The organism is uncultured Polaribacter sp. (assembly GCF_947495205.1).
Taxonomy (GTDB): Bacteria; Bacteroidota; Bacteroidia; order Flavobacteriales; family Flavobacteriaceae; genus Polaribacter.
In genome coordinates, this window is sequence record NZ_CANLXV010000011.1 from 1 (window position 1) to 57,671 (window position 57,671).

At 29.7% G+C, this 57,671-nt stretch carries 56 protein-coding genes (1 of these 56 running past the window's edge); 22 read left to right on the forward strand and 34 right to left on the reverse strand.

Going from position 1 to position 57,671, the window contains the following annotated elements; genetic code table 11:
• Positions 1-204: 204 nt before the first annotated feature.
• From Q0762_RS11035 to Q0762_RS11060, 6 genes are all read right to left on the reverse strand, one after another.
• Positions 205-867, reverse strand: a complete 663-nt coding sequence (locus Q0762_RS11035) for a hypothetical protein (protein WP_298766899.1) — start codon at positions 865-867, stop codon at positions 205-207.
• A 149-nt stretch (positions 868-1,016) separates the two neighbouring features.
• The gene (locus Q0762_RS11040; protein WP_298766901.1) at positions 1,017-1,583 is read right to left on the reverse strand and encodes a hypothetical protein; all 567 of its coding nucleotides are present in this window, start codon (positions 1,581-1,583) and stop codon (positions 1,017-1,019) included.
• A 208-nt stretch (positions 1,584-1,791) separates the two neighbouring features.
• Entirely contained in the window at positions 1,792-2,265 is a 474-nt protein-coding gene (locus Q0762_RS11045; RefSeq protein ID WP_298766903.1) for a hypothetical protein, read from the reverse strand.
• Between the two features lie 3 nt (positions 2,266-2,268).
• Entirely contained in the window at positions 2,269-2,601 is a 333-nt protein-coding gene (locus tag Q0762_RS11050) for a hypothetical protein (RefSeq protein WP_298766905.1), read from the reverse strand.
• A gap of 232 nt (positions 2,602-2,833) precedes the next feature.
• Complete coding sequence (locus Q0762_RS11055; protein WP_298766907.1) at positions 2,834-3,934, reverse strand: hypothetical protein; 1,101 nt, start codon at positions 3,932-3,934, stop codon at positions 2,834-2,836.
• Positions 3,935-3,990: 56 nt separating this feature from the next.
• Entirely contained in the window at positions 3,991-5,160 is a 1,170-nt protein-coding gene (locus tag Q0762_RS11060) for a tyrosine-type recombinase/integrase (RefSeq protein WP_298766909.1), read from the reverse strand.
• A gap of 148 nt (positions 5,161-5,308) precedes the next feature.
• Here Q0762_RS11060 and Q0762_RS11065 point away from each other — a divergent pair, with 148 nt between their 5' ends.
• The 3 genes from Q0762_RS11065 to Q0762_RS11075 all read left to right on the forward strand — a co-directional run bounded on the left by Q0762_RS11065 (position 5,309) and on the right by Q0762_RS11075 (position 11,463).
• Complete coding sequence (locus Q0762_RS11065; protein ID WP_298766911.1) at positions 5,309-7,708, forward strand: helix-turn-helix domain-containing protein; 2,400 nt, start codon at positions 5,309-5,311, stop codon at positions 7,706-7,708.
• Between the two features lie 97 nt (positions 7,709-7,805).
• Entirely contained in the window at positions 7,806-10,301 is a 2,496-nt protein-coding gene (locus Q0762_RS11070) for a zinc-dependent metalloprotease (RefSeq protein WP_298766913.1), read from the forward strand.
• Between the two features lie 208 nt (positions 10,302-10,509).
• Complete coding sequence (locus tag Q0762_RS11075) at positions 10,510-11,463, forward strand: tRNA-dihydrouridine synthase family protein (protein WP_298766915.1); 954 nt, start codon at positions 10,510-10,512, stop codon at positions 11,461-11,463.
• Between the two features lie 150 nt (positions 11,464-11,613).
• Here Q0762_RS11075 and Q0762_RS11080 read toward each other — a convergent pair whose 3' ends face one another.
• Together Q0762_RS11080 and Q0762_RS11085 are read right to left on the reverse strand one after the other, a co-directional pair.
• Positions 11,614-12,675, reverse strand: a complete 1,062-nt coding sequence (locus tag Q0762_RS11080) for an acyltransferase (RefSeq protein ID WP_298766917.1) — start codon at positions 12,673-12,675, stop codon at positions 11,614-11,616.
• A gap of 32 nt (positions 12,676-12,707) precedes the next feature.
• Positions 12,708-14,363 (reverse strand): mechanosensitive ion channel family protein, encoded by a 1,656-nt coding sequence (locus tag Q0762_RS11085; protein WP_298766919.1) that lies wholly within the window; start codon positions 14,361-14,363, stop codon positions 12,708-12,710.
• Positions 14,364-14,458: 95 nt separating this feature from the next.
• Here Q0762_RS11085 and Q0762_RS11090 point away from each other — a divergent pair, with 95 nt between their 5' ends.
• Positions 14,459-14,878: a hypothetical protein gene (locus tag Q0762_RS11090; protein WP_298766921.1), complete on the forward strand. Its 420-nt coding sequence runs from the start codon at positions 14,459-14,461 to the stop codon at positions 14,876-14,878.
• Positions 14,879-15,054: 176 nt separating this feature from the next.
• On the forward strand, positions 15,055-15,528 hold the full coding sequence (locus tag Q0762_RS11095) for a hypothetical protein (protein WP_298766923.1): 474 nt from the start codon (positions 15,055-15,057) through the stop codon (positions 15,526-15,528).
• A 234-nt stretch (positions 15,529-15,762) separates the two neighbouring features.
• Here the strand turns inward: Q0762_RS11095 and Q0762_RS11100 are convergent, their stop codons facing one another.
• The 5 genes from Q0762_RS11100 to Q0762_RS11120 form a co-directional block, all read right to left on the reverse strand.
• Positions 15,763-16,278, reverse strand: a complete 516-nt coding sequence (locus tag Q0762_RS11100; RefSeq protein WP_298766925.1) for a gamma carbonic anhydrase family protein — start codon at positions 16,276-16,278, stop codon at positions 15,763-15,765.
• A 281-nt stretch (positions 16,279-16,559) separates the two neighbouring features.
• Positions 16,560-17,291, reverse strand: a complete 732-nt coding sequence (locus Q0762_RS11105; protein ID WP_298766927.1) for a LytTR family DNA-binding domain-containing protein — start codon at positions 17,289-17,291, stop codon at positions 16,560-16,562.
• A gap of 108 nt (positions 17,292-17,399) precedes the next feature.
• Positions 17,400-19,553, reverse strand: coding sequence for a histidine kinase (locus Q0762_RS11110; RefSeq protein ID WP_298766928.1), 2,154 nt, complete (start codon positions 19,551-19,553; stop codon positions 17,400-17,402).
• Positions 19,554-19,779: 226 nt separating this feature from the next.
• A complete protein-coding gene (locus Q0762_RS11115; protein ID WP_298766929.1) occupies positions 19,780-20,637 on the reverse strand; it encodes a glucosaminidase domain-containing protein in 858 nt (285 codons plus the stop codon).
• A complete protein-coding gene (locus tag Q0762_RS11120; protein ID WP_298766930.1) occupies positions 20,634-21,590 on the reverse strand; it encodes a 1-aminocyclopropane-1-carboxylate deaminase/D-cysteine desulfhydrase in 957 nt (318 codons plus the stop codon). Before Q0762_RS11120 ends, Q0762_RS11115 begins: the two co-directional genes overlap by 4 nt.
• A 193-nt stretch (positions 21,591-21,783) precedes the next feature.
• Here Q0762_RS11120 and Q0762_RS11125 point away from each other — a divergent pair, with 193 nt between their 5' ends.
• The 4 genes from Q0762_RS11125 (at position 21,784) to Q0762_RS11140 (ending at position 24,004) form a co-directional block, all read left to right on the forward strand.
• On the forward strand, positions 21,784-21,930 hold the full coding sequence (locus tag Q0762_RS11125) for a hypothetical protein (protein ID WP_298766931.1): 147 nt from the start codon (positions 21,784-21,786) through the stop codon (positions 21,928-21,930).
• A gap of 103 nt (positions 21,931-22,033) precedes the next feature.
• A complete protein-coding gene (locus Q0762_RS11130) occupies positions 22,034-23,050 on the forward strand; it encodes a T9SS type A sorting domain-containing protein (RefSeq protein WP_298766933.1) in 1,017 nt (338 codons plus the stop codon).
• 18 nt (positions 23,051-23,068) lie between these two features.
• Complete coding sequence (locus tag Q0762_RS11135) at positions 23,069-23,689, forward strand: Crp/Fnr family transcriptional regulator (protein ID WP_298766935.1); 621 nt, start codon at positions 23,069-23,071, stop codon at positions 23,687-23,689.
• 108 nt (positions 23,690-23,797) lie between these two features.
• Positions 23,798-24,004 (forward strand): DUF2892 domain-containing protein, encoded by a 207-nt coding sequence (locus Q0762_RS11140; RefSeq protein ID WP_298766937.1) that lies wholly within the window; start codon positions 23,798-23,800, stop codon positions 24,002-24,004.
• Positions 24,005-24,049: 45 nt separating this feature from the next.
• Here the strand turns inward: Q0762_RS11140 and Q0762_RS11145 are convergent, their stop codons facing one another.
• Together Q0762_RS11145 and Q0762_RS11150 are read right to left on the reverse strand one after the other, a co-directional pair.
• On the reverse strand, positions 24,050-25,969 hold the full coding sequence (locus Q0762_RS11145; RefSeq protein ID WP_298766939.1) for an ATP-binding cassette domain-containing protein: 1,920 nt from the start codon (positions 25,967-25,969) through the stop codon (positions 24,050-24,052).
• 11 nt (positions 25,970-25,980) lie between these two features.
• A complete protein-coding gene (locus tag Q0762_RS11150) occupies positions 25,981-27,270 on the reverse strand; it encodes a YCF48-related protein (RefSeq protein WP_298766941.1) in 1,290 nt (429 codons plus the stop codon).
• A 66-nt stretch (positions 27,271-27,336) separates the two neighbouring features.
• Here Q0762_RS11150 and Q0762_RS11155 point away from each other — a divergent pair, with 66 nt between their 5' ends.
• A complete protein-coding gene (locus tag Q0762_RS11155; RefSeq protein WP_298766943.1) occupies positions 27,337-27,705 on the forward strand; it encodes a DUF983 domain-containing protein in 369 nt (122 codons plus the stop codon).
• Here the strand turns inward: Q0762_RS11155 and Q0762_RS11160 are convergent, their stop codons facing one another.
• Genes Q0762_RS11160 through Q0762_RS11170 form a run of 3 tightly spaced genes read right to left on the reverse strand, consistent with a single transcriptional unit; the run spans position 27,706 to position 30,957 of the window.
• The gene (locus Q0762_RS11160) at positions 27,706-28,746 is read right to left on the reverse strand and encodes an FAD-dependent oxidoreductase (protein ID WP_298766945.1); all 1,041 of its coding nucleotides are present in this window, start codon (positions 28,744-28,746) and stop codon (positions 27,706-27,708) included.
• Positions 28,747-28,804: 58 nt separating this feature from the next.
• Positions 28,805-30,490, reverse strand: a complete 1,686-nt coding sequence (gene recJ, locus Q0762_RS11165) for a single-stranded-DNA-specific exonuclease RecJ (protein ID WP_298766947.1) — start codon at positions 30,488-30,490, stop codon at positions 28,805-28,807.
• Positions 30,491-30,525: 35 nt separating this feature from the next.
• Positions 30,526-30,957 carry an OsmC family protein gene (locus Q0762_RS11170; protein WP_298766949.1) on the reverse strand — a complete coding sequence of 144 codons (432 nt, stop codon included), beginning with the start codon at positions 30,955-30,957 and terminating at the stop codon, positions 30,526-30,528.
• A 74-nt stretch (positions 30,958-31,031) separates the two neighbouring features.
• Between Q0762_RS11170 and Q0762_RS11175 the strand changes: the two genes are divergently transcribed.
• Complete coding sequence (locus Q0762_RS11175; RefSeq protein ID WP_298766951.1) at positions 31,032-31,634, forward strand: carboxymuconolactone decarboxylase family protein; 603 nt, start codon at positions 31,032-31,034, stop codon at positions 31,632-31,634.
• Between the two features lie 93 nt (positions 31,635-31,727).
• On the opposite strand, the gene Q0762_RS11180 is transcribed toward Q0762_RS11175, so the two are convergent.
• The 4 genes from Q0762_RS11180 to Q0762_RS11195 all read right to left on the reverse strand — a co-directional run bounded on the left by Q0762_RS11180 (position 31,728) and on the right by Q0762_RS11195 (position 34,353).
• Positions 31,728-32,069, reverse strand: coding sequence for a HopJ type III effector protein (locus Q0762_RS11180; RefSeq protein ID WP_298766953.1), 342 nt, complete (start codon positions 32,067-32,069; stop codon positions 31,728-31,730).
• 45 nt (positions 32,070-32,114) lie between these two features.
• Complete coding sequence (locus Q0762_RS11185; RefSeq protein ID WP_298766955.1) at positions 32,115-33,101, reverse strand: aldo/keto reductase; 987 nt, start codon at positions 33,099-33,101, stop codon at positions 32,115-32,117.
• A gap of 143 nt (positions 33,102-33,244) precedes the next feature.
• Complete coding sequence (gene rsmI, locus Q0762_RS11190) at positions 33,245-33,916, reverse strand: 16S rRNA (cytidine(1402)-2'-O)-methyltransferase (RefSeq protein ID WP_298766957.1); 672 nt, start codon at positions 33,914-33,916, stop codon at positions 33,245-33,247.
• Between the two features lie 77 nt (positions 33,917-33,993).
• Entirely contained in the window at positions 33,994-34,353 is a 360-nt protein-coding gene (locus tag Q0762_RS11195) for a cupin domain-containing protein (RefSeq protein ID WP_298766959.1), read from the reverse strand.
• Between the two features lie 399 nt (positions 34,354-34,752).
• On the opposite strand from Q0762_RS11195, the gene aspS reads away from it, so the two are divergent.
• The 4 genes from aspS (at position 34,753) to Q0762_RS11215 (ending at position 39,851) form a co-directional block, all read left to right on the forward strand.
• Positions 34,753-36,507, forward strand: a complete 1,755-nt coding sequence (gene aspS / locus Q0762_RS11200) for an aspartate--tRNA ligase (protein ID WP_298766960.1) — start codon at positions 34,753-34,755, stop codon at positions 36,505-36,507.
• A gap of 87 nt (positions 36,508-36,594) precedes the next feature.
• A complete protein-coding gene (locus tag Q0762_RS11205) occupies positions 36,595-37,302 on the forward strand; it encodes a DUF6503 family protein (protein ID WP_298766962.1) in 708 nt (235 codons plus the stop codon).
• 12 nt (positions 37,303-37,314) lie between these two features.
• Positions 37,315-37,968 carry a hypothetical protein gene (locus Q0762_RS11210; protein WP_298766964.1) on the forward strand — a complete coding sequence of 218 codons (654 nt, stop codon included), beginning with the start codon at positions 37,315-37,317 and terminating at the stop codon, positions 37,966-37,968.
• Between the two features lie 101 nt (positions 37,969-38,069).
• Complete coding sequence (locus Q0762_RS11215) at positions 38,070-39,851, forward strand: chloride channel protein (RefSeq protein ID WP_298766966.1); 1,782 nt, start codon at positions 38,070-38,072, stop codon at positions 39,849-39,851.
• Between the two features lie 117 nt (positions 39,852-39,968).
• On the opposite strand, the gene Q0762_RS11220 is transcribed toward Q0762_RS11215, so the two are convergent.
• Positions 39,969-40,502 (reverse strand): hypothetical protein, encoded by a 534-nt coding sequence (locus Q0762_RS11220; protein ID WP_298766968.1) that lies wholly within the window; start codon positions 40,500-40,502, stop codon positions 39,969-39,971.
• 1 nt (position 40,503) lies between these two features.
• Positions 40,504-41,487, reverse strand: a complete 984-nt coding sequence (gene glpQ, locus Q0762_RS11225; protein WP_298766970.1) for a glycerophosphodiester phosphodiesterase — start codon at positions 41,485-41,487, stop codon at positions 40,504-40,506.
• A 69-nt stretch (positions 41,488-41,556) separates the two neighbouring features.
• On the opposite strand from glpQ, the gene Q0762_RS11230 reads away from it, so the two are divergent.
• A complete protein-coding gene (locus tag Q0762_RS11230; RefSeq protein WP_298766972.1) occupies positions 41,557-41,796 on the forward strand; it encodes a hypothetical protein in 240 nt (79 codons plus the stop codon).
• 2 nt (positions 41,797-41,798) lie between these two features.
• Here Q0762_RS11230 and Q0762_RS11235 read toward each other — a convergent pair whose 3' ends face one another.
• Together Q0762_RS11235 and Q0762_RS11240 are read right to left on the reverse strand one after the other, a co-directional pair.
• The gene (locus Q0762_RS11235; protein WP_298766974.1) at positions 41,799-42,200 is read right to left on the reverse strand and encodes a CPBP family intramembrane glutamic endopeptidase; all 402 of its coding nucleotides are present in this window, start codon (positions 42,198-42,200) and stop codon (positions 41,799-41,801) included.
• A 333-nt stretch (positions 42,201-42,533) separates the two neighbouring features.
• Positions 42,534-43,508 (reverse strand): endonuclease/exonuclease/phosphatase family protein, encoded by a 975-nt coding sequence (locus Q0762_RS11240; protein ID WP_298766976.1) that lies wholly within the window; start codon positions 43,506-43,508, stop codon positions 42,534-42,536.
• A 389-nt stretch (positions 43,509-43,897) separates the two neighbouring features.
• On the opposite strand from Q0762_RS11240, the gene hflX reads away from it, so the two are divergent.
• Complete coding sequence (hflX, locus tag Q0762_RS11245) at positions 43,898-45,109, forward strand: GTPase HflX (protein ID WP_298766978.1); 1,212 nt, start codon at positions 43,898-43,900, stop codon at positions 45,107-45,109.
• 186 nt (positions 45,110-45,295) lie between these two features.
• On the opposite strand, the gene Q0762_RS11250 is transcribed toward hflX, so the two are convergent.
• The 6 genes from Q0762_RS11250 to Q0762_RS11275 form a co-directional block, all read right to left on the reverse strand.
• Complete coding sequence (locus Q0762_RS11250) at positions 45,296-46,408, reverse strand: CNNM domain-containing protein (protein ID WP_298766980.1); 1,113 nt, start codon at positions 46,406-46,408, stop codon at positions 45,296-45,298.
• Positions 46,409-46,585: 177 nt separating this feature from the next.
• Positions 46,586-47,488 carry a DUF3078 domain-containing protein gene (locus tag Q0762_RS11255; protein ID WP_298766982.1) on the reverse strand — a complete coding sequence of 301 codons (903 nt, stop codon included), beginning with the start codon at positions 47,486-47,488 and terminating at the stop codon, positions 46,586-46,588.
• 68 nt (positions 47,489-47,556) lie between these two features.
• Positions 47,557-48,420 carry a DUF3078 domain-containing protein gene (locus tag Q0762_RS11260; RefSeq protein WP_298766983.1) on the reverse strand — a complete coding sequence of 288 codons (864 nt, stop codon included), beginning with the start codon at positions 48,418-48,420 and terminating at the stop codon, positions 47,557-47,559.
• 48 nt (positions 48,421-48,468) lie between these two features.
• A complete protein-coding gene (locus tag Q0762_RS11265; RefSeq protein WP_298766985.1) occupies positions 48,469-48,978 on the reverse strand; it encodes a DUF2480 family protein in 510 nt (169 codons plus the stop codon).
• 136 nt (positions 48,979-49,114) lie between these two features.
• Positions 49,115-49,435: a DUF59 domain-containing protein gene (locus Q0762_RS11270; RefSeq protein ID WP_298766987.1), complete on the reverse strand. Its 321-nt coding sequence runs from the start codon at positions 49,433-49,435 to the stop codon at positions 49,115-49,117.
• A 41-nt stretch (positions 49,436-49,476) separates the two neighbouring features.
• Positions 49,477-49,896, reverse strand: a complete 420-nt coding sequence (locus Q0762_RS11275; protein ID WP_298766989.1) for a SufE family protein — start codon at positions 49,894-49,896, stop codon at positions 49,477-49,479.
• A 172-nt stretch (positions 49,897-50,068) separates the two neighbouring features.
• Between Q0762_RS11275 and Q0762_RS11280 the strand changes: the two genes are divergently transcribed.
• On the forward strand, positions 50,069-50,995 hold the full coding sequence (locus Q0762_RS11280) for a PfkB family carbohydrate kinase (protein WP_298766991.1): 927 nt from the start codon (positions 50,069-50,071) through the stop codon (positions 50,993-50,995).
• Between the two features lie 83 nt (positions 50,996-51,078).
• Positions 51,079-52,977, forward strand: a complete 1,899-nt coding sequence (locus Q0762_RS11285; protein ID WP_298766993.1) for an amidophosphoribosyltransferase — start codon at positions 51,079-51,081, stop codon at positions 52,975-52,977.
• A 138-nt stretch (positions 52,978-53,115) separates the two neighbouring features.
• Here the strand turns inward: Q0762_RS11285 and Q0762_RS11290 are convergent, their stop codons facing one another.
• Both Q0762_RS11290 and fbp read right to left on the reverse strand, forming a co-directional pair.
• Complete coding sequence (locus Q0762_RS11290) at positions 53,116-53,724, reverse strand: superoxide dismutase (protein ID WP_298766994.1); 609 nt, start codon at positions 53,722-53,724, stop codon at positions 53,116-53,118.
• A gap of 105 nt (positions 53,725-53,829) precedes the next feature.
• A complete protein-coding gene (gene fbp / locus Q0762_RS11295; protein ID WP_298766996.1) occupies positions 53,830-54,840 on the reverse strand; it encodes a class 1 fructose-bisphosphatase in 1,011 nt (336 codons plus the stop codon).
• Between the two features lie 187 nt (positions 54,841-55,027).
• Here fbp and Q0762_RS11300 point away from each other — a divergent pair, with 187 nt between their 5' ends.
• The 3 genes in view from Q0762_RS11300 to Q0762_RS11310 are tightly spaced (at most 55 nt apart) and all read left to right on the forward strand, a layout consistent with a single transcriptional unit that may run on beyond the window.
• Positions 55,028-55,507, forward strand: coding sequence for a GNAT family N-acetyltransferase (locus Q0762_RS11300; protein ID WP_298766998.1), 480 nt, complete (start codon positions 55,028-55,030; stop codon positions 55,505-55,507).
• A 32-nt stretch (positions 55,508-55,539) separates the two neighbouring features.
• Entirely contained in the window at positions 55,540-56,793 is a 1,254-nt protein-coding gene (locus Q0762_RS11305) for an aspartate kinase (RefSeq protein ID WP_298767000.1), read from the forward strand.
• Between the two features lie 55 nt (positions 56,794-56,848).
• On the forward strand, positions 56,849-57,671 hold the 5' end (the start) of the coding sequence (locus Q0762_RS11310; protein WP_298767002.1) for a lysophospholipid acyltransferase family protein. The gene runs 986 nt beyond the window's last position; the window shows 823 of its 1,809 coding nt (coding positions 1-823); it begins with the start codon at positions 56,849-56,851; its stop codon lies off the right edge, out of view.

The window sequence follows — 57,671 nt, forward strand, 5'->3', positions numbered from 1 at the left end:
GATAATTTAATCTTTCAGATGTTATAATCATATTTTTAAGAATTTGAGTGAGTAATAGTTGCCAACGTTGTTGTATATGATTTGTTGCGTGTTTCAAGCAACTAATTTAGTAAATAATTACCAACCAAGAAAGTCCGCGAGGACTTTCGTAAGTAGGCAAGAAGCCAGCAATAAATTATATACGGTGTTGGCAAATCGTTATTTTCATATTAATGATTTTCTTGTCAATTCGGATTTATTTAAACTTAATTCAATTGAAAATAGGTCAATTATTATTTCTTCGATTTCACTTTTATTAATTGTTTTTGAGTTTCTTCTCGACTTCAAATAATTTTCACGTTTCATTTTTTTTGCTAAATCTCCAACATTTTCCAAATTCAATTCTTTCCCCAATTTATTAGTTGCCCAAAGTCCAAAGAAAGCGATACATATTCCAATTATTGCAATTCTATAATCATAGAAAAAACTCAAAATTGATATTCCAAGAATTAGTAAAAGTGAATTTGTGTAAATTCGTTTAGTTTCTGTTATGTTTAACTTAAAGTTCAATTTATTTTCAACTTTTTTGATTAGTTGCAGTCTATTCCTTTTTGGAAATATTAATGAAAGTTCCGTTTTTGGAGTTATTTCATTAAATTCAAATTCTGATTTAAGTACTTTCCTTAATTTATTAAATGATTGTTGAGACGTGCAATTTTCTTTATGTTCAAGTTTAATTTTATTTTTTATGGCATCAGTTAATTCTCCGAAATTTTCAACGTTCCTTAATTCGTTATTTTCAAAACGAAATTCAAAAGTATCTTCAACTTTCTGAAGAACTTGCTCAATATCTTCAATGTCTATATTTTCTAATTTGTAGTTCGTCATCTTAATGTTTGCCAACGTGTTTGTATAAAAAGAGTTGCGTATTTTAAGCACTAAAGTTAGCAAATAAAACACAGATAGAAAGTCCGCGAGGACTTTCGTAAATTGGCTAAAACCAGCAATTTTTTTTATACGGTGTTATGTGCAGTTTTTTATTCAATCTGTTTTGTTAAATACGATATTTTTGGATTCTTTCTATTTACTATTATTTCAATTTTTTTTCCTTTTTCATAATTCTCTAAGCTGTAAAGATAAATATCTCTTTCATAATTTTCTTTTTGATATTTATACTCATAAGTTAATATCTTATATTTTTCATTCTCATAAGTATTACTTATAATCCCTGTAATTTTTATATAATTTTCAACGTTATAAATTTTTGGCTTTTTATAATTGACTTCACAAATATCAGGTTTAATCTTAGAGTATTTTAATTCATAAAATTCTCCTATTTCAACTGTTCCTCTTGCAGATAATTCTCTTTCGTATTTCTTTGAATTCACAGTATATTTTATAATATCAGTATTGCCTTTATAGGAACTATATCCAATTATTTTACAAATTGTTAATTCCGTATTTTTTGATAACAATTCCTTAGTGCTCTTTTTTAAATAATTAGCATAATAAAAAAATGAGAATAATATAATTGATAAAAAAACAATTCCAAAGTAAGCTTTCCTTTTTTGTTCAGGCGTTAAATTATCCTTCTTTATTTTCATTTATTTTAAGTAGTGTTTGAGTCTGCTGAGCAATTGCACATAACGTCTCTGTATATGGCTTGTAGCGTGCAAATTAAACAATTATTTTCGGATGAAGCACGAGCCGAATTTTTAAATTTTTCTTATTATCTTTTTTTACTAATAAGCCAAATTTAAAAATTTGGCGGACTCGCAAATATACCTTAACTTCGATTGAACAACTACCTAGCTATGAGTTATATACGTTGTTGTAACACGTTTTTTTTATTTTTCCGCCTAATATTCCACCTGCTATAAAAGTCGGAATAAATCCAAATATTAATATCCAGAAAAAAGGCTTGTAATAATAGTCAACAATTGCATCGTAAACACTATCTCCATTTGCAAGACCTTCTTCAATAAATCCGATTGTAGAACCTCCAAAAACTCCACAAATTAAAATTATCATTAGTCCAAACATTCCAACCAAAATAGAATTCCATTTTCTTTGGCAAATCAGACTTTGCATTTTGTTCCCGATATAATAACCCGAAATAAATAAAGCAGTAATTCCAAGTCCAAAATTTAAAGGAAAGTCTAAAATAAAATCAACTAAATCTTTTATTGGGTTTTTAGTTCCAGCTAATAGCCACAGAAATATTAAAATTGCTATTAGCAGATTAATTCCAATCGTTATATATGTGTATTTAACAGCTTTATTCATATTCTATCCAAACATTGCCCAAAGCATTGACATAATTGAGTCAAAAGTGCTCTGTTCTTTTTTAGGTTCACAATATTTTTTCGATAAGTATTTGAGCGATTTTTTATTCCAGTTGTTGTCAAATATTACATTCAATTCAGATTTGTGATTTTGTATTTCAGATTCTGAAAGTTCGTTCTTTTTTATTTTGTATTCGGTTTGTACTAATTCTGTTATTTTCTCAAATTCTCCATTTTGGAATAGCTCTTTTTCCTTTAAAGTTCCAACATTTTCTAACGATGATTTTTTTCCTTCGTAAGTGTCAAAAATTCCTAAATGTTGTTTAGTTAATTTCAATTTTCGTTAGTTTGGTAAATGTGTTACAACGGTTTTGTATATGGCTCGTAGCGTGCAAATTAGAAAATAATTTTCGGATTAAGCACAAGCCAAATTTTTAAATTTTACTATTTATCTTTTTTATTGGAAATCGTCAAATTTAAAAATTTGGCGACTTTGCAAATATGCCTTAACTTCGTTTAAGCAATTAATTAGCTATGAGCTATATACGGTGTTGGGCATAGTATTTTATTTATTCCGAAATACAATCTTCAATTTCTTCAGTTGTTCTTACTTCCAAAGGGTCGCTAACTAAAATCGTTTCTTCTTTTATTTCAAAATCTGGTTTTATTATTAAATTCAATTCTCCTTCCGTTTTGTAATTTAATGAAACAAGTTTCCATTTAATTTTTATTTCCTTTTCTTCTTTTAAAGGTTTTAAACAAATCGTATCAAACCCTATACTATCATCTTGAACTAAAATGTTTTTTAATGGTACAATTTTTCCTTGTTTATCTTCATTCCATATGAAAGTGTCATATTTCACGTTTGGATTAGCTATTATACCACTTCCTTTTGTACAAGTATCAATTGATTCAAATTCTCCATTAAATTCAAGAAAAATCTTAAATTCTTCTAATGGTTGAGAACCTAAATTGTGTAATCTAAAGTAAAACCTACAATAACTTTTATTAAAAGAATACATTGAAAAAGGTTTGATTTTTGGAAAACCTAATTGACTAAATAAAATGTTAGAATTACCCAAATAAGAATCGGTTGCTGGAATAATTTTTTGTTTATAGTGCTTTATTGTTTTTTGAAAAGGAACTAAAACTGTCATTTCTGACTCATTATTCTCAAAGACAAATTTAACCTCGTGTTCCGTTTTAAAATTTAGACTTTTAACATAATAATCGTGAGTTTGTTTATTCTCATCAATTAAATCAACAATGTCTTCCCAAGAAAATAAATGAACCTCAAAAAGACCATTTTTTATATTCTCTATATTTTTCTTTCTTATGTAAGTCTCAATTTTAGCATCTTTACTTGCAGTTGTAGCAAAATAGAATTTTTTTAGTGCTGGTTCAAATTCCGTTGCTAATTTAATTTCTTGGTCAATTTCCTTTTCAGTCAATTCAGATTTAGAATATTCACTTTTTCCTTTGCATTGAATTCCGTAATAGTCAATTTCTCCAAATGGATTGCCATAAACATCAACGCCTTGTTGAGATTGTCCAGAACGTCCATTTTTTTTAATTTCAGGACATTTCCAAATTTCACCCCAAAGCTTTTTGCATAGATTTTCAAAATCTGCCCAATTTTCAGGTTTTCGAAGTTGTTGTTTTGCTCTCATTTTATATTATGCCCAACTAGTTATATAGTCACTTTTATTGTTGATATCCCGTAATTTTAATCGGATATCATACCTTTTATGTTACTATTATCCTGTAAAGATAATTTATTTATTGCAGTATCCAAAGGACTCTTTACAAGTTCTAAATCTTTTCGTGTAACATGCGTATATATCATGGTGGTTTCTGGTCTACTATGTCCTAAAAGCTCTTGTATGTGTCTTATGCCAATACCTTGCTCTAACATATGCGTGGCATAACTATGCCTTAAGGTATGGGGTGTAACCGTTTTTGTAATACCAGATAATTTTACACTTTTCTTTAAAAATGCACGTATAGATCCTGAGCTATACCTGCCTCCTTTAGGACTTTCTATAAAATATTGTTTTGGAGAATAAGTCCTATAATAATTTTTAATTAAAGGAAATACACTCTCTGCAATAGTAGCATACCTGTCTTTTCTCCCTTTGCCATTGTGTATATACAGTTGTTTTCTTTTAAAATCAAAATCACTAAGCCTTAAATTAATAATTTCACTAATTCTTAATCCAGAAGAATACAATATAGCAATAACAACTCTGTGTTTTAAATTTTTAGTTACCTGTAAAATAGATAAAACTTCATCAATACTAAGTACAATTGGTAGTTTTCTGTCCTTTCTTGGCATATAAATATTATCAGGATTTATAGTGCAAGCTGGGTAAAAATGCGCAAAATGTCTAAAACCACTAACCATTTGTCGGTGCGTACTAACAGAATAATTCAATGTATTTACAGCCCATTCAATGTAAGCTCTTACGTCGTTTTCATCTAAATTGTCAACTGGTTTTTTATCAGTAAAACGTAAAAATTCAATTATAAAGTTGCTGTAACTCGCAATAGTTGCTTTGCTAAATCTTTTACCTTTTAAAAAATTTATATAGTGTCTATAAACAATTGTTTTTTCCTCATTTATAGGCTTTAACTCAAACTTAACCTCTTTACTTAACTTGGAAACAGGTTGCTTTTTAGCTTTATTAAGAATTTTTATATTTCCTTTGGCTAGGTGTTTTTTTAAATCTTCTAAACTAGCTTCTGTAAAATAAATATAAAAAGTGGCATGCGTTTTAGACCATCTTACCGCTTTAAATTGTTTAATATATTCTTTTGCCTCATAATTATAAGGAAATTTTATAGCAATGCATGATTTTGCATTATGCGTAAAAGAATTTAAAGTAACACTAATCATAGCAATTGATTATAAATGAGTTTAAATATACAAAAAAAAATAATTATTGGTTGCATAAAATCATGAAAGTAAACATCTAAACAAAAACTTTTCTTATCAAAAGTAAACCAATACTTTTTAATTTTTTACCTTGCTTAAAAAAGTTAAAATGCCAAAAAATCCTGAATTAGAGCTTGCTTTCGATTTTATAAATAAAACAGATAGAAACCTTTTTATTACAGGTAAAGCAGGTACAGGTAAAACTACTTTTTTACACAAAATTAAAAACGAATCTTTAAAAAGAATGGTTATTGTTGCACCAACTGGTGTAGCAGCAATCAATGCAAAGGGTGTAACAATTCACTCGTTTTTTCAAATGCCATTTGGCCCAATTTTACCAAATCAGCCACCAAACAACCAGCAACGTAGATTTTCTAAAACTAAAATAGATATTATAAAATCTTTAGATTTAGTAATAATCGATGAAATTTCTATGGTACGTGCAGATCTGTTAGATGGTATAGACCAAGTTTTAAGAAGATACAAAAATAGAAATAAAGTTTTTGGAGGCGCACAAATTTTAATGATTGGAGATTTGCAACAATTGGCACCTGTAGTAAAACCAAACGAGTGGAGTTTGCTGCAAAACCATTACAAAACAGTATATTTTTTTAGCAGCAAAGCCTATCAAGAAGCAAATGTGGTTTCTATTGAATTAAAACACATTTACAGACAAAAAAATGCAGATTTTATTAAAATTTTAAATGAAGTTAGAAATGATGATTTATCTGAATCTTCCGCAGAAATTTTAAATTTAAATTACAATCCGTCTTTCGCGCCAGCAAAAGAAGACGGTTTTATAACACTTACAACACATAACAATAGAGCCAATTTAATCAACAATTCAGAGTTGAATAAACTAACAAATAAAAGCGTTTTTTTTAAAGCAGAAATTTCTGGTAAGTTTAATGAAAACGCCTTTCCTAATGATGAGAATTTAGAATTAAAATTAGGTGCTCAAGTAATGTTTATTAAAAACGATTCTTCTCAAGAAAAAAGATATTTTAATGGTAAAATTGGTATTATTACTGCAATTTCTAAAGAAAACGTAACCGTTAAATGCCCAAATGATACAGAAGAGATTGTAACCGAAAGAGAAACGTGGTCTAACATTAATTATACTATAAACGAAGAAACCAAAGCCATAAAAGAAGAATTAATTGGTGCTTTTACCCAAATTCCACTGCGTTTGGCTTGGGCAATAACCATTCATAAAAGCCAAGGTTTAACGTTTGAAAAAGCAATTATAGATGCAGAAGCTTCTTTTGCACATGGGCAAACATACGTAGCCTTAAGTAGATGTACTTCTTTAGAAGGCTTAGTTTTAAAAACTAAAATTACAAGTAGTGCTATTATTAATGATAGTACCGTGCGCATTTTTAATGAAACCGTAGAAGAAAATCACCCAGATGAAAATGTTTTAAACGCCTCAGAAACACAATTTCAGCTCAATTTAATTGCAGAATTGTTAGATTATCAGCCCTTTTTATATCCTATTACAAGGTTAATAGATATTTTTTACAAAAATAAAACAAGTATTAAAGGTGATGTTATAGACCATTTACAAACCATAAAAGATGATGGAGTAGTGGCATTAATGAAGGTTGCCAATGGTTTTAAAAACGAATTGTTAAGACTCTCAGAAAACGGTGTTGTGCCAGAAAACAGCACTAAAATTAAAGAAAGATTTGCCAAAGCCGTGGCCTATTTTTTAAATACCACTAAAACAAATATAGAAAAACCTATAGATGCACTGCAGTTTTCATCTGATAACAAAGCAGTAAAAAAAGATTTTTCTACTCAGTTTAATGCACTTCAAGAAAAATTAGAAGAAAAATTGTTTGCTTTACAAAAAATGGAAGCTGGTTTTAATACTAAAAATTATTTAGCGGTTAGAGCAAATGCAGTTTTACAAAAATTAGCACCAAAAAAGAAAAAAACACTTTCTAAACGTGATCCTATTTTAGCTTTAAAATTAAGAGAGCTGAGAGATGAAATTCGCGTAGCAGAAAATATTGCAGCTTTTCAAATCTTTACACAAGAATCTCTGTACGCCATGTGCGATACCTTACCAAGAACAACCCAAGAATTAACAGCCATTAAAGGAATGGGTAAAACAAGAGTTGCTAAATACGGAGAAGAAATTTTAGAACTTATAAACGCCTATTGTCAAGAAAACGGAATCAATACCAACAATCAACAAAAAACGGAAGACAAAAAAAATACCAAACAAATTACTTTTGAGCTTTTTAAAGCAGGTTTGTCTATTAAAGAAATTGCAAAAGAACGCAGTTTAACACAAGGAACTATAGAAAATCATTTGGCAAACTATATTACCACAGGAGATGTAGATGTTTTAGAATTAATTGATTTAAAACGTTATCAAAAAATTAGAAATCAAATAGATGCTGCTGGTGAGGTAAAAGGTTTAACAGCTTTAAAAGAAAAAGTAGATGATGATATTACATATATGGAATTAAAAATGGTTTTAATGGCTATGGAATTGTAAAATTCTAACCAAAAACGCAATCTGTTTAACATATATTTAAGATGGCAAACTTTTGGGTTTGCGTAACTTCGGCAAATTATAATTCAAATAATTTATCATGATTAAAAATTTACTCGCAAAACTTCTCCTGGTAGTTTTTGTTTTTAGTTTTTCAACAGAAACAAATGCGCAATTCTGGAAGAAAAAGAAAAAGGCTGTATCCAAAACAGCAGCTAAACCCAAGCCAAAACCTAAAAAAGGCGCAATGCAGCCTTATAGTAAGGTGGTAACAAAAGAGCATAAAACAGACGATGGTTTGTTTAAAGTGCATAAAAAGGATGAAAATTACTTATTTGAAATACCAGATACGTTACTTAAAAGAGAAATGTTAATGGTAACTAGAATAGCTAAAACTGCTAGTAACATTGGTTTTGGTGGTGGTAAAACCAATACACAAGTATTGCGTTGGGAAAGAAAAAATAAAAACATTTTGTTAAGAGTAGTTTCTCATGATGTTGTTGCAGATACACTTTTACCAGTGCATGAAGCTGTGGTAAACTCTAATTTAGAGCCTATTTTATTTTCTTTTCCAATAAAAGCCATTAATAAAGATTCTACAGCAACTGTAATAGACGCAACAGCTTTATTTTCTTCGGATGTAAAACCATTAGGTATGCCTAGTTTTTATAGAAGTCGTTATCAAGCATCAAGAGTAGATAAATCTCGTTCTTATATAGATAGGGTAAGCAGTTACCCAAGAAATATAGAAGTAAGACATGTAAAAACATATTTTGCAAACAGAGCACCATCTAATAGTGCAGTGGGTTCTATTACTTTAGAAATGAGCAATTCTATGGTTTTATTACCAAAAGTACCAATGAAACGCAGATATTTTGATGAAAGAGTAGGTTGGTTTGCAAGAGGACAAACAGATTATGGTTTGCCAGATCAAAAAAGTAAAACAGTAACCTATTTAGATAGATATCGTTTAGAGGTAAAAGATGAAGATATTGAAAAATTTAAAAGAGGCGAGCTTGTAGAGCCAAAAAAACAAATTGTTTATTATGTAGATAGAGCTACGCCAGAAGAGTGGGTTCCTTATATTATACAAGGTGTAAACGATTGGCAAGTTGCTTTTGAAGCTGCAGGTTTTAAAAATGCAATTATTGGTAAAAGAGCGCCAACTAAAGAAGAAGATCCAGAATACAGTCCAGAAGATGTGCGTTATTCTGTTATTAGATATTTAGCTTCTCCAATACCAAATGCAAACGGGCCTCACGTAAGTGATCCAAGATCTGGAGAAATTTTAGAATCAGATATCAATTGGTATCATAATGTAATGACGTTATTACACAATTGGTTTTTTATACAAACAGCAGCTATTAATCCAGATGCTAGAAGCAACAATTTTAAAACAGAAACAATGGGACGTTTAATTCGTTTTGTTTCTTCTCACGAATTAGGGCATACACTAGGCTTACCACATAACATGGGTAGTTCTGTAGCTTATCCTGTAGACTCTTTACGTTCTGCATCATTTACCAAAAAATATGGTACAGCACCATCTATTATGGATTATGCACGTTTTAATTATATTGCTCAGCCAGAAGATAAAGGAGTTTCTTTAATGCCAAATGTTGGTGTTTACGATAAATATGCAATTGCTTGGGGTTACAGACCTATTTTAGACAAAACTGCAGAAGAAGAAAAGCCAATTTTAGATTCTTGGATTTTAAAACATGCAGGAGACCCAATGTACAGATTTGGGCATCAACAAGCTGGTGGTGTTGTAGATCCTAGTTCGCAAACAGAAGATTTAGGAGATGATGCTATGAAAGCTTCTATGTATGGTATTAAGAATTTAAAAAGAATTTTACCTAATTTAGAAGAATGGACTTCTGAAAAAGGAGAAAATTATGATGAATTATCAACCATGTATGGTCAATTATTAGGGCAATTTAATAGATATATGGGGCATGTTTCTGCAAATATTGGTGGTGTTTATGAATATTATAAAACTACAGATCAAGAAGGAGCAGTGTATACACATGTAAATAAGGCGAAGCAAAAAGAAGCTTTACAATTTGTTATTGATGAATTATTTAAAACTCCAAAATGGATGTTAGATGAAAACATTTTTAGCAAAACAGAGTTTTCTGGTTCTGTAGAAAGAGTTAGAGGTTTACAAGCAAGAACCTTAAATAATATTCTTGATGCTGGTAGAATGGCAAGAATGATTGAAAACGAAACTGTAAACGGTTCTTCTAAAGCGTATACTTTAGTAAATATGATGAGCGATTTACGCAAAGGTGTTTGGAGTGAAATTTACAAAGGAAGTTCTATAGATACTTACAGAAGAAATTTACAAAGAGCACATTTAGATAGATTAGATTTTTTATTAAATGAAGCAAGAGACCAAAGGGGTTTCAATAGCGGTTATTTAAAGAGAAGTGGTATTACCATAAATCAATCTGATGTAAAATCTGTAGCCAGAGGAGAGTTAAAGCGTTTGCAAAAAGATGTAAAAGCAGCATCTAGAAGAGGTAATACCTTAACACGTTATCACCTGCAAGATGTAGTAGATAGAATTGATATGATTTTAGATCCTAAATAAAACGATATTACATTTATTAGAAACCACGTTCTTTGGCGTGGTTTTTTTATGCAATCTATTTTTGCAAATCAATTTGCATAGATTTTTTAAAAATTTATAGAAAAAAGTATTGGCTAAATACACCTATAATGTAAACCAAAAATTAGTAAGTTTAAAATAATACATCAAATTTAAAAAGTAACCTATATTTGCAATTCTAAAACCGCAAATGAATCACACACTTTTATCATCGCCATTACAAGGTTTTACAGACTTTAAATTTAGAAATGCATTTCATTATTTTTTTGGTGGAATAGATACTTTTTATGCGCCTTATATTCGATTAAATGGCAAAATGGTCATCAAAAATTCTTACCAAAGAGATTTGTTGTTAGCGCATAATACTACTCTAAAAGTGATACCTCAAATTATGACTAATGATGCAGATGAGTTTTTGTTTGTTGCTAAATATATAAGAGAATTGGGATATAAAGAACTCAATTGGAATTTAGGTTGTCCATATCCAATGGTTACCAAAAGAGGTATGGGATCTGGCTTAATTAGTGATGCCGCAAAAATAGACAGCATTCTTAAAAGAGTGCATAACGAATCTGATGTGTTGGTTTCTATGAAAATGAGAATGGGTTATGAAAACGCATCAGAAATTTTAGAAACCTTTCCTGTTTTAGATAAATATCCATTAAAAAATATTGCAATTCATGCAAGAATTGGCAAGCAATTGTACAAAGGCGGCACAGATTTAGAAGCTTTTCAAAAATGTATAGACCATACAAAACATCATTTATATTATAATGGTGATATTACTTCTGTTACTGCATTTAAAAAGTTAGAAGAACGTTTTCCTGCTATAAATCATTGGATGATTGGTAGAGGTTTAATTGCAGATCCTTTTTTACCAAGTATGATAAAAAAGCAAACTACAGTTTATCCTAAAAACAGATTTGATGTTTTTGAAGAATTTCACGATAGAATTTACACAGAATACGATGCAGCACTTTCTGGGCCAACACCTATAAAAATGAAAATGTTAGGCTTTTGGGAGTATTTTTCACAAAGTTTTCAAAATCCGCAGAAAACGTATAAAAAAATTAAAAAAGCTTCCAACGCAAGGTCGTATCATATTGTAGTTAAAGAAATTTTTAAGGAAGCTAAAAATTTTTAAATACTATAAAGTTTACAAACAAGAATCTTGGCTAAATTTTAATGATTTATTAAATTTAAAGTTGTCATTTTTTAAATCAACTTTTTACGAAATTGAGAAATGAATAAATAATGCAAATATTGGTTTTTATATATGGTTTGGTTTCGTCCTTTAATAAAAATATCTTTTTAACTTTAAAAATTGTTTTTCAAATAAATGATAGGAGATTATACTTATGCCTATTGTAATAATTAAAGATGTTATTCCTAATAAATACCAATTAGAAAAAGGGAGATAATTAAAAATCTTAATTAGTAATAATATTATAATCGTATGGTATAAATATAATCCATATGTATAAACACCTAATTTACTTAACCATAAATTATCATTTATGTGAATAGAGTTATTTCCTAACGTGAAAAGTATAGTAACTGAAAATACAAGGCTTAAGATAAAAGGAGATATGTGATTAATAAATACGAAGTTAATATTTGGGATTATAAAAACGATTGCAATGGTTAAAATTAAAAAGATATATTTAAAATATTTTGGAATTCTTTCTAAATAATCTATAAAACTTTTCTTGTAAATAAAAATATATGCAGGTATTGCTCCAAATGCAAAATAATCTAAATAAGAAAATATATCAATGTGAATTATTCCAAAATGAGTGTAAATTTGCCGTGAAATATGAGCAATAATAATGCTGCATATAATAAGATGCGGAATTTTTTTTGGAGAAATAAAATAGAGTAGTACTCCCCACAAAATATAAAAATGTTCTTCAATACAAAGTGACCACATAACCCTTAAAGGTGCCCCGTCAGGAAAAGTATTTGTCATCATCATTTTATAATTTTCTCCAAAGAATATTGATGTCAATAAATCAGGCTTGTATCCTTCATTGTTAAAAGGCAAGTTTAAGGCATTTAATAGATATGGAGATAAATATGCAAACGCTATCATGAGGTAAAATAATGGCCAAATTCTAAGGATACGTCTTGCGAAAAATTTCTTTAGCGCTATTTTATTTTGGTGTTTTTTTTCATAGATTAAAATATAAGTAATTAGAAATCCGCTTAAGACAAAAAAGAATGTTACTCCAATTTCTCCACTTTTAAGAAAGAAATCTATATAACAGTTCCCTGTCTTGGGTAAGTGCAATAAAAAAACCAAAAGAAATGCGAAAAACCTTAAAGCATCAAATGTGTGAAAGTGTTTTCTACTCATTCTCTACAAATCTTCTTGGATTTAATACCTTGTTACAATCTATTCTCTTCATTTTTACCTTCTTTAATTTCTTGCGTAAATTCACCTAAAACTTTAGCAATTGCGTTATCAATTCTGGTTTTTTCTGTATTGTATTTTGGACTCATGTTTTGTTTCTCCGGAAATTGTTCTATAGTAACTGTAGTAGACGGAAACGCAAAATCTACGCCCAATTCACCAGCTAATTTTACAATTGCAATATGTAATCTGTGTTTAGAAGATTGTTCTGCACCCCAAGCCAAACTTTTAAAATAAACATTTACCATTACTAGCAGGGCAGAATCTCCAAAACCAGTAAACTCTACATTATAAGAATCAGATCGCGTTTCTGGATGTGCAATAATTATTTCTCTAACACCTTTTACAAAAGCTTCTATTAATTCTGGCGGCGTATCATAACGCAAACCTAGATTGGTGCTGTACCTTCTAAACAAACGCAAACCTTTGTTATTAATAACAATTTCTGATAATTTACTATTTGGTATTTTAAAAACAGAAGTATCTGCAGCTCTAACACTAGTAGATCTAAAACCAACTTTTTCTACAGTACCAACAACCTCTCCAGCCTCAATCCAATCTTCTATATGAAAAGGTTTGTCTATAAAAATCATTATCGTACCAATAAGGTTTTTTACCGTGTCTTGAGATGCTAAAGCTACGGCTAAACCACCAATAGTTGCACCAGCCAACATGGTAGTAGCATTTACGCCAAATAATAATAAAACTCTAAAAACACCAACTATGATTACAATTCCTGTTAAAAAACTATGTAAAATAGGCACCAATTGGTCATCTAATCTGCCGTGTGTTCTTTCTGTAAATTCTGCATAAATGCGCATGATTACTTGTACTAATTTTAAGAAAACGTAAATCCAAAAAATGGTTTTAGCAATATTTAAGGCTAGAAATACAAAGGTATTTATGGCTAAACTAAATTGTAAAGAAGGAAAAAACTTATCTAAAAAAGCAACAGTAACTAATAAACTAATAGGATGTGCTAACTTTTTAATAACCTTATTTACTTCTAAATTGGTGTTTTTTGTAATTTGTTGTTGTATTTTGAGTAAAATAGCAAAGGCTATTTTTTTAACAATTAAAAATAAAAGGTAGGTAAGTGCTAACAAAATTAACAATGCAACAAACTGCCAAAGTTCTATACCTAAAAATTTTTTATGACCAGAAACGGGTATTATTTCTTGTAGCTTTTGCACATACCAAGGAAAAACCTCTTTATACATACTGTCTGTCTTAGCAATAGTTTCTGCAGAATAATACCATTTTCCGTTTATTTTTTCTACATAAATTTGAGGCATTCTTTGCGGAAACAAAACGTATCTAGAGTATGCAGAATAGCCTGTAGAATCTTTGTATTTTGGGTTTGTAGGCACTCTGTTAACATCTACAAACAGACCTTTACCGTCTAAAATTTGTTTAATTTTTATGGCTTTATCTATGGCTTTTTTTTCTGAAATGCCATAAATGGTTTTTGCCGCTTTTTTTGGCTCGTAAGAATCGGCTTGTAAAAAAAATAAGTGTGTATAAATGGTTGCGTGCGGGTTGCTTAAATCTACTTTTACAGAGTCTTGTTCTTGATTTTGGGCAATACTAAGAAACGGTGCAAATAATAAAAGAAATAAAAGGTTTTTCATGTGAATTATTTAGAAGATTGTTAAAAACAAAACACAAATTTAAACCTTTTCACTTTTTTAAAGTCAAAGAATTATAAATATTAAATTTAAAAATAATGAAAAAAATAATTAGCGTGTTTGTTTTGGTTTTATTCGTAAACTTAGGTTTGAACTCTCAAAATAAAGAAAAAAAGGGGTCTTTAAAGAAACAGGTAGAAAGAACTTTAAAAAGAATGACTACAAAATTAGATTTATCTAAAGACCAACAAAAAAATATAAAGCCACTGCTTTTAAATCAGTTTAAAGATAGAAGGCAAATGATAGAGAAAAGAAAGGAAATGCAAAGTTCTGGAGCAAGACCTTCTAAAGAAGAGCGACAATTATTAAAAGCAAACCGTTTAGAAAAGGAAAAGGAGCTATTGGCGAAGATGAAAAATATTTTAACAGCAGAGCAGTATGCTAAGTTTTTAAAGATGAATAAAAAAGAAAAACAGAATCAAAAACAAAAACAAAAACAGAAACAAAGAAGACAGTAAAAAAAAAGCAGTTACCTTTTGGGAAGTGCTGGTCTTTACTACTTAACTCAGGTTCTATTAAGAATCTGAGTTTTTTATTAAAAAAAAGGTTTAAAATAAAATTTATGCGATTTTATTTTAAACCTTTTTTGTTTGCTTAAGTCTTAAGAGTATAGAAATTTAAAAAACATTAAAACATGAAAAATTTAGCAAGCATCTTAGTTTTTATTTTAGCATTTACTTTAACTGCAAACGCGCAAAAAAAAGATAAGAAACAAAAAAGAGAAAGACCACAATTTACAATTGCACAACAAACTGATATTGCAATTAAAAAAATGACATTGGCTTTAGATTTGTCTAAAAAGCAACAAAATCAATTAAAACCAATAATGGCATCTAAAATGGAAGCTAGAAAAGCCTTCATGGAAAATAGAAAACAAGCAAGACAAGAAAGGAAAAGACCTACTGCAGATGAAATGTATGCAATGCAAACTAAAAGATTAGATAATGCAATTGCAATGAAAGCGCAAATGAAAGAAATCTTAGATAAGGAGCAGTTTGCAAAATTTGAAAAGATGCAGAAAAAAAGAAAAATGATGGGTAAGAAAAAAATGCAAAAGAATAAAATGGGTAAAAAAGGAGCAAAAAGAGGTGAAAGAGCCGAAAAATAAAAGTTGATTTATTTAACGTAAAGTCCTGTTTTTGAGTTGTAAAAACAGGACTTTTTTGTTAACGTAATTTGCGTTAGCGATTGCAATGGCATCCTTTTTATGCTTTACTTAAGAAGTAATTTGTTGTAATTGATAAAAAAACTCTTTTTAATAAGCAAAAGTTTATAGTAATACAGCATAAAAAGATATAATGGAAAGCGCGCCCTTTTTAGGAACGCCCAAAATATAAAACTACTATTCTTTAAACCAACTGGAATATTTTACATAATTATTGGCAATTCTATCAATTTCACCAGAAATTAATTCTTTAGAAATAGCTTTTACTTTTTTGGCAGGTACACCAGCATAAATACTACCACTTTCTACATGTGTATTTTTGGTAACTACTGCACCAGCTGCAATAATTGAATTAGATTCCACTATACAATCGTCCATAATAATACTGCCCATTCCAACCAAAACATTATCATGAATTGTGCAACCGTGTACAATGGCATTGTGCCCAATAGAAACATTATTGCCAATTGTAGTTGGCGATTTTTGATACGTAGCATGAATAACAGCACCGTCTTGAATGTTTACTTTATTGCCAATTTTTATAAAATGTACATCGCCACGAATTACAGCATTGTACCAAATAGAGCATTCTTTTCCTAAAGAAACTTCGCCTAAAATAGTAGCGTTTTCTGCCACAAAACAGTCTTCTGGTATTTGTGGTTGTTTACCGTTTACAGGTTTAATAATTGGCATAATTTAATATTTAAAGTTTGTTTTAAGTTGTAAATATAAAAAGAACCATGCAACCACATAAACACAATACAAAACATAGTTTTACAGAGAAATTTTACACAAGAGTATTTCTTCCTTTTGGGAAGATTAAGATGGGAAAAACAGGAGTATTTTAACAAATCATCATGACTTTACCACAAAGACACATTACAAAACATAGTTTTACAGAGAAATTTCACACAAGAGTATTTCTTCCCTTTGGGAAGATTAAGATGGGATTTTAGAAGAATTAAAGTGGGATTTTATTTAAAATAAGACAATAAATTACTTTTTTGAGAAGCAGAAACTAAAATTTCCTTTCCGTTAGAAACCACAACACTGCCGCCTTTGCCTTTTTTGTATTTGGTTATGGCGTTTACATTTACCAAATAAGATTTATGTATTCTGGCGAACGTATATTCTTTCAACGCAAGCTCAAAATATTTTAGCGTTTTGCTTACTAATTTCTTAGAATTCGCTAAGTGTATTTCCGTGTAATTATCATCTGCTTTGCAAAAAACAATATCGTTAACGTCTAAAATCTCAAAACCATCTTGTTGTGGAATTGTAATTTTACCATTAGCAGTATTTGCGTTTGGTTTTAAAATTTTATGTTCTAATTCCTGCTCTTTTTCTTTAATTTCTGTAACAATATTTACTGCTTTAATAAGTTCGTCTATAGAAATGGGTTTTAGTAGGTAATAACTAGCATCATTATTTAAAGCCTCAATTGCATAATGGTCGTAAGCGGTTACAAAAATGGTTTCAAAAGTTCTGTTTCCTACCTTTTCTAACAAATCAAAAGCATTGCCAAAAGGCATTTCTACATCTAAAAAAACCAAATCTAAATCGTGTTTTTTTATGAGTTGTAAACCTTCTGCTATATGTTCTGCTTCCCCTAAAAGTTGCACATTGGGGCAATATTTTTGTAAATAATTACGCAAAATATCTCTACTAATTTGTTCATCTTCTACAATAATTGCTTTTAGTTTCATGCTTTTTAATTTTTATTAGAAGCTATTTCGCGCTTTCGCCACTCGCTTTGCACAAAAAAGTGCAAGAGCTCAAACAAAGGCTCAATCCCGGCTAAACTTGTTTGCCTGCTATTTGCTTTTTAAAAGTAAAGTTATTTTTGTGCCTTCGCCATTGTCTAAAAGATTGGTAACATTTACCTTAATTCTATCTTTATACATGTCATTTAAAATAGCAATTCTTTTTTTTATGGTACTCATTCCTTTAGATTTTTGTTTGAGCTGATTGTTGGTTTTTAAAGCCAGAGATTTTGCTCTTCCAATACCATCATCTGTAATAGAAATTAGTAAAGTTTCCGTGTCTTTTTGCTGAATGGAAATTTCTAAATTCCCTATTTCTTTTCGGTATCTTAAACCATGCCAAATGGCATTTTCTATATAAGGTTGCAACAACATTGGCGGAATTTCAAATTTTTCTAAAGCAATAGTTTCTTCAACATTTATGGTATAGTTAAATTTATTTTTAAAACGGTTGTGCTCTAACTTTACATACAACTCTAGCAGCTCAATTTCTTTAGTTAAGGGTATAAAATCTTCATCAGAATTTTCTAAAACAGCACGCATTAAAACAGAAAATTCACTTAAATATCGGTTTGCATTTCTCTCATCATTGGTGGCTATAAAACTGTTTACAGAGTTTAAAGCATTAAATATAAAATGCGGATTCATTTGTGAGCGCATAGATTTTAAAGCCAATAAATTATTGGTTAATTTCTGCTTTTTATTGTTGCGATACATAAACCAAGAAAACAAAATTAACAAACTAACTACAGTAATTAAAGCGCCAATAATTTTTTTTTGGTTCAATTTATTTGCTTCACTTAACTTTTGATTGGTTTCTAAAATAGCCCTGTCTTTTTCTAAACTTGCAATTCTATTTTGGTTGTCTGCAATTTTCTTAGAAAACCGTTTTACTTGGTGTATTTCTTGTTCTTTTCTAATGTACAAAGAATCTACTAACGTTACATATTTTTGGTAATTTTCTAAAGCTTTGTCATATGCTCCTAAGTTTTCAAAAACTTCAGATATTTTTTTTGTGGCGTCTTTTTCAATTACAATATCTTTACTTTTTTCTGCGGCGCTAATGCTCTTTTCAAAATAAGGTATTGCTTCTTTATATTGTTCTTTTAAAAGATAAGCATTCCCAATTTTGTAATTTATTTTTTGCGTGGTTATAGAATCTTCTAAATTTATGGCAGCTTCAGAAACCTTTTTTTTGTTTGTTTTTAAGAGACTTTGCTTTCTTAAGGCAATTTCTTTATCGTATTCTTTATTGGTGTTTAAAAAGTCGGCTACTTTTTCTTCTTCTTGTAAAACCCTGTTTTTACTTTCTTTTGCAGCAAAATTTAAAGTGTTATTAAATTGATTTTTAGCAAGGTCAATATTTCCTTCCGCAGAAAAAACAGTGGCTAGTTTAGAACTAATGTCTGTAATTTTTGGATTTATTTTGTGTTTTTTAGCTAAAGAAAAAGCTTTGTTGTAGTTGGCTTTGGCGTAATTGTAGTTTTTGGTTTTAAAGCCAATATCACCTAAACCTTCCAATACAATTATTTTGTTAATTTGGGTTAGTTTTTTATCTAAAACTGCCAAATAGCTTACTTTACTATTGGCATAGTCTTTTAATAAAAATTGTGCTTTTGCAATAAGAATTTCAGTGGCTGTATTTGCTGCAATTTGATTGCTTAATTTGTAGTTGTAAACCGCTAAATCATACTGTTTCCAAAATAAATAAATGTCTGCTAGGGTTTTGTAAGAAGTGGCATTTCTTTTTTTGGTTTTATCTGTTTGAATCGCTTTTTCTACAAAAGCTAAACTCTTTTCAATATTTTTAGTTTTGTAGAATTTAGCAGAATCTAAATGTTGTAGATATACATCTGTTTGTGGTAAATTTTTGGATTTAGCAGCATTTTTTTCTGGGAAATTTTCTACTTCAATGCGTATTTCTTCATTAGATTTTATGGTATAAAATACGGTTTCAAAATCTGGGTGAGATACAATTAACTCATCATTTATACTTGCGTTTACCTTGTAAAAACCATTAATTTCTGAATAATAAAAATTTTTACCATTAACTGCCACTTCTGCATTTTTAATTGGAGTTTTGGTGGCTTTAGCGGTTATAATAACTTCAATAAAAAAATTGTTGTTGTTTGTAAAACTACTATTTGTTTGAGCTAAACAAATAGTTTGTAGCAGCAGAAAAAAGAATTTTATGTATTTTTTCAATGGAATATTTACCTTTTATTTTTGTAAACATACACACAAAAAAGGAGCTATAAAAACCGATTTTTAGAATTTAGAGATCTTAAAAAGGCTTTTTTGGCGCTTTCACTAATTTTTTGGAAGGTTTTACTCATTTAAAAACTAGTTTTACGAAATATGCTTTTTTTTAGAAGTAAAAATCATTTTAAGCTGAAACATATTTTATAAACTTATTCAATTGAGATATGGTTTATTTCTTCGTATAAATTAAAAGCTTTTCGCCTATACTTATATTGTTGCTCACTAAATTGTTTATTTCTTTTAATAATGGAACAGAAATACCATATCTTCTTGAAATAGCATAAAGTGTTTCTCCTCTTTGCACTGTATGATAGTTGTTTTTAGGATTTTCTTTTGCAATACGTTTTGTAGAAGTGTTGGTTTTATTAAGTTTTTGAAGCGCGTTGTTGTAAGTTCCTTTTTTAACATTATCAAACTGGTATAGCTTGTAATCTTCTATTATTTTTAAAAGTTTTATAGGATACTTTTTATCTGTAGCATAACCTGCTTTTTTTAAACCAAAAGCCCATTTTTTGTAGTCTGTAGTTTTGTAATCAAACAAAAAAGCATAGCGTTTTCTTTGCGTTAAAAATAAAGAATGATCTTTATAGGAAGTTTCTGGGTAAACATATTTTCTAAAACATTCTCCTTTTTCATCATCATCATGATAAACACGTTCTCCTTGCCAAGATGTATGGCATTTTATACCAAAATGATTGTTAGATTTTAAGGCCAATTCGCTTTTGCCTTTTCCAGATTCTAAAATTCCTTGAGCTAAGGTAATGCTTGCAGGTATTTTATAATTGTGCATTTCTCTTACGGCAATTGGCGCGAATTCTCTAATGTATGCTAAGGTAACTTTATTAAGTCTGTTGTTGTTTTTTACAAGTTTTTTGGTAATTTCAATTTCATTAACAGAAGGTAAGTTTTCTGGCTGAGGTTCTGCAATTACAATTCCTGGGTTTTTTGTTTTTACAAGCTCTTTTTTAGCTCCACAACTTACTAAAAATAAAAAAAATAGAATATAAATGATACTTTTTAATTTCATAAAACATTAATTTTTTGTTGGTTTTTTTGTGCTAGTTTTTTATTAAAACCAATTATTCCTTGAATACCACCTGTGTGAATTGCTAGTATTTTTGTCCCTTTTTTAAACGTATCATTTTTTACCATTTCTAAAATTCCATAAAGCATTTTACCAGTGTAAATAGGATCTAATAAAATACCAGTTTGTGCTTTAAATTCATTGATAAAACAAATAAGATTTTCGTTATATTTTGCATATCCTCCAAAATGATAATCGGCAGTTAACGTCCAATTTGTTTTGGTTGTAAATTTTGCAATCTCATCTTTTAAAAAACTACCTTTTAAAGCAGGAAAACCTATTGTTTTTTGATTGTTTTGAGATGCATTTATTAAACCAGCAATGGTGCCACCAGTGCCAATTGCACTACAAATATAATTGAAATCTGTATCTTGTTTTGTTAAAATTTCTTCACAACCTTCAATTGCTAAACAATTTGTACCACCTTCTGGAATTAAATAAAAATCGCCATATTTATTTTTCATTTTTTCTATAAAACCAAATGTGTTTTTTTGCCTGTACACAGTTCTGCTTACAAATTCAAATTTCATTCCGTTTTTATACGCTTCATTTAAAGTTGCGTTGTTTGCTATGGTTTCTTTTAGGTTTTTACCCAATTCATCTCCTCTTATAATACCAACAGTGGTAAAACCTTCCATTTTACCTGCAACTGCTGTGGCAACAATATGGTTAGAAAAAGCGCCACCAAAAGTTAGGATTACTTTTTTCTTTAGTTTTTTAGCTTCTTTTAAATTGTATTTTAGTTTTCTAAACTTATTTCCAGAAACAAACGGGTGTATTAAATCTTCTCTTTTAATATAAAGTGCTACCTTTTTTTCTTTTAAGATGGGCAGTTGAATTTCCTGGTTTTTAGCAACAAAATTTTGATCGAAAAAACTGTTTTGAGATATATGCAATGTTGAAAAGTATTTGAGCAAAAGTACAGAAAGCATTTCTTATACTTGGTAATTCTTTTTTAAGTATTTTTAATTAATGCTAATAGTATACTTAAAAGGTAAAAGACTAGCCTAAGTTCCTGCTGTTCAAAATATAAGTTTTAAATTATGTAAAAACAGGATTCCTATTGATTTAAATTCGGAAATTTTAAAATTGCAAACTGTTTTTTATTCTAAAGATGCTAAAAAACAAAGTTATTTATACAAGTCTTATTATAAAATTAGTAATGTAAAATATGCAGCTGTGTTAAAAGGTGATGTTTGGTCTGTTTATTTTGAAGATAACTTTAAAATAGGCTAACATCCTGTTTTTATGAGGTTTTGTTAACTATTTAACAATACATACCCATATTTTTATTCACAGAATTGCGTAAATTTGAAAAAACTCTTTTTAAATTCATCTTATGAAATTTTATTTTTTGTTATTACTGGTTTTTTTATCAATAAAAGTAAGTGCGCAAACTCCGCCAAAGGCGAGTCCTCTTTTTAACAACTCTATAGTTGCTACTGCAATAGATTTTATAAAAACATCAGATACAGATGCTTTGTTAAATGTTCAGTTTATAGGGCAAGAAAGTAAGGAAATGCCAGATAGTAGAAATGATATTTTGTTTGATAACAATACGTTTGTTTTTAAGGCCAATTTTTCTGACAATACAACTATAGAAATTTGGTGTCATAGTTCTTTTGGCACTAGTGCTGCAGCAAAAGAATATGCAGATAAATTGGCGCCTAGACTTGGTAAATTACCAGATTTTATGAGGAATAACGTAAACCATGTTGTTGTGCATAAAGGCGATGAAGGCGCATTTGCAGAAAGTGAAGCCAATTTTTTTGTGTTGTATTCTGATAATATGGATGTAAGAATAGAAAACAACGATTTAGAAGAAACTGTTTTTCATGAAGCAGTGCACGCCTCTTTAGATTTGCTTCATCTTAATAAAACTGGTTGGGTAAATGCACAAACAAAAGATGGTAATTTTATTACCAATTATGCATCAGAAAATGTTTTTCAAGAAGATTTTGCAGAAACAATGCTTTTTGTATACACCATGGTAAAACATCCTAAAAGATTGACTGAAAATTTAGAAGATTGGATAAACACACATTTACCCAATCGTTACAATTACATCACAGAAAATGTATTGCCTAGAACACTTTCTGTAAATAATTTTTCTGCAGATGCAGGTGTAAGTGTATTAGATATTTATCCTAATCCTAGTGATAAAGAAATACAAGTAGTGTTACAAAATAGTATAAACCAAAAAGAACAAATACATATTTATACCCTTACAGGAAAGCTTGTAAAATCTATTAAAATATTTAGAGAAAATAATAAGATAGATGTTTCTAGTTTAAGCACAGGCGTTTATTATGTGCATGTAAAAGGTTATAAATTGGCAAAACTTCTTAAAAAATAGGTTTATTCTAAACATTTTATGGAAGATATTAAAAAACAACTTTCCTTCTTAAAACCAGCTTTGGTTGCTGTGTTGTTAGAGAATAGTACTTTAGCTAATTTTGAAAAAGGTACAAAAATTTTAAGGTTTGAGCAATATGTAAAGGTTTTACCTATAGTTATAAGTGGTTTGGTAAAAGTTTTTGCAAAGTTTGAAGAAAAAGAGTTGCTTTTGTATTACATACAACCCAACCAAAGTTGCGTAATGTCTTTTACGGCTGGTTTAAAAAATAGTACCAGTAAAATTTTTGCAGTTACAGAAGAGGAATCTAAAATTTTATTAATTCCTTTTCAAAAAATTCCGCAACTTTTAAAAGAGTATCCAGAATTTAATAATTTGTTTTATGCAGAATATGATTTAAGATATTCTGATTTATTAGGAACTTTAGAAGATGTTTTGGTAAATAAATTGGATAAAAGATTGATAGATTATCTTACCAATAAAGCAAAATTTACCAATACAAAACAATTAAAATTAACGCATTTAGAAATTGCTAAAGAGTTGGGTACTTCTAGAGAAGTAGTAAGTAGAGTAATTAAAAAATTAGAAAACGAAGGGTTTTTATCTCAAAAAAACAAAGTAATATATTTACACGCATAGTGACTTTAGTCACTGCACAGTTCTTTTTTTTGAAATACTTTTGTGTTAGTAAAGTTGCTGTTTAGCAATCTTTCTAAAATTTAATATTCATTTTAAAAATAAAGAATCATGAAAAAAAACGTAGGAAATCCAGATAGAATTATTAGAGCAATTCTTGCAATTGTATTAGCTGTATTATATTTTACAGGAGTTACAGAAGGTACATTAGGTTTAGTATTGGTAATTGCAGGAGGTGTATTTTTAGCTACAAGTTTTGTTAGTTTTTGCCCTATTTATGCAATTTTAGGTAAAAGCACTTGTGCTATAAAAAAGTAAGCATAAAAAAAGCAGTTAATTTTTTAATTCACTGCTTTTTTTATTTTAAGAAAAATTGCTAATTTCTGCTTCAATTTGTTCCCAATTTTCCATTAAAGAATCTACTTTTGCTTTTTTAGCTTTGTATTTTTCAAAAAAGTTAGGTCTAGCAGAAACTTCATCATAATTATTAGCTAGTTCTAAATCTATTTTTTCTATTTCTTTTTCTAAATCGGCAATTTCTGTTTCTATATTAGAAAGCTTATTGTTTAGTTTTTTTAATTGTTTTTCTTGATCTCTAGACAATTGTTGCGCTTCTTTTTTAGAGGAATCTTTAGCAACTTTTACAACGGTTTTCTTTTCTGCATCGCGTAAACTTTCCATTTTGTGTTGCTCTAAGAAATAATCAATATCACCTAAATACTCTTTAATTTCTTTGTCTTTAAAGCCATAAACTGTTGTAGTTAAGCCTTGTAAAAATTCTCTATCATGAGAAACTACAATTAAGGTTCCGTTAAAGTTATTTAACGCTTCTTTTAAAACAGTTTTAGAGGCAATATCTAAGTGGTTTGTGGGCTCATCCATTATTAAAACGTTAAACGGTTGTAATAATAATTTACACAATGCCAAACGATTACGTTCTCCTCCAGAAAGTACTTTTGCTTTTTTATCTACAGCATCTCCACCAAATAAGAAAGAACCCAACATGTCTCTAACGCGCATTCTATTGGTGTCTGTTGCAGCGTCTTCCATAATTTCTAAGACGGTTTTTTCTGGTGGCAAATGCTCAGATTGGTTTTGTGCAAAATAACCAACTTCTACATTATGTCCCAATTTTAAATGGCCTTCAAACGGAATTTCGCCAACCATCATTTTTGCTAAAGTAGATTTTCCTTGACCATTTTGACCAACAAAAGCAATTTTACTGTTTCTTTCAATTAATAAATCAACACCATCTAAAACGTGTTTTTCGCCATAACTTTTAGATAAATCTTCTGCTTCAACAATAATTTTACCAGGTTCTTTAGAAATAGCAAACCGCACATTCATTGCCTGATTATCATCTTGATCTACTTCAATTAATTCAACTTTATCTAGCTGTTTCATTAAAGATTGTGCCATAGAAGCTTTACTTGCTTTGGCTTTAAACTTGTCAATTAATAATTTTTTCTGACGAATTTCTTTTTCCTGATTTTTTTGCGCTTGTAATTGTTTTTCTTTGATTTCTCCTCTTAATAATAAGAATTGCGAGTAAGGTTTTTTATAGTCGTAAATTTGTCCTAAAGAAATTTCTATGGTTCTGTTGGTTACGTTGTCTAAAAACATTTTATCGTGAGAAACTAATACAATTGCGCCCGCGTAAGACTTTAAAAAGTTTTCTAACCATATAATAGATTCAATATCTAAGTGGTTTGTTGGCTCATCTAAAAGCAGAATGTCATTATTTTGTAATAACAGTTTTGCTAGTTCTATTCGCATTCTCCATCCTCCAGAAAAAGTATCGGTTAATTTGTTAAAATCTTCTCTTTGAAAACCTAAACCTTGTAATATTTTTTCGGTATCTCCTTGGTAATTGTAACCTCCTAAAAGTTCGTAACGTTCTTGTTTGTCTGTTAATTCTTGAATTAATTCTGTATAAGAATCGCTTTCGTAATCTGTTCTAGTTGTAAGTTGATTGTTAATGGCGTCTAACTCTAATTCTATGGCTTTTATTTCTTCAAAAGCTTGGTAAGCCTCTTCTAAAATAGTTCTTCCTTCTACAAAATCTATGTCTTGTCTTAAAAAACCCATTCTAATATCTTTATCAAAAGCCATAGTACCACCACTGGTTTCTATGTCTTTAGAAAGTACTTTTAAAAGTGTAGATTTTCCGGCTCCATTTTTACCAATCAAACCAATTCTATCTCCTTTATTTAGTTTAAAGGTAATTCCTGAAAATAAATCAGTTCCCATAAAGGAAACTGATAAATTATGAACGTTTAACATATATTAATCGTTTATTTTTTTATAAATTTTAAAGACTGTCTTCCTGTATTGTTATGAAAATTTAAAATATAAATTCCCGAAGAAAGATGAGTTACATCAAATGAATACTCTTTTTTAATGCTAGAAAGATTTACAATTTGATCTTTCATTAATTTTTTTATAAACTTTCCCTTAACATCATATAGCTCTATAACCATATTATCTGATCCTTTATAAGCTATGCTAAAAGCCAATTTATTTTTTACAGGGTTTTCTGATAATTTTATGGATAATGGTATTCTGCTTTTTCCAATGTCTTCTGTAGCTAAGGTTTCATTAGTGTATTTGTAAATTGTTGTACCCGCTGCAAATGCAGTATTGTTGTTTATTACAAAAACTCGGTTTAAATTTCCACCAATATTTGTGTTTATCCAGGTATCTCCGCCGTCTTTCGTTTCAAGAATTCCTAATTCAGAACCTCCCATAAAACCATGTGTTTCAGAAATAAAACCAACAGCTTGTATATCTGCACCAGGTACGTTTTTTTCTTCCCAATTTTGGCCAGCATTAAAAGATTTTATTAATTTCCCAGGATTTGCAGTTGCTTGTTGAACGGCGCCAAAGATAGTGTTGTTGTCAGAACCTTGTAATATTTGAAGTTTCCAAACGTATTCGCCTTTAATGCCAGAATTGTAAATTTCTGTCCACGTAATACCACCGTCTGTAGTTTTAATAATAATACCTCCATTTGCATTTTTACCAGAAGCATAACCAATATTTTCGTCTACAAATACAACTTCAACTAAAGCAGTTGCATGGGCAGACATGTCTGTAGAGGTCCAAGTTACTCCACTATCTGTAGATTTTATAAGCATTGCAGGTTCAAAAAATACACCAACTCCATAAACTGTAGTTTCGCCTATGGTTTCAATACCACATATTCCAGCAGGATTTGGAGTAATACCTGTAACTTCAGACCAAGAAGTACCACCATCTAATGTTTTAAAAAACTTACCTTGAAACGTACCTAAGAAACCAATTTTTTCATTTAAAAATTCTATATTTCTAAAATATAGCCCAGTACCAATATCAGTGCCGTCTATTTGCTTAATCCAATTTAAACCACCATCTGTTGTTTTGTAAACTTCGGCGTAAAATCCGTTTGCGGCCCAACCTAAGTTATCGTTTAAAAAAAATACATCATCAAATCTTTGGTTGTCTGTATTTGCTATGCTGTTAACAGATTGCCAACTAAAGTCTTGTGCTTGAGTAAACAATATATTTAAAAAGATTAAAAGAATTGTAATGTTGGCTTTATTCATTTAAATTACGTTTATAATTCTATCGAAATAATTATATTTACAAAAATATATAATTTAAAATAGGAAATGCTAAAAAAAGGAACAAAGCTATATAGTATTTTAAAAGGTAAATGTCCACAATGTAACGAAGGTGATTTTTTTAAGCACAAATTTACATTTAACCCTGCAAAAATTACAACATTACATAGCAATTGCCCAAATTGTAATTTAAAATATATGATGGAACCTTCTTTTTTTTATGGAGCCATGTATGTGAATTACGGCATTACAGTAGCGCTTTCTGTGGCTGTTTTTGTAATATCTTCTGTGTTTTTTGGTTTGGAATTGTTACAATCTTTTTTAGCGATTATAATAGCCTTAATTCTTTTAGCTCCTGTAAATTTGCGTTTGTCTAGAATTCTTTGGATTAATATGTTTGTGAGTTTTAAAAAATAATTATTGAAATCTTTTAATATCTGCAACAGGATCTAAATTTGCATTATGTTCTATGTGCTCAAATAAATTTTTAGCCATAGTTGGTGCCAACATTACACCTCTAGTACCCAAGCCATTTAAAATTGCTAAATTTTTATGTGTTTTATGCAAACCAATAAATGGTTTTCTATCTGCAGTTGCTGGCCTTATGCCTGCAGTTTGATTGATAATTGTATAAGGAACATCAATTACTTTTTTTAATTTTTCAACCAGTTCTTCTTTCCCGTCTTCAGACGGATTAGAGGTTTTGTCTTTATGATTAAAAGTAGCGCCAACTTTATAATGATTGTTTCCTAGAGGAATTAAAAATAAAGCCGATTTTAGTAAAAATTCGATATTAATTTCGGGTGCGTAAATGGTAATTAATTCTCCTTTTACTTCATCTAAGGGTAAGTAATTAAAAAACGGATTTTCCTTCATTCCAAATCCTTCACAAAAAACTACTTTTTCGCAATTAATATCTTTGTAAGTTATTTTTTCTTTAGTAATTTCTAATTGTTGATGCTCAAACTGTTCAAATCGTATTGCATTTAAATCTTCTAAATAAGTTCTGTAAGCATTTACTAGTTTTAAGGTGTCAATTCTTCCGGCTTCATTTACAATACCAAAACCAAAATTGCCAACAATACCATGCACTTTTTCATTTGCTATTTTAGCATTCATAAACTGTTTTAGTTTTGGCTTATCAGAAAGTGCAAACCAATTGTTTTGTTCTTCAATAGACTTAAAAGCTCTTTTAATTTCGAACTTTTTATCGAATTTTTGGTTTAGTTTTTTCTCTAAACCTTCATAAAAAGGCATGGCCAAGTCTAATTGTGCTGCAGCATTCCAAACCGGTGTAAAACGTCTTAATATCACAGGATTATAAACACCACCAGCTACCAAAGAAGAGGTTTGCGAGGCATCTTCAAAAACAACAAACGTTTTTTTAGCAGCAATTAATTTTTCTGCAAAAGCCAAACCTGCTAAACCTAAACCAACAATTATATAATCTACTTTCATAGCACAAAAATAATTAAGTTTTTTGTTGAAGTTAGCAATTGAACGAATAAAATAAAGACTATTTTAAGTCTTTTAAAACCAATTGAATGGATTTGTGTCCATTCCATTCATTTTCATCTAAATTATAAGCAATATCAAAATCGTTTTGTACGATTTCTAATTTATCACCCAAATTAAAACCTATAGCATTGTAGGTTTTTTGATTATCACCTTGAAAAACATTTAATTTTAAATGTGTTTTTTCTGCACCAACTTGTTTGCCATAACCATTATCTCTAACACAAGTTGTGGTAAAAGTAGGTTTCATATTCATAGGACCAAAAGGTGCCATTTGCTGAATAATTCTAAAGAATTTTGGAGTAATTTCAGAAAAATCTAAAGTAGCATCTATACTAATTTCTGGAGTTAACAATTTTTTATCTATGGTTTTAGAAACCACTTCTTCAAACTTGTTTTTAAAATTCTCATAATTTTCTGGCAATAAGGTTAAACCTGCTGCATATTTATGTCCGCCAAATTGTTCAATAAATTCTTCGCATGCTAAAAGTGCATTGTACACATCAAAACCCTTTACAGAACGGGCAGAAGCTGCTAGTTTATTGCCGCTTTTAGTAAAAACTAAGGTTGGTCTGTAATATTTTTCTATTAATCTAGAGGCAACAATGCCAATAACACCTTTATGCCAATCTTCTCTGTAAACAACAGAAGTAAATTTTTCTTCCTCTTTATGATCAATTATCTGAATTAAAGCTTCGTTAGTGATTTTTTTATCCAAATCTTTTCGATCTGCATTAAAAATTTCTATGGCTGCAGAAAATTCTACGGCCGAATCAAAATCCATTTCAGTAAGTAATTCTACAGCATAATTACCATGTTTCATTCTGCCAGCGGCATTAATTCTTGGTGCAATTATAAAAACAACATCTGTAATGGTAAGTTCTTTTTTATGCACTTGATGAATGATTGCTTTAATTCCGTTTCTAGGATTTTTATTAATTACTTGCAATCCATAATAGGCTAAAACTCTATTTTCCCCATTCATGGGTACAATATCTGCAGCAATTGCAGTAGCTACCAAATCTAAATAAGGTACAAAATGTTCTATAGATTGCTTTCTTGAAACGCCTAAAGCTTGAATTAATTTAAAACCTACACCACAACCACATAATTCATCAAAAGGATAAGTACAATCTTCTTGTTTTGCATTTAAAACAGCAGTTGCTTTTGGTATATCTTTACCGGGTTTGTGATGGTCACAAATAATAAAATCGATATTTTTTTCTTTGGCATAGGCTACTTTTTCAATAGCTTTAATACCACAATCTAACGCAATAATTAAAGAAAAATCATTGTCGTGCGCAAAATCAATGCCTATGTAAGAAATGCCATAACCTTCTGCATATCTATCTGGAATATAGGTAGCAATGTTTTTGTAAATTGTTTTTAAGTAAGAAGTAACTAAAGAAACAGCAGTAGTGCCATCTACATCATAATCACCATAAATTAAGATGTTCTCATTATTGGTTATAGCTTTTTCAATTCTTGTAACAGCCAAATCCATATCCTTCATTAAAAAGGGATCATGAATATCTTTTAAACTAGGTCTAAAATATTTTTTAGCCGCTTTAAAAGTGGTAATATTACGTTGGCAAAGAATTTTGGCAATGGTTTTGTTTACCTGTAATTCTTTTGCTAGTGCAGCTACTTCTTGTTTATTAGGTTCAGGTTTTAAAGTCCATCTCATAGTTTATACGCAGCACTAGTTTTAGTACTTTTTTTTTATTTTTCTAAATGATGTAAATGAATTTCAGTTTCAATTTCTGCAAATTGTCTAAACATTTCCATAACGCCACAATATTTTGTTACCGATAAATTTACAGCTTTTTGAATTTTTTCTGGTTTTAAATCTGCATCCGTAAAATGATAATCTACTTTTACTTTATTGTAAAATTTAGGATGTTCATCTGTTAACTCTGCAGTAACTTCAATTTTAAAATCGGCAACTTCTGCACGCATTTTTTCAAGTAAAGAAACAACATCTAAACCAGAACAACCTGCCAAAGAAGATAACATTAATGCTTTAGGTGCAAAACCAACTGTATCTCCATTATCTTGAGATTTGTCAAACATTGTAAATTTGTGTCCACTGGGGTTGTTGCTTTCAAAATGAGAATTTCCTGTCCAAACTGTACTAATTATATTTTTTACCATGATTATATTTTTATTTATATTGACGTCTTAATTTTTACGCTATTACAAAAGTAAACAATATATAATATAAAAATATGGCATTAGTATCACCTTTAAGTGCAGAACACGATTTAGAAACCAAAGAATTGGCAACGTTTTTTAATGAAACTTTGGGTTTTTGTCCAAATTCTGTACTAACCATGCAAAGAAGACCCGCAATTTCTAAAGCATTTATTAATTTAAACAAAGCGGTTATGGCAAATGAAGGCAACGTTACATCTGCTTTAAAAAGAATGATTGCTTGGGTTTCTAGTAACGCTACAGGTTGCAGGTATTGTCAGGCCCATGCAATTAGAGCTGCAGAACGTTATGGAGCAGAGCAGGAGCAATTAGATAATATTTGGGATTATAAAACACACCCAGCTTTTTCTAATGCAGAAAGAGCTGCTTTAGATTTTTCTTTAGCAGCATCTATGGTGCCAAATGCCGTAAATGCCGAAATAAAAAAAGAATTGTACAAATATTGGGACGAAGGCGAAATTGTAGAAATGTTAGGTGTAATTTCTTTATTTGGATATTTAAATAGATGGAACGATTCTATGGGAACAACTATGGAAGAAGGCGCTGTAGAAAGTGGAAACCAATATTTAGGAAAACATGGTTTTGAGGTTGGAAAACACGATGGCTCTAAATACTAACAGAGCTTTTTTAATATTTAAAAACCACGCTTTTTTTTAGCGTGGTTTCTTGTTTTTATAAAATTACTTTATTTTAGTAATGTCGTAGAAAAGCTATTTTAACTCTAAAGCTTTCCCCTCAAAAGACAAACCTTCAAAACCAAATTGCATAAAATTTCTAATATTTTGATGTGAAGTTCCGTTTTTGTCTTCTAAAACATTTTGGTAATGTTCACCAAAACAAAATAGGGTTTCTTCTTTAGATAACTGTTCTAATTTTGCAAAAGCAAATACTTTACAAGAGCCAGAATTTTCTCCACTATTATTTCTTATTTCACCATTTGTAAAAGTCGTTGGCGTGAAATTGTAATTGTCTTCTATAATTTGCATGGTTTCTGCAAAAGCTATTGTTGTTGGATTTTCTTGTATTTTATTTTTGAAGTCTTGTAGTGTCATGTATAAAAATTGTAAAATGATGTATTAATTGTTTAGTTGAAAAAACTACCATAAATGGTGTACTTCTTTTTTAATAAAAGAATCGTAAATATTTTTAACTTGTGCTAGTTGTTCTTTGGAAATAGAATTTGCTTTATTGGTGTTTAGGTTGGCTAATAATTGATCTGTACTAGATGCACCAGGAATTACACAGCTAACTTCGTTAAAAGATAAAATCCATTGTAAGGCTTTATGCACAAGATTTTCATCCTCATTAAAAATTGTTTTTAGTTCTGCCACAGCCTGTAAACCTAAATTATAATCTATTCCAGAAAAGGTTTCTCCTTTATCAAAAGCAGCGCCATCTCTATTAAAAAAACGATGATCTTCTTTGTTAAAAGTAGTAGCTGTATTAAATTTTCCAGTTAACAAACCACTTGCTAAGGGAACACGCGCAATAATTCCCACATTTTTTTTGTTAGCTTCTTTAAAAAAAAGTTCACTTGGTTTTTGACGAAACATATTAAAAATAATTTGCACAGTACTTACGCCATTATATTCAATCGCTTTTAAAGCTTCTGCTACTTTTTCTACGCTTACTCCGTAATTTTTAATTTTACCTTCTTTTGTTAAATCATCAAATAAACCAAAAATTTCTGGACGATTGTAAACTGCTGTTGGCGGGCAATGTAGTTGAATTAAATCTATGCTATCTACGCCTAAATTTGTTAAACTATTTTCTACAAATTTTCTTAAAGCTGCAGTTGTGTATGCAGCATCTGTATGCGGATTCAATTGGCGGCCACATTTTGTGGCAATATATACTTCTTGGCTACTAGAACGAACAATTTCTCCAACTACTTTTTCGCTTAAACCAGCGCTATAAACATCTGCAGTATCTATAAAATTAACCCCTTTATCTATGGCAGTTTTAATAATGTTTTCTGCATTTTTAAAACTAAAATCACTTCCCCATTTGCCACCAACTTGCCAAGTTCCTAGACTTATTTCTGAAATTTCTAAATTGGTTTTACCTAGTTTTCTGTAGTTCATTTTTTAATTATTGGGATGATTACTGTTTTGTAATTAAAAATAGTAAGATTTTTTTAATTCGATTTTTAAATGATTCTAATATTTAGAGCTTTGCAAAAATAAATAATTAGTGTTTATGATTTATTTTTAAAAAATAAATCGACTTATTTCTTCCCTTCAACAATAACCACAATCTCACCTTTTGGTGCTTTTTTAGTGAAATGCGCTAAAACTTCTGTTGCAGTTCCTCTAATGGTTTCTTCAAACATTTTTGTAAGTTCTCTAGAAACAGAAACTTGTCTTTCTGCACCAAAATACTCTATAAAATGGCCTAATGTTTTTACCAATTTATGAGGCGATTCATACAAAATCATGGTTCTTTTTTCTTCTGCCAATAATAAAAACCGTGTTTGACGTCCCTTTTTTACGGGTAAAAAACCTTCAAAAACAAATTTATCGTTTGGCAAACCAGAATTTACCAAAGCTGGCACAAACGCAGTTGCACCCGGTAAACAATCAACTTCAATATTATTTTCTACACAAGCTCTAGTTAACAAAAAACCAGGATCTGAAATGGCAGGAGTTCCAGCATCAGAAATTAAGGCGCAACTTTCTCCGTTTTTTATTCTTTGCACAACTCCTTTTACAGATTTATGCTCATTATGCATGTGATGACTGTGCATTTGTGTAGCAATCTCAAAATGCTTTAATAGTTTACCACTGGTTCTAGTGTCTTCTGCTAAAATAAAATCTACTTCTTTTAGAATACGAATGGCTCTAAAAGTAATGTCTTCTAAATTACCAATTGGCGTGGGAACAATGTATAGTTTACTCATTAATTTTAGTTTTTTGTTGTTGGTTGGTGGTTTTTGATTGTTGTGAAAAAACCATTAACTATAAACCACCAACCAATTTAAATTTCTTCATATTCTTCTACAGTAATATCTGCAACAACATCTCCTGTGTGTTTTGTAGAAAGTGGTTCAAATAACAAAATGTGTACTTCTTCTTTTGCAACAGGTTTGTGTGCTACACCTTTAGGTACAATGTAAAATTCGCCTTCATTTATAGTGATGATTTCATTGCGCAAATGCATTTCTAAAACACCTTTTTGTACCATAAAAAGCTCGTCTTCATTATCGTGTTTATGAAAAACGAATTCGCCTTTTATTTTTGCCAATAAAATTTGTTGTCCGTTTAACTCGCCAATTTTTTTTGGTGACCACTGATCTTCAAATAAATTGAATTTTTCTTGAATGTTAATTACGCTCATGCAATGTTTTTAAATTAGTCAAAATCATCAAAATCATCAAATTCGTCATTTGAATTGCTATAATTGCTTTTTCCGAAAATTATTATAATAATGGCGATTGCTATAAAAATGATTGGAAAATAATCTTGAAACATTTTTCTTATTTGTACAAATTTACAAAGAATTAGACGGATTTTGCGTTACCGATTGCAGCAATTGTTTGAGCTCTTTTTTATTCTTTTTCAGAATAAAAAAAGCGAGTGCGAAAAGCGGGGTATTTCTGATAAGAAATGAACGCCCAAAAAACTATTTTTCTAATGATTTTGATTAAATTTGCGCGAAGTTCTGAAACAAATTCAGGATTATAGAAACGTAATAAAGATTCTGAATTAATTTCAGAATTGCAAATTTTCAATTTGTATGTATAGAAGTCATTCTTGTGGCGAGTTAAACGCAACACACATAAATAAAGAGGTAACCTTAGCAGGTTGGGTACAAAAATCTAGAGATAAGGGTTTTATAATTTGGGTAGATTTAAGAGATCGTTATGGAATTACGCAACTTATTTTTGATGAAGAGCGCACGCCAGCAACAATTATGGAAAAAGCAAAGTCTCTTGGAAGAGAATTTGTAATACAGGTTACTGGTACTGTAATTGAGCGTGAATCTAAAAGTACAAAATTAGCAACTGGCGCAATTGAGGTTTTAGTGTCTCAATTAGAGATTTTAAATGAAGCAATTACGCCACCTTTTACTATTGAAGATGAAACGGATGGTGGAGAAGATATTAGGATGAAATATAGATATCTTGATATTCGTAGAAATCCTGTAAAAGACAGCTTAATTTTTCGTCATAAAGTGACAATGGAAGTTAGAAAATACCTTTCTGACCAAGAATTTATAGAAGTAGAAACGCCTTATTTAATAAAATCTACACCAGAAGGTGCTAGAGATTTTGTGGTGCCAAGTAGAATGAATGAAGGTCAGTTTTATGCTTTGCCACAAAGTCCACAAACGTTTAAGCAGCTGTTGATGGTTGGTGGAATGGATAAATACTTCCAAATTGTAAAGTGTTTTAGAGATGAAGATTTACGTGCAGACAGACAGCCAGAATTTACACAAATAGATTGTGAAATGGCGTTTGTTGAGCAAGAAGATATTTTAAATATTTTTGAAGGTTTAACGCGTCATTTATTAAAAGAAGTAAATGGAGTAGAGGTGGAAAAATTTCCAAGAATGTTGTATGATGATGCTATGCGTTTGTATGGAAATGACAAGCCAGATATTAGATTTGGAATGGAGTTTGCCGAATTAAATGCAGTTACACAACACAAAGATTTTGGTGTTTTTAATAGCGCAGAATTGGTGGTTGGTATTGCTGTTCCTAGAGGAAATTCTTACACAAGAAAAGAAATAGACAATATTATTAAATGGGTAAAGCGTCCGCAAGTTGGTGCTTTAGGAATGATTTATTGTAGAGTAAATGAAGACGGAACTTTTAAATCTTCTGTAGATAAATTTTACGATCAAGAAGATTTGGCAAAATGGGTAGCAGCTACCAATGCTAAACCTGGCGATTTGGTTTGTGTTTTATCTGGTGAAACCAATAAAGTAAGAACACAAATGTCTGCTTTACGTATGGAGTTGGCAGAACGTTTAGGATTAAGAGATCCAAAAGTTTTTGCACCACTTTGGGTAATTGATTTTCCTTTGTTAGAATTAGATGAAGAAACGGGTCATTATCATGCAATGCATCACCCGTTTACATCACCAAAACCTGGACAATTAGAGTTGCTAGATACCAAACCAGGAGAAGTAAAAGCTAACGCTTACGATTTGGTTTTAAACGGAAACGAAATTGGTGGAGGTTCTATTAGAATTCATGATAAAGCAACACAAGCAACCATGTTAAAGCATTTAGGTTTTTCTGAAGATGAAGCTAGAAAACAATTTGGTTTTTTAATGGATGCTTTTGAGTATGGTGCACCACCTCATGGAGGTTTGGCTTTTGGTTTAGATAGGTTGGTTGCTATTTTAGGAGGTCAAGAAACCATTCGTGATTTTATTGCGTTTCCAAAAAACAATTCTGGACGTGATGTTATGATAGATGCACCTGCTTTTATTGATGATGTACAATTGACAGAATTGAGTTTGAAATTGGATATTAAAGAATAAAAAATATTTTGTAAATAATTAGACCTCACAGATTTTTTAAAGCCTGTGAGGTCTTTTTTGTTTTAGAAAATTTATTACTTTTAAGCTATGAAAAAATTAACCGTAATTTTATTACTCTTTACTTCAGTAATTACACTTTCTCAAGAAATCACAGGAGATGAGTTGTTAGTGAAATCCATACAATTTCATGATCCAAATCATAATTGGGAAACCTTTAAAGGAGAACTTTTTGTAACTATGGAAACCCCAAATCGTTCGCCAAGAAAAAGCAGAATTCGTATAAATTTACCCAAAGAATATTTTTTAGTAAAAGCAAAAAGAGATACCATTATTACAGCATATACAGTAAATAAAGGAGATTGCAGTTTCGCGATTAATGGAAATACAAATCCGTCTGAAGAATTAAAAAAGAAATATAGTTTAAATTGTGAGCGTGCAAAACTCTTTAAAAATTATTACACCTATTTATATGGTTTGCCAATGAAGTTGAAAGATGAAGGAACCATCATCAACCAAAAAGTAGAAAAAAGAAAATTTAAAGGAAAAGAATATTTGGTCTTAAAAGCAAGTTATACAAAAGAAGTAGGTAAAGATACTTGGTACTTTTATTTTAATCCAAAAACCTATGCTATGGAAGTATATCAGTTTTTTAAAGAAACAAAAAATAGTGGAGAATATATTATTTTGTCTGGTTTAGAAACTATAAACGGTATAAAAATGCCAAAAAATAGAGCTTGGTATTACAATAAAGACAATGGTTATTTAGGAACCGATATTTTATCTGCAAAACAATAATTAAAAATTATTATGTCATTTCCAAAAGTATTTAAAGAAGCACTAAGTCATTTACCATCTAAAGAAAAAGATAAATTAATTTTACGGTTGCTAAAAAAAGATTTGGTTTTAGCAAATAGATTAATGTTTGAGTTGGTTAGCTCAAAAACAGTAGCGGAAAAAAGAGATGAATTGGAAACTTATATTTTAAATTTTATAGAAACAAGTGCTAAAGATGGATGTTTTTCTATTAGCTATTTAAATTGGGATGTTAGAGAATTAAGTGGTTTAATAAATGAGCATGTTAGCATTACAAAAGATAAATTTGGAGAAGCCTATTTAAATTTAGTAATGATAAATAAGGTTTTAGAAACGAATAAAGAATTTATTTTAAATAGTAGACCTCCAGCATCACGAAAAAAGTTTTGCATTGCAGTAATGGCTAGGGTTTTTAAAGTACTATTGATTATAAATAAACTAGATGATGATTTTCTAATAGAGTTTGAAGAAAATTTAAAGGCTTTAGGAAGTCTTATTACAGATAATAAGTTTTTAATAGAAGAAGCAATAAGAAACGGTTTAGATGTAAATTGGTTATTACTTCCAGAAATACCAGAAGATATAGCAGTAATTCATAAAGAAATTCGCGCAAATGGATTTTTGAAATACCATAAAAAAAGGTATTAAAAAAAAACATTTCCCATCAAGTGAAAAGTAGTTAAAAAGTTTCAAAGATTTCTCCATAAAGTCCAAATGACAGAGGATTCTATTTTAACAGAAAAAAACAAATGCCAACAAAAAATAAAATACTAAAAAAGGTTTTAATTTGGAGATATAAAAACATCTCTGAACGCCAGTTTGTATATATTTTAAGCATTCTTGTTGGTTTTTTAGCAGGTCTTGGAACCGTTATTTTAAAAAACGTAACACATGCTTTTCAACTTCTTTTGGCAGTAGATTTTTTAAAAGAATCTAAAAGTTCTTTGTATTTTATTTTTCCAATAATTGGCTTGTTAATTGTAGCAATTATTAAGAAAACATGGTTAAAAAAGCATATTGGTCATGGAATTTCTACTACGTTATATGCTATTTCTAAACGAAAAGGAATTATACCCAAATACAATATGTATGCATCTTTACTTACAGCGCCTTTAACTGTTGGTTTTGGTGGTTCTGTTGGGTTGCAAGGGCCAGCAGTAAGTGCTGGTACAGCTTTGGCGTCTTATACGGCGCGTTTTTTTCACATGAATACCAAAACCAGAATGTTACTTATTGGTTGTGCAACTGCGGGTGCAATGTCTTCTATGTTTAAAGCGCCAATTGCAGGTATTGTTTTTGCATTAGAAGTATTTAGTTTAGACATTGCCTTTGTGTCTCTTGTACCTTTATTATTAGCCTCTGTTGCAGCAATTATTACCTCTTATTTTTTCTTAGGTTCAGATGTTTTGTTGGGTTTTGAGTTAAATGATAAATTTCAAATAAGTGAAATAGGTTTTTACGCCATTTTCGGCATTTTTACAGGCATTATTTCTGTTTATTTTTCGGTTGTTTATTTTGCCATTAGAAAATTCTTTTATCAATTTAAAAACCGTTTTGTAAGACTTATTATAGGAAGTATAATTATTGGTTTTATCCTGTATTTAATGCCTTCTTTATATGGAGAAGGATATGGTTTAATAAATAATTTACTAAAAGGAAAGCACATTGCAGCCATTGGCAACACACCCTTTTCTTTTGATGCTACAAATATTTGGATTGTAATTGTACTCTTATTATTAATCACCTTTTTTAAGGCAATTGCCATGAGCACAACTTTTGGAGCAGGTGGTGTTGGTGGTATTTTTATACCCACTTTGGTTATGGGAAGTGCACTTGGAAATGCTTTTGGTAAAATTATTAATAATTTAGGTTTAGGTTTTCAAGTTTCTGAAGCCAATTTTACATTAATTGGCATGACAGGTTTAATGGCAGGTGTTTTACATGCACCCTTAACAGCCATTTTTTTAATTGCAGAAATTACTGGAGGTTACGATTTATTTGTGCCTTTAATGTTGGTAGCTGCCATTTCTTTCTCATTTACCAAATATTTTATTTCCAACTCTATTTACACTTATAAACTAGCTCAAAGAGGCGAACTTATTACACACAATAAAGATAAAAATGTAATGATGATGCTGCAGATAGATGAACTTATAGAAACAAATTTTAAAGCTGTTTATCCAGAAATGTTGTTGGGAGATATGCTAAAAAAAGCAGTAGCCAAATCTACCAGAAACATTTTTCCTGTTTTAAGTAAGCAAAAACAATTTTTGGGCATTATTTTATTAGATGATATTAGATCTATAATGTTTGATTCTGAAATGTACAAAACAGTTACTGTGGGTACTTTTATGAAAGCAGCTCCAGAAATTATTTTTCACAACGATTCTGTAGCGCAAGTTATGCAAAAATTTAAAGAAAGTGGCGCTTGGAATTTACCAGTTGTTAAAGACGAAAAATATGTAGGTTTTATTTCTAAATCCAAACTTTTAACAGCGTATAGAAATAAATTAATAGAGGTAACTTCTTAATGTTTTTAGAAGCTATTTCCAGCTTTCAGCACTCGCTTTTTTGCCAAGAAAAATGGCAAAAAGAGCTCAAACAAATGCTTCAATCTGGGCTAAACCAGTTTGCCAACTATTTGCAACTTAAGCACCCCAATCTTCTTGTATAGAAATAAGTTCTTTTTGAGATTTTAGTAAAGGCTTTTGGTTGGTAACACCTGTTTTTAAACACGTAAAAATTAGAAAAACAGTTTCTAAATCTGTAGTATCTTTTAGTAAAAGATTGCTGGTATTTTCTTCTTTAGATTCTAGAAAACCATCGTTAAATTCTGCTATTTTTACACCGTTTTTTAAAACAGATTTTTTCTTGTAATAATGAATTTTAACCTCAAAGATATCTTCATTTAGCGCTAATTTAAATAAAGAATTTTGTTTGTTTTGGCTGTTTAAAAAAAAAGTTTCTTTCTGTTTATTTGTAATTTTATAAGAAGTTTTCCATTGCCAAAACTTAAATTTTTTAATAATTTTATAGCTAACTTTATTTTTGTCGCTATAAATTTCTGAAGAAGTCTTACCAAATTCTAAAAACCAACTTGCAGTTTGTAATAGTTGATTATTAGCGTTGTATAATTTAAAATTATTAGTAGCGTGGTCTATTTTGTAAACTAATTTTGCCATATTATTTTTGCGAATTTAAAAAATTAATCATTAAATCTGGGAAATCTGTAAAAGCACCATCAACATTTGCTTCAATTAAAAGGATTTGCATCATCTCTTTAAAAGACGTAAACTCATCTAATTGATCTGCTCTAAATGTGTAAGGATGCACTTGTAAACCTAATTTATGCGCATTAGCAACTAAAGCGTTAAATTGCCATTTTCCCGAAACTTTTTTGTCTAAAATTTGTTTGTACCAAGGTCCAATACCGTTGGCATAAGTTGCAAAATGGGCAAAGTTTTTTGTTTCTTTTTCAAACTCTATCAATTGTACTAAGAACAAATCACATTTTAATTCCTTACGAATACGTTCTAATTCTTTGGCATCAAAACATTGCAAAATACAGTTGTCTTCTTTAGTGGTATAGCCATAATCAGCTAATGTTTTTAACACGATTTCTGTAAGTTTTTTACCTTCTTTTTTATGAAATTTAGGTTCTTTAATTTCAGGATAAATACCAATATTTTTACCTGTGCTTTTGTTTAAATTTTGTATCAATTCTATTTCTTCTGCAAAAGAATGCAATTTAAAACTACCTTTTCCTTTAGGAAATCTGCCAGGGTAAAACTGTTTGCCCGTTTTAGGATTAAAACGTTCTGTAACTTTTAGTGTTTTTAACTCTTCAAAAGTAAAATCAATTACATAATACCTGCCATCTTTTCTTTTTCTATTTGCAAATTTTTTAGCAACATCTGTAACATCATCCAAATAAATATCATGTATTACAATAGGTACATCGTCTTTACTTAGCACCAAATCTTGTTCAATAAAATTAGGATTCATGGCAAAAGCCATTGCTTTAGATTCCATGGTATGTTCAGGCAAATAACCAGAAGCGCCTCTATGAGCAATAACTATTTTCTTTTTCATGTTTTTCGAATTTATTTTAATAGACTTACAGGAAATTAATAAGAATCCAACACACAGTAAATAAATTAATTTCATTTTAAGAATCTATGATAATTTTTTTAAACAACTTTAAAAGTAAAGATATACTTTTTGTAATTTTGTAACATGAAATTAGCATTAAAAATACTTTTTATAATTTTTTTAGTTTGGGTGTCTGTAGGTTTTTATCTGATTAATACAGGGCACGAAAAAGCACAAATTGTTATGGGGCTTAGTGTTTTGTATTTATCGTTTATTTTTATGCCCATTTTTATTTATCATAGATATAAAGATGGTAAGTATAAAAAATACATTTTAGATGATGAGAAATTAAGAAAAGCATTTAAGCAACAAGGTAAGAAATGATTTTATTTTAAATAAGTTACTAAAAAAGGTAAAACATTTGATACGCTATGAAATAAAATTGGTAACAATAAACTTTTTGTTTTTATAGCTATCCAGCCCCAAATAAAACCATAAAAAAAAGTTTTTACAAAAACATAACTATTAAAATAGAAATCTAAATTTATTTCTATTTTTAATGAATGTATTAGTCCAAAGAGAATAGATGTAACCAAAATTACAGGATTTATTTTTGATAAGAAAATCGTTTTTTTCTTGTTTAAAATAGTTGAAAAAAGCCCAATTAATACTCCTCTATAAGCTATTTCTTCATCTAAACTGGGCATTAAAATTTGATATATTAATTTCTCATTTTCCCATATTTTATATTCTCTTTGTAAACCATCTAAAATTGCTATAAATAACAAGCATATTAGTATGGGTATAACCTTAATGAATGATTTTTTTTCGGTTTTTAATTTTACATAATTATATTTTTGAAATCTATGTTTGAAAACTAAAATGAAAATGATAGAGAATAAAATTGAGTATAATTTCCCAGAAAAATTCCAGTAAGTTTCTGTAAAATTAAAGAATTCAAATTGTAAAGGAAGTATTAGTAAAACAGACGAGGATAAAAAGAAGACAACAATTAAAATCAAGTTTTCAACTTTTTTTTTGTTAAGGTTTTCTACAAAAATTAAGGAAAAAAGACATGTAATTATAATATGTGAAGAAGTAGTAACTATTTGATTTATCATTTAGTCTTTCTTTTTTAAAAACGTATAAACAGGAAAATGATCTGAAAAACCACCTTGATACCAAGGGCCAATATAAGTTCTAAACGGACTTCCTTTTAATTTTCCTTTAAAAATTTTCAGCCATTTTTTATTAAAAACTTCGGCATGTTTAAAATACAGTTTACCTTCTTTTTTCTCTTTAAAATTTTCAGAAAATAAAATTTGGTCAAATAAATTCCATTTACCATTATACGTTAATGTTCCTGTACTTTCTTTATTCCAAAGACTAAGCATAGGATTTATAAAGCCAGCATTTTCTATCAATTTTACACTTTTATTGGTTGGGTCGTCATTAAAATCTCCCATAACAATAATTTTGGCATCAACATTTTGCGCTCTAATTTGTGCAACAATGCTTTTTACTGTTTCTGCAGCAATAATTCTTTTAGGTTCTGTTTCTAGCTGTCCTGCTCTTCTAGAAGACCAGTGATTTACTAAAATATGCACAAGCTCTCCATGCAGATTTCCAACAACTTCTAAAATATCTCTGGTATAATCTCTTTTCCCTTCTTCGGTTTTTAAATAAACAGGATGTGTTTTAGACTCTAAATATTCAAAAAAATGTTTGTTGTATAACAATGCAACATCAATTCCTCTTTCATCTGGCGAATCGTAATGTGCAAAACCATAAGGAAATTTTCGCAAATTGGTAGAGTTCACAATGTCTTCAACTACGGTGGCGTTTTCAACTTCTACCAAACCCACAATTGCTGGCGGGTATTTAGATTTATTTAACCCTAATTGTGAAATTACAGAGCCTAATTTTTTAATTTTATCTCGGTAACGTTTGTTATTCCATTTTTTCTTTCCTTTTTCTGTAAAAGCATCATCAAAAGTATTTGGGTTGTCTTTTGTGTCAAATAAATTCTCTACGTTATAAAAGCCAATAGTGGTTATTTTATCACTTTGTTTTTTAGAAGAAATAAATGGGAACATAAATTGTGTTTAGAGGTTAAAAGTAAGTAAAAATAATTCATCTTTTTAGTTTGTATAGTATTAAGTTAAATTAGTGTTATTTAAAAATTGTGGCAGCTGTTTACAATATGGCTTCTGGTAAAGTACAATTTATATAAGATAAGTTAGTTTGGTTGATTAATTTTAGTTGGCATTTAAAATTACAAAATTTTTATGCCATCTTTTATTTAACGTAAAAAAAATAATTTATTAACCTAGGTTTATTTGCGTAGTAATTTTTCAAAATGTAAATTTGCAATGCAAAAAACGTAGTAAACTTTTTGTATTTGAATTGATAAAATAGAACCTGAACATTTTGTTCAGGTTTTTTTGTGCTATTTACAATTTAAAACTTCGTATTTTTGTACTCTATGATAGACGCAAAAGAGGCCATTTCCGAAAAAGCCGTTTTAATTGGTATAATTACACAACAACAGAATGAAGCAAAATCTGAAGAATATTTAGATGAATTGCAATTTTTAACAGAAACTGCTGGTGGTGTGCCAGTAAAACGCTTTGTTCAAAAAATGGACAAACCCAACCCTAAAACATTTTTAGGAGCAGGAAAGTTAGATGAAGTAAAATCTTATATAGAAACAAAGGGCATAGGAACTGCTATTTTTGATGACGAACTATCTCCAGCGCAATTAAGAAATATTGAGAAAATTTTAGATTGTAAAATTTTAGATAGAACCAATTTAATACTAGATATTTTTGCGCAAAGAGCCCAAACAAGCTCTGCAAAAACACAAGTAGAATTGGCACAATGCCAATATTTATTGCCACGTTTAACAAGACTTTGGACACACTTAGACAAACAAAAAGGTGGTATTGGAATGCGTGGCCCAGGAGAAACAGAAATAGAAACAGATAGACGTATTATTAACGACAAAATTGTGTTGTTAAAAAAGAAATTAAAAACCATAGACAAGCAAATGGCGGTTCAAAGAAAAAACCGTGGTAAAATGGTGCGTGTTGCTTTGGTAGGTTATACCAATGTTGGTAAATCTACCTTAATGAATGTAATTAGTAAAAGCGATGTTTTTGCAGAAAATAAATTATTTGCAACTTTAGATACCACTGTTAGAAAAGTGGTTATTAAAAATATTCCTTTTTTAATGACAGACACTGTTGGTTTTATTAGAAAACTACCAACACAATTGGTAGAATCTTTTAAATCTACTTTAGATGAAGTTAGAGAAGCAGATTTGTTGTTGCATGTGGTAGATATTTCTCACCCAAATTTCGAAGATCACATAGCTTCTGTAAATAGTATTTTAAATGATATTAAATGTGCAGACAAGCCTACTTTAATGGTTTTTAATAAAATAGACGCTTATCAACATGAAACCATTGCTGCAGATGATTTAGAAACTGAAAGAACCAAAGAGCATTATACTTTACAAGATTGGCAAAAAACTTGGATGAACAAAAATGACGTTCAATCTATATTTATCTCTGCCTTAAATAAAGAAAATCTAAATGATTTTAAAGAAACTACTTATGAGGAAGTAAAGAAAATTCACATACAGCGTTTTCCTTATAACGACTTTTTGTATTATGAATATAAAGAAGAAGCGTAGCCAATTTATTTTTAGGGCGTTTTAACGGGCTTTCCGTACTCGCTTTGCACTTAAAAAAAGTGCAAGAGCTCAAAAACAATACTGCAATCCCTAACGCAATTGGGTTAAGACAATTCTATATATAAAGAAACCAACAATAAATTTAATTTTTAAAATATTTATTTGGTTGCCTTATGTTAGATAAATTTATTCTTTTTTATCCTCAATAATTCCCATTTTTTTTGCTCTACTTTCCCAAGATTTTCTAGCATAAGATTGTAGGTCTGTAATTTTATCAGATTCGTCTACAATTTCTAAACCAAGTAAAGTTTCTATAACATCTTCTTGAGAAACCAAACCGCTTACAGAGCCATATTCATCTACAACTAAAGCAATATGTTCTTTTACTTTAATTAGTTCATCAAATAAATCTGCAATAGATAAATCTCTATTGGTAACCGTAATGTTTCTTTTAATACTTGCTAATTTTTCAGATCCTTTATTTTTAACTAAAGCTTCTAACAAATTATTTTTTAAAAAATAACCTGTAATTTCATCTGGGTTTTCTGCAAAAACGGGGATTCTAGAAAATCGTAAGTTTTTATGTGTTTCATAAAATTCTTGTATCGTTAAATTTTCATCAGCAATTTCTATGACAGACCTTGGTGTCATTACATCATTTACCTTAATTTGTTTAAAACCAAGCATATTGCGTATTACTTTACTTTCGTTTTTGTGAAAAACACCATCTTTTTCTGCCATTTCTGTCATTACTAAAAAGCTTTCTCTACTTAAAACGCTACCATGTCCTTTTCCTCCAATTAATTTTGTTGTCAATTGTAAAACCCATAAAATTCCCGTTATTTTTAAAGGGAAAATCATAATTTTTAAGGCCTTAGATGTAAAGTTTGCCAATTGTTTCCAATAAGTTGCACCTATGGTTTTAGGTATAATTTCTGAGGCAACTAAAATTAAAATAGTCATTATGGTAGAAACTACACCAACCATTACATCTTCTGTAATACGCAAACCTAAAATAGTTTTTTCTACACTACCGTACATTTCTGCATAGGCAACTTTAGCTTGCACACCAACTAAAATAGCACCAACTGTATGCGCAATTGTATTTATGGTTAAAATAGCAATTAATGGTTTATCTACATCTTTTTTTAAAGTTTCTAAACTATCAGCATATGCTTCTTTTTCACTTTTTTTAAGGTTGATAAATGTTGGCGTAATACTTAATAAAACCGCTTCTAATATAGAACATAGAAAAGAGAAAAATATAGAAATGGTAGCGTAAATTATTAATAAGGTCATAAAGGAAAATTAGATGGTAAAAATAACAAAAATATAGGATATTAACTTTGTGTATTTGTTTTAAAAATAAGCTTTTGTTAGAAATTAGTTAATCATTTTATAGATTTGTTGTTTTTTTGAATAAAAAAACCTCAAAAAATAGTTTTTGAGGTTTTTGTGTTTTTGATAAATTATTACTTATAGAGAATAATTTATACCAAATAACCAGTAAGATTGTGTTTGATTATCTGCTTCATTTAAAGAAACTCCTTGAAAGTTAGCAGCTTCCTGTCTGTTGCCTCTTAAACCAAATTCAAAACCTAAACCAATGCCTTTGTAAAGCGTATAGCCAAAAGAGTTTGTCCAAGTCCAGTTAGATAGGTTAGAAGATTCATAACTTTGAAAAAGAGATAAGTTAGATTTTACACTTAAACCTTTGTATTTGTTTGTGTAGTCTGCTACTACTTTTGCACCTAAAGAAGATTCAAAAACAGTGTCTCCAGAACTAAATACAAAATTGTAGTTACCAGGATGCATTACAACTACTAAATGGCTTGTTGGTGTCCAAGTAAAACCAGCACCTAAATCTAAATAACCAGGGTTGTTAAAATTGTCTATAATTGTTGTTCTGTATTCTCCTAATGCAGATACAGCCCATTTTTTACTAATATTTCTACCATATAAAGAAGTAATACTAAATACATCTGTAGCAGCTTCAAAATCTTCATCTCCAGTAATTACTTTATTATCTAATTTTACCCAACCTAAATTAATATTTGCAGAATTTCTCCAGAAGAATTTATCTTCTATTAAGTTTGCAAAACCATTAACAGTTACACCTATGTTTCCTGCAGAAGCATCTGGTGCAGTTCTTGCATACCAGTTGTTAAAGCCAGATAAGCTTGCACCAACGGTACCAAATGCGCCTTTTCTCCAACCAGGTAAAGCATCTAATTTGGCTTGTATCCCGTTAGCTTCTCCTTGTAATTTACCAATAGTAGCTTTTTTTTCTCCTAATTCTTTTGTTAATTCTTCTTTTGTTTGTGCTAGTGTTGTAATGCTAGTAAAAACTAAAAGTAATAAGATTGATAATTTTTTCATTTTGTTAATTTTATATTTTTTGAATTTGAAGTGCAATATTACACTTTTATTAATTAGACAAGAAAAAATTAATAAGTCACTTTTTGATGAAAACTATAATTTAAACCTAATCCAAATAGTTGTCTAAATTGTAGTTTGCTAGAAGCATCATCATCCATAATAAGATGAAATGTCATTAGCATTTTAATATGTTTATTTACTTTAAAACGAATGTTTGTTAAATAATCAACATCTATATTACCAATATTAGAAAGGTAATCTGTATACAAGGTTAAAATGTTTTCCATTTCGATATTTTTGGCCATTGTAAATTTAAAATATCCAGAGAGGTTAAAACCTAAACTAAATGCTGTGTTTTTACCATTTTCAACACCAAATCTCCCGGAAAAAGCATCGCTTACAAGTGTATATCTGGCGGTAGCAGGAGCAATGTTGAAATTAAAATCATCGGATTTTTTCCAGAGCATTCCTGGTCCAAAAGTTAAATATGCAGGAGATAAAAATTCAGAAACTAATGTGTTAGGTTCTGTTTTGTAGTTAAAACCATCTGTATATTGAGTTCTAAAATTACCAATAAAAGAGAAAAACCAATATTTTCCTGTTCTAAAACCAAATAAGGTGTTTAATTCAAATCTATCGTCTGTTTTTCTGTAGCCTTCATTAGTAATATAGCTTAAACCATAACCGGTAAGTAACCTACTATCCCAGTTTACGTTCTTCTTTTTGTAATTAAAATCGTAATTTACATTGATGTTGCCAGCTACTGTGTTTTGACCACCAGAAGCCCAGTTGGTAAAGGAAGATTGATTAAAAACAAAAGCAAACCTTCCATGAATTTTCCATTTTGGCTGTGGCACCGTATCTTTTTTCTTTTTTTGAGAAAAAGAAAATAATGAGAAAAATAACAATAAAAGAAGGAGTAGCTTCTTCACTTTTTGGATTTTAAATACAAAAGTAAGAGATTATGTAAAAAAACAAAATTATTTTTTGGATTTATAAAGTGGTACAGTAGAGCAAGCTTCACCAAACATAATAGACTTTGCTAAAGGTTGTAATTTGTTTATTAAAAAAGCAAAGGCAGAGTTTGGAATAGGTTTTTCTGCACAGCCTTTAATAATTACAGGGACATTGGTAAAATCTCTAAAATCTATAAAGGTTAAAAGTTCTTGGTAAATTACCGTTTCTAACAGTTCTAAATCTCCAATAATTACTTTTTTAGCAAACGGGTTAATTTCTGAAGCCACCAACATAAAAGCCCAAGATGGTATAATGGCGTCTGCAGAACAGGTTATGGCTACAAAACAATTTTTGTATTGAGACCAATTGTGTTTTTTAACTGACTCTCTAAAGTCTGTTTCTTTTAGAATAAGTTCTTGAAACAACCAATCTTTAATATCAAATAAAACCCTTTTACCTTCTGGATAAATTTCTTCTAAATCAAACGTTTTTAATTTACTATTGGCAACTCTATTTATGATTTCTTTTTCCATTATTTTTAAGTTTCAAAGTTTCAAAGTTTCAAAGTTTCAAAAAATAAACGCGAAGGCGCTAAAGATTTTCGCAAAGTTCGGAAATTTTTTTAGTTTTGAATACTGAATACTGAATACTGAATACTGAATACTTTTTCTAAAGCATTCCCAATTCTAACTTTGCTTCTTCGCTCATCATTTCTTGTGTCCAAGTTGGGTCGAAGGTAATTTCTACCTCACATTCGTTTATTTCTTTAAGAGATTTTACTTTCTCTTCCACGTCTCTTGGTAAGCTTTCTGCAACAGGACAATTGGGAGAAGTTAAGGTCATTAATATTTTTGCATTATTTTCATCAGAAACAAAAACATCATAAATTAAACCTAATTCATAAATGTCTACGGGTATTTCAGGATCAAAAATTGTTTTTAAAACTCTTACAATTTTATCTCCAATTTCGTCTAGTTCTTTATCTGTCATTTTGTTATTTTTTTACAAGTGGTTTAAACCCCTTGTTAGTCTTAAATTTTTGTTTGTTGCGCAATAGCATACATTTTTATTTGCTTTAACATAGAAACTAAACCGTTTGCTCTTGTAGGAGAAAGATGTTCTTTTAAGCCAATTTTGTCTATAAAAGTAGTATCTGCATTTAAAATATCTGCTGGTTTTTGGTCAGAAAAAACGCGTAATAAAAGTGCTACAATTCCTTTGGTTAAAATAGCATCACTATCTGCAGAGAATTTTACCTTATCTGCATCTAATTCAGAGTATAACCAAACTTTAGATTGGCATCCTTTAATAAGGTTTTCCTCTAATTTGTTAGCCGCATTAATTATTGGTAAAGACTTGCCCAACTCAATAATATATTCGTAGCGTTCCATCCAATCATCAAACATAGAAAACTCATCTATAATTTCTTCTTGTATTTCTTTGATAGTCATTTTTAAAACTTATTTTTGCGGTAACAAAAGTTTACCGTTATTTGGTATGCAAAAATACGATAAAAAAGGTTTTAAACCTTTAAAGTAAATAGAATATTAATATAGTTAATTAGGTTTTTATTATACTAATTATTTAAATAAATTCCTCTTTTTAAAGAGGGTTGTAAAAACTATGAGTAAATTATTAGCAGTTGGTACAGTGGCTTTTGATGCTATAGAAACTCCGTTTGGTAAGACTGATAAAATTTTAGGTGGATCTGGAAGTTATATTGGTTTAGCAGCATCTCAATTTGGTATAGAAACTGGTGTGGTTTCTGTAGTTGGTGCAGATTTTTTAGCAGCTGATTTAGAAATGATGAATGCCAAAGGAATTAATACAGATGGAGTAGAGGTAGACCAAAATGGTAAAACATTTTTTTGGAGTGGTAAATATCATAATGATATGAATTCTAGAGATACTTTGGTTACAGAACTTAACGTATTAGAAACTTTTACACCAGTTGTGCCAGAAGATTTTAAAGACGCACCTATTGTAATGTTAGGTAATTTACACCCATTAACGCAAGCCTCTGTTTTAGAACAAATGACAAAGAGACCAAAATTAGTAGTTTTAGATACTATGAATTTTTGGATGGATATTGCGCTAAATGATTTACATGCTGTGTTAAAAAAAGTAGATGTAATTACAATTAATGATGAGGAAGCAAGACAATTGTCTGGAGAGTATTCTTTAGTAAATGCAGCTGAAAAGATTCATAAAATGGGCCCAAAATATGTGGTTATAAAAAAAGGAGAACATGGCGCTTTGTTGTTTAACCAAGGAAAAATGTTTTTTGCACCAGCTTTACCATTGGCAGAAGTTTTTGACCCAACAGGCGCAGGAGATACATTTGCCGGTGGTTTTTGCGGTTATTTAGCAAAAACAGAAGATATATCTTTTGAGAACATGAAAAATGCTATTATTTATGGTTCTAATTTAGCTTCTTTTTGTGTAGAAAAGTTTGGTACAGCGCGCATGCAAGAGTTAACTGCTGCAGAGGTAAGTAATCGTTTGCAAGCATTTAAAGATTTAACACAATTTGATATAAAATTATCCTAAATTTAGTCCGCGTTGTAACACGCGGATTTTTTTTTACAACAATACAAGATTTACAACAGTAACACAATTAAAAACAATAACAGATGAGTGATGCTATTAAGCATGAATGTGGAATTGCACTTGTTCGATTAAAAAAACCACTTCAATTTTATAAAGACAAATATGGTTCTGCCTTTTACGGAATTAATAAAATGTATTTGTTAATGGAAAAACAACACAATCGTGGTCAAGATGGTGCTGGTTTTGCAAGTATAAAATTTAATGTTACTCCTGGTACCAGGTATGTTAGTAGAGTACGTTCTAATAAAACACAACCCATACAAGATATTTTTGGACAAATAAACGCAAGATTAAATGGTGTTTTAGACGAAAATCCAGATAAAAAAAATGATGTTGCTTGGCAAGAAGAAAACATGCCATACATTGGAAATTTGTTTTTAGGACATGTACGTTATGGTACCTTTGGTAAAAATAGTATAGAAAGTGTACATCCTTTTTTAAGACAAAGCAATTGGCGTCATCAAAATTTAATTGTAGCCGGTAACTTTAATATGACCAATTCTAAACAAATGTTAGAAGAGTTAGTAGAGTTAGGGCAGCATCCAAAAGAATTTACAGATACTGTTACAGTTATGGAAAAAATTGGTCATTTTTTAGAAGATGAAGTGGCTAAATTATATCAAAAAGCAAAAAAGAAAGGCTTTAGTAAAAAAAATGCTTCTCCTTTTATTGAAGAAAATTTAAGTCTAAAAAAAGTTTTAAAAAGATCTTCTAAAAACTGGGATGGTGGTTATGCAATGGCAGGTTTAGTTGGTCATGGAGATGCTTTTGTATTAAGAGATCCAAACGGTATAAGACCTACTTATTTTTATGAAGATGATGAAGTTGTAGTTGTAGCCTCTGAAAGACCAGTAATACAAACTGTTTTTAATTTAAAGATAGATCAAATTCAGGAATTAGAAAGAGGGCATGCACTAATTATTAAAAAAAGTGGGCAAACTTCAATCAAAAAAGTTTTAGAACCAAGAGAGAAAAAATCTTGCTCTTTTGAGCGAATTTATTTTTCTAGAGGTAGTGATGCAGGTATTTATGAAGAACGAAAAAATTTAGGTAAAAATGTTTTTCCTAAAATATTAAAATCGATTGACTCAGATATTTCTAACACCGTTTTTTCTTACATACCAAATACAGCAGAAACTTCGTTTTATGGAATGACAGAAGCTGCTGAAGATTTATTAAACCAACAAAAAACAAGTAAAATCTTAGCTGGTGGTAAAAATTTATCCGCAGAAAAAGTAACCCAAATTTTATCTGAAAGACCTCGTTTTGAAAAAATTGCTATTAAAGATGCCAAATTAAGAACTTTTATTGCAGATGATAGTTCTAGAGACGATTTGGTAGAACATGTTTACGACATTACTTATGGTGTTGTAAAGCCAACAGACAATCTAGTAATTATAGATGATAGTATTGTTAGAGGAACAACTTTAAAGAAAAGTATTATTAAAATTTTAGATAGACTTGGTCCTAAAAAAATAGTAGTCGTTTCTTCTGCACCACAAATACGTTACCCAGATTGTTATGGTATAGATATGGCAAGGATAGATGCTTTTATAGCGTTTAAAGCTGCTATAGAATTATTAAAAGATACCAAACAAGAACATATTATAGACGAGGTTTATAAAAAGTCTAAAGCACAGCAAGATTCTAAAGATGAAGATGTTATAAATTTTGTAAAAGAAATCTATAAACCTTTTAAAGCTGAAGAAATATCTGCAAAAATAGCAGAAATGTTAAAAACAAAAGATATTACTGCAGATGTAGAGGTAATATATCAATCTATAGAAGGTTTACACAAAGCTTGTCCAGATAATTTAGGAGATTGGTATTTTACAGGAAATTACCCAACAGCAGGCGGAATGCGCGTAGTAAACCAAGCGTTTATAAACTTTTATGAAGGAAATGATAAAAGAGCGTATTAATTATTTTTGTTTTTTTGCTGAGTTTTAGCTGAACAAAAAAAGATAATAAAAAATAAAAGCATCCTAAATTTTAGAATGCTTTTTTGAGTTTTATAAATATTACTAAAATAGTAATATAAAAATTTGTTTCAATAACTATTACTTAGCTTCTGCGTAACGTCTTTCTACTTCGTTCCAGTTAATTACATTAAAAAATGCATTAATATAATCTGGTCTTCTGTTTTGGTAGTTTAAATAGTAAGCATGTTCCCATACATCTAATCCTAGTATTGGAGTACCTTCACAGGTTACTCCTGGCATTAAAGGATTGTCTTGGTTTGGTGTAGAGCAAACTTCTACTTTACCACCAGGTAAAACACATAACCAAGCCCAACCAGAACCAAATTGTGTTGCCGCTGCTTTAGAAAAAGCATCTATAAAAGCTTCTTTAGAACCAAAAGCGGCATCTATTGCATCTTTTAACTCGCCAGATAAACGGCCTCTTCCTTCAGGATTCATAACGGACCAAAATAAAGAATGGTTGTAAAAACCACCTCCATTATTTCTAACAGCTCCATTACTCATGTCTAAATTTGCTAAAATATCTTCAATAGTTTTTCCTTCTAAATCTGTACCTTCTATTGCAGCATTTAATTTTGTTGTATATCCATTGTGATGTTTTGTATGGTGAATTTCCATAGTTCTTGCATCTATGTTAGGTTCTAATGCGTCATAAGCATAACCTAATTCTGGTAATTGAAAAGCCATAATTTTATTTTGTTGTTTAATTAATTTCCTTTACAAATTTAACAATTTAAGAATGTTAAAACAAGTCTTTAAGAATATGTTAACTTATAATAATATAAAGAACACTTATTCTCCAAAAGTCTGCATAAATTCAGAAACTTTTTTCACCATATTTTTACTGCCGCACACAAAAGGTACACGCTCATGCAATTCAGTTGGCTCAATTTCCATAATTCTTTTCGTACCATCTGTTGCCAAACCTCCGGCTTGTTCTGCTAAAAAGGCCATTGGACTGCATTCATACAACAAACGTAGCTTTCCTTTTGGGTTTTTAGATCCTTTTGGGTACATATAAATACCTCCTTTTATCATATTTCTATGAAAATCAGACACTAAAGAACCTATATATCTACTTGTGTAGGGTCTATTTCCTTCTTCTGCTTGACAGTATTTTATGTACATTTTAATACCTGCTGGGAAATCTAAGTAATTTCCTTCATTAACAGAGTAAATAGTACCATCTTCTGGAAACTTCATTGCTGGATGAGATAAATACCAACTACCTAATGCAGGGTTTAAAGTAAAACCATTTACACCATTTCCTGTAGTGTAAACTAACATTGTAGAGGTTCCATATACAATGTAACCTGCTGCAACTTGTTTGTCACCAGATTGTAAGAAATCTTTTAATTCGACTGGTTTTCCTACTTCTGTAACTCTTCTAAAAATAGAAAAAATTGTTCCTACAGAAACATTTACATCAATATTAGAAGATCCGTCTAAAGGATCCATTAGAACCACATACTTGTTTTGATGATTGTTGTCTTGACTGTTTATGATAATAAAATCATCTTCTTCTTCACTTGCAATACCACAAACTATATTTCTATTACTTATGGTTTCTATAAATACATCATTAGCGTAAACATCTAATTTTTGTTGGTCTTCACCTTGTATATTGGTGTCTCCAGCAGCACCTGTAATATCTACTAAACCTGCTTTGTTAACTTCATGATTTACAACTTTACCGGCTAACCTTATAGAGTTTAATAAACTAGATAACTCCCCAGAAGAATATTTAAAATCGTTTTGATTTTCAATGATAAATTCTCCTAAAGTTTGATTTTTTTTTGGCATCCTAATGTATTTAATGGTATTAATGCTACAAATATGCTAAATATTTTAGACTTAAGCTATTCTTTATTCTTCTTTTATCAATTTAAAAACGTAGAAAATATTTAAACAAAATTTTAATAAGTGTGTAAAATATCTAATTATTTTTAACGGATTTTAAAACAACTATCTTTGTTTAAAATTAAGAATAATGAGTTTTACTATTAGATTTGGAAAGGCAAAAGATATGCAAGAGGTTCATAATTTAATTATGGAATTGGCAATTTTTGAAAAAGAACCAAACGCTGTAGAAATTACGGTAGAAGATTTGGTAAATGATGGTTTTTCTAACAATCCGAAATTTAAAATTTTTGTAGCAGAACAAGAAGGTGCAATTATTGGTATTGCATTATTTTATGAGCGTTATTCTACATGGAAAGGCAAAGCAATACATTTAGAAGATTTAATAGTAACTAAAAATAAGCAAAAAATAGGTGCAGGAAAAGCATTGTATAGTGCTGTTTTAAAATATGCCCATGACCATAATTTTAATAGAGTTGCTTGGGAAGTTATAGATTGGAATACCAATGCAATTGAGTTTTATAAAAGTACAGGAGCTACCTATTTAAACAATTGGTCTGTTGTGCAAATGAATCAAGAAAATTTGGCAAAGTTTATAGAAAATAATTAAAAAAATCTCAAAGAGAAAAAATAATAAAGAAGATGAAAGTTTTTAAGTTTGGTGGTGCTTCTGTAAAAGATGCAGAAAGTATAAAAAATATTGTATCAATAATTAAAAATGAAGGTGCAAGTGATACTTTAGTAGTGGTTTCTGCTATGGGTAAAATGACAAATGCTTTTGAAGAAGTTATAAATTCTTACTATAATAAATTAGAAGATTTGCCAAATAAACTAAATTTTATAGAAGAATATCATAAAGGAGTTATGAGTGCTCTTTTTGATAAAGAAGATGAAATTTACAAAGAAATTGATGTTCTTTTTGGTGAATTAGGTTGGTTTTTAGCCAGAAATACTTCGACTAGGTTTAATTACGTTTACGATCAAATTATTTGTTTTGGAGAGTTGTTATCAACAAAAATAATAAGTGCTTATTTAACTAAAATTGGACAAAATAATGTTTGGTTTGATGTTAGAAGTTACATAAAAACAGACAGCAATTATAGAGATGCAAAAGTAGATTGGGAACTTACAAAAGAATTAATTACAAGTAAGGTAGATGCTACTAAAATTAATATTACACAAGGTTTTATTGCTGCAAATGATACAGAAAATACAACTACTTTAGGTAGAGAAGGATCTGATTATACAGCTGGTATTTTTGCGTATTGTTTAAATGCAGAAAATGTTACTATTTGGAAAGATGTACCCGGAGTTTTAAATGCAGATCCTAGAGTTTTTAAAGACACTACTTTATTGCAACAGATTTCTTATGAAGAGGCTATTGAAATGGCATTTTACGGAGCCTCTGTAATTCACCCTAAAACATTGCAACCACTGCAAAGTAAAGAAATTCCGCTTTTGGTACGTTCTTTTATAAATCCAAAAGAAACCGGTACAAAAATTTCTAAAGGAGCCAATTTAGAACCTTTAATACCTTGTTTTATTGTAAAGAAAAACCAAATTTTAGTTTCTATTTCTGCACTAGATTTTTCTTTTATGGTAGAGAACAACATTAGTTATATCTTTAAAAAATTGCACGATTTTCAATTGAAAGTTAATCTAATTCAGAATTCTGCCATTAGTTTTTCTGTTTGTATAGATAATAAATTTAATAAGTTTGATGCGTTTTACAACGAATTAAAAGATGAGTTTAAAATAGAAGTTCAAAAAGAAATAGACTTGTACACAGTAAGACATTTTACAGATAATGCAATAGCTAAAATAGAAGAAAAAGGAAGTGCTTTGCTTACTCAGGTTAACAAAGAAACCATTCAGATTGTTTTAGCAGAAAACTAAGTTTTTGTCATTTGTTTTTAGTTACTTTTGCAGGTAGATTAATTTTTAATATCATATGGCATTAGTAACTTCTAAAGAAATTTCTCTAGCAATTGGTCTAGAAAAATTTGGTTTTCTTGGCACTTTTTTAGGTTGGGTTTTGTTACGTGTTTTAAGAATTTCTGTGCTTAATAGAATTTATGATAAAAACAAAAACAAATCTGATTTAGCGTTTTTAAACGCAATTTTAAATGATTGCAAAATAGAATTCGAAATCCCAGAAGAAGATTTAAAAAGAATTCCTGCAACCGGTGCTTTTATTACAGTTTCTAATCACCCTTTAGGTGGTGTAGATGGTATTTTGCTTTTAAAACTTTTAATAGAAAAAAGAGCAGATTACAAGATTATTGCAAATTTTTTATTGCATAAAATAGCGCCTTTAAAGCCTTATGTAATGCCAGTAAATCCTTTTGAAGATAGAAAGGACGCCAAATCTAGTGTTGCTGGCATAAAAAATGCTTTATTGCATTTAAAAGAAGAAAGGCCTTTGGGTATTTTTCCTGCTGGGGAAGTTTCTACTTATAAAGACGGTAAATTAAATGTGGACAAACCTTGGGAAGAAGGTGCTGTACGTTTGATAAAAAAAGCAAATGTACCTGTTATTCCTATTTATTTTCATGCAAAAAATAGTCGTTTATTTTACGTGCTATCAAAAATTTCTGGCACTTTAAGAACGGCAAAATTACCATCAGAATTATTATCACAAAAACACCGTGTAATAAAAGTTAGAATAGGTAAGCCAATTGCTGTAAAAGATCAAAATGAATACAAAGATATTTCTTCTTTTAATGAATTTATTAGAAAGAAAACCTACATGTTGGCAAATCCTTTTGAGAAAG

Coding starts and splice junctions, on each gene's coding strand:
- Q0762_RS11035 (WP_298766899.1), bottom strand. CDS start 867: ATGACGAACTACAAATTAGAAAATATAGACATTGAAGATATTGAGCAA.
- Q0762_RS11040 (WP_298766901.1), bottom strand. CDS start 1,583: ATGAAAATAAAGAAGGATAATTTAACGCCTGAACAAAAAAGGAAAGCT.
- Q0762_RS11045 (WP_298766903.1), bottom strand. CDS start 2,265: ATGAATAAAGCTGTTAAATACACATATATAACGATTGGAATTAATCTG.
- Q0762_RS11055 (WP_298766907.1), bottom strand. CDS start 3,934: ATGAGAGCAAAACAACAACTTCGAAAACCTGAAAATTGGGCAGATTTT.
- Q0762_RS11060 (WP_298766909.1), bottom strand. CDS start 5,160: ATGATTAGTGTTACTTTAAATTCTTTTACGCATAATGCAAAATCATGC.
- Q0762_RS11065 (WP_298766911.1), top strand. CDS start 5,309: ATGCCAAAAAATCCTGAATTAGAGCTTGCTTTCGATTTTATAAATAAA.
- Q0762_RS11070 (WP_298766913.1), top strand. CDS start 7,806: ATGATTAAAAATTTACTCGCAAAACTTCTCCTGGTAGTTTTTGTTTTT.
- Q0762_RS11075 (WP_298766915.1), top strand. CDS start 10,510: ATGAATCACACACTTTTATCATCGCCATTACAAGGTTTTACAGACTTT.
- Q0762_RS11080 (WP_298766917.1), bottom strand. CDS start 12,675: ATGAGTAGAAAACACTTTCACACATTTGATGCTTTAAGGTTTTTCGCA.
- Q0762_RS11085 (WP_298766919.1), bottom strand. CDS start 14,363: ATGAAAAACCTTTTATTTCTTTTATTATTTGCACCGTTTCTTAGTATT.
- Q0762_RS11090 (WP_298766921.1), top strand. CDS start 14,459: ATGAAAAAAATAATTAGCGTGTTTGTTTTGGTTTTATTCGTAAACTTA.
- Q0762_RS11095 (WP_298766923.1), top strand. CDS start 15,055: ATGAAAAATTTAGCAAGCATCTTAGTTTTTATTTTAGCATTTACTTTA.
- Q0762_RS11100 (WP_298766925.1), bottom strand. CDS start 16,278: ATGCCAATTATTAAACCTGTAAACGGTAAACAACCACAAATACCAGAA.
- Q0762_RS11105 (WP_298766927.1), bottom strand. CDS start 17,291: ATGAAACTAAAAGCAATTATTGTAGAAGATGAACAAATTAGTAGAGAT.
- Q0762_RS11115 (WP_298766929.1), bottom strand. CDS start 20,637: ATGAAATTAAAAAGTATCATTTATATTCTATTTTTTTTATTTTTAGTA.
- Q0762_RS11130 (WP_298766933.1), top strand. CDS start 22,034: ATGAAATTTTATTTTTTGTTATTACTGGTTTTTTTATCAATAAAAGTA.
- Q0762_RS11135 (WP_298766935.1), top strand. CDS start 23,069: ATGGAAGATATTAAAAAACAACTTTCCTTCTTAAAACCAGCTTTGGTT.
- Q0762_RS11140 (WP_298766937.1), top strand. CDS start 23,798: ATGAAAAAAAACGTAGGAAATCCAGATAGAATTATTAGAGCAATTCTT.
- Q0762_RS11145 (WP_298766939.1), bottom strand. CDS start 25,969: ATGTTAAACGTTCATAATTTATCAGTTTCCTTTATGGGAACTGATTTA.
- Q0762_RS11150 (WP_298766941.1), bottom strand. CDS start 27,270: ATGAATAAAGCCAACATTACAATTCTTTTAATCTTTTTAAATATATTG.
- Q0762_RS11155 (WP_298766943.1), top strand. CDS start 27,337: ATGCTAAAAAAAGGAACAAAGCTATATAGTATTTTAAAAGGTAAATGT.
- Q0762_RS11160 (WP_298766945.1), bottom strand. CDS start 28,746: ATGAAAGTAGATTATATAATTGTTGGTTTAGGTTTAGCAGGTTTGGCT.
- recJ (WP_298766947.1), bottom strand. CDS start 30,490: ATGAGATGGACTTTAAAACCTGAACCTAATAAACAAGAAGTAGCTGCA.
- Q0762_RS11170 (WP_298766949.1), bottom strand. CDS start 30,957: ATGGTAAAAAATATAATTAGTACAGTTTGGACAGGAAATTCTCATTTT.
- Q0762_RS11175 (WP_298766951.1), top strand. CDS start 31,032: ATGGCATTAGTATCACCTTTAAGTGCAGAACACGATTTAGAAACCAAA.
- Q0762_RS11180 (WP_298766953.1), bottom strand. CDS start 32,069: ATGACACTACAAGACTTCAAAAATAAAATACAAGAAAATCCAACAACA.
- Q0762_RS11185 (WP_298766955.1), bottom strand. CDS start 33,101: ATGAACTACAGAAAACTAGGTAAAACCAATTTAGAAATTTCAGAAATA.
- rsmI (WP_298766957.1), bottom strand. CDS start 33,916: ATGAGTAAACTATACATTGTTCCCACGCCAATTGGTAATTTAGAAGAC.
- Q0762_RS11195 (WP_298766959.1), bottom strand. CDS start 34,353: ATGAGCGTAATTAACATTCAAGAAAAATTCAATTTATTTGAAGATCAG.
- aspS (WP_298766960.1), top strand. CDS start 34,753: ATGTATAGAAGTCATTCTTGTGGCGAGTTAAACGCAACACACATAAAT.
- Q0762_RS11205 (WP_298766962.1), top strand. CDS start 36,595: ATGAAAAAATTAACCGTAATTTTATTACTCTTTACTTCAGTAATTACA.
- Q0762_RS11210 (WP_298766964.1), top strand. CDS start 37,315: ATGTCATTTCCAAAAGTATTTAAAGAAGCACTAAGTCATTTACCATCT.
- Q0762_RS11215 (WP_298766966.1), top strand. CDS start 38,070: ATGCCAACAAAAAATAAAATACTAAAAAAGGTTTTAATTTGGAGATAT.
- Q0762_RS11220 (WP_298766968.1), bottom strand. CDS start 40,502: ATGGCAAAATTAGTTTACAAAATAGACCACGCTACTAATAATTTTAAA.
- glpQ (WP_298766970.1), bottom strand. CDS start 41,487: ATGAAATTAATTTATTTACTGTGTGTTGGATTCTTATTAATTTCCTGT.
- Q0762_RS11230 (WP_298766972.1), top strand. CDS start 41,557: ATGAAATTAGCATTAAAAATACTTTTTATAATTTTTTTAGTTTGGGTG.
- Q0762_RS11240 (WP_298766976.1), bottom strand. CDS start 43,508: ATGTTCCCATTTATTTCTTCTAAAAAACAAAGTGATAAAATAACCACT.
- hflX (WP_298766978.1), top strand. CDS start 43,898: ATGATAGACGCAAAAGAGGCCATTTCCGAAAAAGCCGTTTTAATTGGT.
- Q0762_RS11250 (WP_298766980.1), bottom strand. CDS start 46,408: ATGACCTTATTAATAATTTACGCTACCATTTCTATATTTTTCTCTTTT.
- Q0762_RS11255 (WP_298766982.1), bottom strand. CDS start 47,488: ATGAAAAAATTATCAATCTTATTACTTTTAGTTTTTACTAGCATTACA.
- Q0762_RS11265 (WP_298766985.1), bottom strand. CDS start 48,978: ATGGAAAAAGAAATCATAAATAGAGTTGCCAATAGTAAATTAAAAACG.
- Q0762_RS11270 (WP_298766987.1), bottom strand. CDS start 49,435: ATGACAGATAAAGAACTAGACGAAATTGGAGATAAAATTGTAAGAGTT.
- Q0762_RS11275 (WP_298766989.1), bottom strand. CDS start 49,896: ATGACTATCAAAGAAATACAAGAAGAAATTATAGATGAGTTTTCTATG.
- Q0762_RS11280 (WP_298766991.1), top strand. CDS start 50,069: ATGAGTAAATTATTAGCAGTTGGTACAGTGGCTTTTGATGCTATAGAA.
- Q0762_RS11285 (WP_298766993.1), top strand. CDS start 51,079: ATGAGTGATGCTATTAAGCATGAATGTGGAATTGCACTTGTTCGATTA.
- Q0762_RS11290 (WP_298766994.1), bottom strand. CDS start 53,724: ATGGCTTTTCAATTACCAGAATTAGGTTATGCTTATGACGCATTAGAA.
- fbp (WP_298766996.1), bottom strand. CDS start 54,840: ATGCCAAAAAAAAATCAAACTTTAGGAGAATTTATCATTGAAAATCAA.
- Q0762_RS11300 (WP_298766998.1), top strand. CDS start 55,028: ATGAGTTTTACTATTAGATTTGGAAAGGCAAAAGATATGCAAGAGGTT.
- Q0762_RS11305 (WP_298767000.1), top strand. CDS start 55,540: ATGAAAGTTTTTAAGTTTGGTGGTGCTTCTGTAAAAGATGCAGAAAGT.